This window comes from Pseudomaricurvus alkylphenolicus (genome assembly GCF_011683955.1).
GTDB lineage: Bacteria > Pseudomonadota > Gammaproteobacteria > Pseudomonadales > Cellvibrionaceae > Pseudomaricurvus > Pseudomaricurvus alkylphenolicus.
Window position 1 is genome coordinate 173,014 of sequence record NZ_JAAQPI010000007.1, and the last position, 57,671, is coordinate 230,684.

Genomic DNA, 57,671 nt, shown 5'->3' on the forward strand with positions numbered 1-57,671 from the left:
GAGTTTGTGGAACTGATGGTGGCCTCCTCGATCCTGGGTACCGTATTCGTGCCCATCGATCCCCGCACCAAAGGTAACAAACTGCAATATATGCTGGACTACGCCCAGTGCAAGGGCGTTTTTGCCACTGATGCGACACTCGCGGAAATCGCCGCCGTATGGCCAGCGCGCTCCAAGACCAATGGGTCTGCAATTCAGCGATGGATCAGTCCCCTTAGCCAGAAACACCCTGAAGCCAATCGCCCTTGCGTTCGACAGATTCTTTCTGCATCTGTGCCTTCACCGAACCTGGATGTGCAAAGCACTGACCCGGATGCGCCTATGCAGATGCTTTATACCTCAGGCACGACCGGCGACCCCAAAGCCATCTTATCGTCTCACCGACGCTTCGGCGACGTAGCTCAACTGGGTGAGCTGCTGGGACTTAGAGATGGTGACCGGCCCTACACCGGCCTGTCCCTGACCCACGCAAACGCTCAGCTGGTTACATTGGGTAATACGCTGGGTATGGGGCTACGAGGCGTGATCAGTCGGCAGTTTACCAAGTCGCGCCTGTGGGACATTACCCGCTATTACGGGTGTACCTTTTTCAATTTGCTGGGTGGCATGACAACGGCGATTTATGCAGAGCCGGTAAAAGACAACGATGGGGATAACCCCGTTCGCTGTGTCTTGAGTGCAGGCATGCCCGCGGCAATCTGGGACAAGTTTTGCAAGCGTTTCGGCGTTGACGTGTATGAGTTTTATGGTGCCGCTGAAGGCGGCATGACGTTACATCCACCAGGAGAGGGGCCAATCGGCAGCTGCGGCAAAGCGATACCGTCTCTGCAGTTACAAATACTGGATGACAATGATCAGCCTTGCCCAGCCGGTGAAGCGGGAGAAATCTGTTTCCGACCCGCCAACGGCAGTGACCCCGTGGTGAAGTACTTTAACAATCCTGAAGCCTCCGAGAAAAAGACCGCCGGTGGCTGGCTGCGTATGGGCGATATCGGCCACGTGGATGAGGACGGTTGGCTGTTCTTTCACTATCGCAAAGGTGGTGGCATCCGTCGCAATGGTGATTTTATCAACCCCGCGTTTGTGGAAAAGACCCTATCCGAACACCCCCATATTGACGATGTATTCGTCTACGGCGTGCCCGCCAAAAACGGAGCACCCGGTGAAAAAGATGTGGTCGCGGCGATTGTTCCCGCCTGCCCCAATTCCTTTGATGCCAAGTCAGTGTATTCCCGTTGCCGTGAAGAGCTTGAAAGTAACTTTGTTCCCAGCTTTTTACATCTTGTTGAGGCGATACCCAAAACCGCGTCGGAAAAACCTCAAGAGCGATTTTTGTTAGAAGCCTTTGAGGAAGGCAAAGATCGAATTTTAACGGCAACGGAATGACAGCAGATTGTTTGGTGGATTACGGCTTCGCCTCTTGCGCCCCTTGTGGGTAAAACCACCCTGCATATGAAAAAAATCGCCTTGTTACCGGATGTTTAACATCTACGGAGAATAATGATGAGTCAATATCAAGAATTACCACTGTCCGGCCTGGAGCCGCCGTTATCCGAAATGGAAAAGGCCATCCAGGAAACCACCCACCGATTTGCCGTCGAGGTTATGCGACCCGCAGGCGTCGAACTCGATCGCCTGTCCGCCGAGGAGATGATTGCGCCCGGTTCGCGCCTGTGGGAGGTTTTGGACAAGGCTCAGGGGCTGGGGCTGAGCCTGACCGCGATGGCGGAGCTGGAACCCATCGAACGTGTGCGCCTGTTGGCGATTGCTTCAGAAGAACTGTCTTGGGGCGACGCCGGTTTGGCAGGCGCCATTCTGGTGAATCACTTTCCCGTCATGTATTCGCTGATTGCCGGCAACCAGGCAATGGCCGAGTACTGCGAAGGCAAACGCGGCTGTTGGGCCATTACCGAGCCGGACCACGGCAGCGATATGCTCGACCCCCAGGCTCACGTCGCTGCCAACGGCGGCCGTTATGGTCGCCCGAACTGCGTTGCGCGAATCGATGGCGACAAGGTGATTATCAACGGACAAAAATCGGCCTGGGTGTCGGGTGCCACCACCGCGGAGGTATGCGCACTCTATTGCCACGTCGAAGTCGACGGTGAGGTAAAACCGGGTATCAGTGTGATAGTTCCTTTGGATGCCCCGGGAGTCAGCCGCGGCAAACCGCTGGAAAAACTGGGCATCCGTTGTCTCAATCAGGGTGAGCTGTATTTCGACAATGTCGAGGTGCCCCTTTCACACCTGTTGGCCGGCCCGGAAACCTACGCCGATCTGGTGGAAAAAACCCTGGCGGAGGCTAACCCGCACGTAGGCCTGATGTTTGTGGGCGTAGCTCGCGCGGCCTATGAGCACGCCTTGGCATATGCACACGAACGCCGTCAGGGTGGCGTGGCGATTATTCAGCATCAGTCGGTCCGCCAGCGCCTGTTTCATATGTTCCGCAAAGTCGAGGCCGCCAGGGCGTTGGTGCGTCGCGCGATGGAATACAACGCCACAGCACCCCGCCCGGCCCTGCAAGGCTCCGCCGCCGCTAAAGTCACCGCCACTCAAACCGCATTGGAAGTCGCCAGCGACGCCCTGCAAATGTTCGGCGGCAATGGTATGACCCTGGAGTACCCCATGGAGAAACTGTTCCGCGATGCCCGCTCCGGTTTGATTGCCGACGGTTGCAACGAGCTGCTTGCGCTGAAGGGTGGAAGCTTACTGATTAATCCAGACCTGTTGGCTTAAACCAATGCTTCGATCAATGGGAGAAAGCTCAATGGCAACACTCTGCTCTCTTGAAGGAAAGGTTGTACTGATTACCGGCGCCGCCACCGGCATTGGATTGGCCTGCGCGCGTTTGCTGGCGCAACAGGGGGCCGCCGTGATGCTGAGTGATCTGGACGAAGCTCAGTGTCGCCGTCAAATCGAAAAACTGTACACGGACAACCAGATTCCGGAGTCTGCAAAAATGGCGGCTTGCGCGCTTGATGTGACTCGGGAAGATCAATGGCAGGCAGCGATAGAGCAAACGCTGCGACGGTTCGATGGCCTTGATGTGCTGGTCAATAACGCCGGTATCTATGTCGGCGGCACGCTGGTTGAGAACGCGTTGGAGGATGTTCAGCGCGTACAGCAGGTCAATGTGGATTCGATCTTTCTCGGCATGAAGTATGCCGCACGGGCGATGCAACCCGGTGGCCCTGCAGGCAAAGGCGGTTCCATTATCAATCTTTCTTCGGTTGCCGGGCTGGTGGGTGTACCTGGCCACAGTGCCTATGGCGCCAGCAAAGGCGCGGTGCGGCTATACAGTAAACACGCCGCCGTAGAGTTTGCCCGCCTCGGTTACAACATTCGCGTCAACAGCGTTCATCCGGGATTAATTGCCACCGCCATGGGCGACCAGGCGTTTCAGGATTTTGTGGATATCGGCCTGGCCGACACTCTGGAGCAGGCTCGTGCGTTGGTCCTGCAGATGACGCCGATGGGGCGGCTCGGCCAGCCCGAGGATATCGCCAGTATGGTGAGTTTTCTGGCCAGCGATGCCTCAGCGTATTGCACCGGCGCGGAGTTCAATGTGGATGGTGGCATGAGCGCCGCATGACAGGAGAATACAAGATGCGATTAACCAATAAAGTGGTCTTTGTGAGTGGTGCCGCTTCCGGCATCGGTCGTGCCATTTGCGAACGGCTGGCCGACGAGGGAGCGCGTGTCGCCGTGGCCGATATTAACGCCGATGCCGCTGAGAGTCTCGCCTTCGAGTTGCGAGCAGGCGGCCACTCGGCCATCGCCATAGAGCAGGACGTGACTGATGAACAACGCTGGGTAACGGCGTTGGAGCAATGTGCCGAACAACTGGGAAGCCTCAATGTGCTGATTAACAACGCCGGCATTGCCCTGATCGGCAATGTGGAAGACGCCAGTCTGGCGGACTGGCAAACAACCCACCGCGTTAACAACGACGCGGTCTTTCTCGGCACTCGCGAAGCGATCAAGCTTATGTCCCAGTCCGGTGGCGGCAGCATTATCAACGTGTCTTCGATAGAGGGCATTATCGGTGAACCCCTGCTGCCCGCCTACAACGCCAGCAAGGGAGCTGTGCGGGTCTTCACCAAATCGGCGGCCCTGCACTGTGCAAGTCGCGGTTATAACATTCGGGTGAATTCCCTGCACCCCGGATACATCAGTACCCCCATGGTGTCCTCAGCGATGGATTCCCTCAATGCCGCCGAAGCCCATGCCTTCCAGCAGCGAATTGTGCAGAACATCCCGCTGGGCGCCCTTGGTGAGCCCGTGGATATCGCCAATGCGGCGCTGTTCCTGGCCAGCGATGAATCCCGCTATATGACGGGTGCCGAGTTGATCATCGACGGCGGTTACACCGCCCGCTAGAGCGACACTTTTTCAACAACCTGAAGAGTGTCGCAAGTTAACAAATAAACGTCATCATCGATCATCAACGCCTGCCCCCCGGCTTGATAGAGTGATGTCATAAATCAATAACACCGTAAACAACGGAGAGACAGCGCCCATGAACCGGTTAACCCCCATGGCAAAACCCCTCAGTCTTCTTATCCCACTGGCTCCGCTGGCCGTATCAATGACCGCACTGGCGCAGGAGAGCACTTCCGGCCTCGCCCTGGAAGAGGTCGTGGTTACCGCACAGAAGCGTGCCGAGAGCGTGCAGGACATTCCCGTGGCCATCTCGGCCTTTACCGCCGAGAGTCTGGAAAATCGCAAGATGGAAACCGCCAACGATATCGCCGCCGGGGTACCAAATCTTCAGGTGTCCTCCCCCTACGGCGAGACCCAACCCATCTTTTCCATCCGCGGCCAGAGCATGTCGGACTACAACACCAACCAAGCCTCACCGGTGGGTGTCTATGTAGACGAAGCTTACATCGGCACCAATTATCTGCAGGGCATGGCGCTGTTCGATCTGGAGCGGGTGGAAGTGCTTCGTGGTCCCCAGGGAACTCTTTACGGCAAGAACACCACTGGCGGAGCCATTAATTTTATTACCCGTGCCCCGAGCCTGGAAGGGACTTCCGGCAAGGTCACGCTTACCGTAGGTGATTATGGCCGCGAGCATATCGACGCCGCTGCTGAAACCGTCCTGGTGGAAGATACCCTGGGCATACGCGCCGCTTACACTTATACCAAGACCGATGGCCATCACGACAACCACTTTCCCGGTGGCGACGACCTGACCTCCATCGACACCTGGGCCGGTCGCATCTCCCTGCGCTACAGTGGTGAGCAGGTGGACGCGGTTCTGCGTTATGCGGCCGGTGAGAGCGATGGTATGACGACCGCGGTTATCAACGAGGGACGTGTCCCCACCGGGGATGGATTCAGTGATGCGGTGGGCAGCCTGATTGGCCAGTTCCCCCGCGAGGACGGATGGGATCAGTGGGAGGGCAGCCACAATAAGTCCGAGCCCTACAGTACCGACTTCCAGAGTACAACGCTGACCGTAAACTGGGATCTGCAGGACTATACGCTGACGTCCATTACCTCCTACCTGGAAGGCACTGGCCTCAACCGTGCGGACACCGACGGCGCCGGCTGGCAACTGCTGCAGATTGATTGGGGTGCGGACGTTACCCAGTTTGCCCAGGATCTGCGTATCGCCAGTCAGTTCGACGGGCCGTTTAATTTTATTGCCGGCGTCTACTATGCGACGGACACCATGGACATCAAAAACGTTTTTGAAATGTTCCACGCCACGGGCGATCTTGGGATACCGTTCGACCTGATGAATAACTTTATTACCAATCCAACGCCGAACGCAGCGACTACCGGTTTTACATCCATCCAGACCTATACCCAGGAAAGGGATTCCATCGCTGTTTATCTGCACACCACCTACGACCTGACCGACCAGCTCAGCTTGACGGCAGGATTGCGCTACACCGAAGACGAGGGCAACGGTAAAGACCTGCACACTCAATTGGCAGACTATGACCGCAACCCGGTGCTGGACCTGATTACTCCTGCTACCTTTGACGCAGACGCCGCATCCTATGACGATAGCGAGTTTACCGGGAAACTCAGCTTGGATTACCAATACACCGAGGACACCCTGCTTTATGCCAGCTACAGCCGCGGCTACCGCAGCAGTGCGTTTAACGGCGGTGCCCAGTTTGCTCCCAACGAGGTCGGTGTGGCCGCACCGGAATTTGTTGATGCTTACGAGCTCGGGTTTAAAACGCTTGTGCGTGATGGCACGGTGCAGATTAACGGTGCCGCCTTTTACTATGACTACACCGACCAGCAGTTTGTGAATGTGATTGGTGTGCAGCAGTTTCTGCAGAACGGCGAAGATTCGTTTATTCAGGGGCTGGAGTTGGAAGTCATCGCACGACTGACCCACAACCTGACCCTCAATCTTGGTTTGGGTTATCTCGATACCGAGTTCGAATCGCTGACATTGTCAGACACCCTCAATGGCGGCACCATCGACCTCAGTGGCAATGAACTGTTTAACGCACCGGAACTGAACCTCAACCTGGCCATCGATTATATCCTCGCTGACAACGACTACGGCGTGTTTCGCATCAGTGCGGATACCGCCTACACGGCTGAGCAGTGGTTTTCCGCTTACAACGATGACCTTAACTACGATGAAATCAAGGGCGAAGCCGGCTGGATGAGCAATGCTAAAGTGTCCTGGGATTCCGCCGATGATCGCATGACCGTTGCGCTCTGGATTAAGAATATCGGCGATAACGACGACCCCACCTACGCCATCAACCTGCAGGGCGGATTCGGCTACGACTACTATACTGTGGGTTTGCCAAGACGCATGGGGCTGGATCTCAGCTATCGTTTTTAGACGAGAACCTACGGTGGATTAGCGATGCGTCGCCTAACCAACAGACCTCTTGGTGGATTACGCCTTTGGCTCTTGTGCCCCTTGTGGGTAAATCCACCCTACCCTATAAGCAATAGAATATTGACGGGACAACATTATGAAAGCTTGGACAATTCCACAAGGATGCACTGACGGATTCACACAATTGCAACTCAACGACTGTCCGGGACCAGACATGGGTCCCGGACAGGTCAGAGTCAAAATGAAAGCCTGGTCCACCAACTATCGGGATATTGTGGTTCCCATGGGCCTATACTTTAGCGGCCCTGTGTCCAAAGACACGGTTCCGCTGTCTGACGGCGCCGGGGAAGTGATCGAAGTGGGAGAAGGTGTTGACCAGTGGCGGATTGGTGATCGCGTGGCCGGAACCTTCTTCCAGAGCTGGCGCGATGGCCCCTTTAACGCGGGTGTATTCGGGTCTGACCTGGGTGGACCAACGGACGGCGTGCTCGCTGAGGAGGTCGTGCTGGATCAACAGGGGCTGGTGCGACTGCCCGATTCACTGAGCTTTGAGGAAGGCGCAACGCTGCCTTGCGCCGCCGTGACCGCCTGGAACAGCCTGTTTGAAATCGGCAATGTGCGAGCCGGCCAAACAGTGTTGGTGCTGGGTACAGGAGGTGTCTCTCTGTTTGCGCTGCAGTTTGCCAAGGCGGCGGGAGCCAAAGTGATTGCCACTTCCTCCAGTGATGACAAACTTCGCAGGCTTGAGGCAATGGGCGCTGACCAAACCATTAACTATCGCGATAACCCGCAGTGGGGTCAGGCGGTGCTCGAACTGACCAATCAGCAAGGCGCGGACCACGTGGTCGAGGTCGGCGGCGCCGGCACGCTGGAAAACTCGATGATCGCCGTCGCCCCCGGCGGATCGATCGGACTGATTGGAGTGTTATCCGGTGTCGACGGACAGGTTAATCCCTTACCCCTGGTCGCCAAAGCCGTGCGCCTGCAAGGCGTATACGTCGGTTCGAGATCCATGTTTGAAGCCATGAATCAGTTTATCGCGCAACATGATTTGAAACCCGTGATCGACACGCGCTTCGGCTTTGAGCAAGCGCCCGATGCCTACGCCCATCAGGCCAGCGGTGGCCATATGGGCAAGGTGGTTATCTCTGCGGAGCTCTGATCTTAATTAACCGCTTGGAGTTGGTCTGGTGTAGTGTATTAACGCTGCCAGACCAACTGATCGAGAAAGCCTTCCTGCTCTGCGGTCAGGATCAGGCAATCTTCTTCAAAGACAAAATCCCGCGTTAAGGTAACTCCCGGCCACTGGGGAATATTGCTGTCTTGCACCTGGTGCCTGACCTGATCGCCTTCCACCACATAGCGCCCCGTGTAACTTACGTAACCCATGGCGGCCAGCGCGTAACGGCGCACCAGCTCCTGGGCATCGGTTCCGGCCTCGGGCCATTCGTTCTTCAGCAGTTGGTTCTTCGCACCGATTAATTGGAAACGCTCCTGTTCGACGGGTTGCCGCTGAGTATCCATCAAGGTCGCACTGATCCAGCCATCGGCTGTGTAGATAATATGACCGGCGCAGTTTCCTGCAAAAGGATAGTGCTTTTGATCACTGGCCAAATGTGTGACGGACCACTCCTTCAGTGTCCAGATACCGATAAAGTTATCTTGCAGGGGCATGGGATTCCTCCGGTAGCGGTGTGCGGACACCGCTTCAGCATTAGGGTTATCCCTTATGTTAACTGAATGTTATTCAGTTTTGAACTATTTTTTTGTTCCCACCTCTGATTACCCGGAGGTGAGAAAAGGACTGGTCGGCACAACCGGGCAGTTCGTAGCCCCAAATCCGGCTCAGATCTGACGCCTTATGTGCCGCCACCTTGCAGCCTCCACCGCCGATATAGACACGTTCGCCGTCAAGAGAGGTATTGACGGCATAGTAGGTCGCCTCCAGGGGAACACGTTGCAGTGTGCGACCCGCTTCGCTGTCGATTTTGACCAGACTATTGTAGACACCAAAGACCTCCGGTCGTTTGGCACTGGTGGTGGTGGCGAAAATCAAGTGGGCGGTCGATTCAAAGTCGAAGACTTTCAGTTTGCCTGTGCGACGATCCAGCTGTGCGATGGAAGTCTGGTAGGCCTCCAGAGTACGAGGGTCGCGATCGGTATGTACTGAAAAAAGGGCCTGGGTATGCACGCCGGAATTCTCAAAACTGATCCAGTGCCCGCCCATATCCGCAGGAGAGCGATTTTTGATTTGCCAGCCGTTCACCGGCAGCGTTTCCAGTAATTCTCCGCTGACAGTATCAACTCGATAAAAGTCACGCCCCAATAAAAACAACGAGTGATCATCAGCAGAGGTCATCAGCCCCTGGATGCGGCGCGGGACTTTGAAACGTCGCAAAGGTTTGGCATTAAGGCCTGCGCCGGTATCAAATACCAGCACTTCATTATCGAGCACTTGAATCTGATCCCGCAGCCTGCGAACCGGGTTGACTTGTACGAACAGGCGGCTGCCGTCACTGTTAAGATCATGGCCATAAAAAGAACGCGCCTGCACCAGACCTTCGCCCAGCTCGGCGCGAAACACGGTATCCCCGGTGGCAAGATCCAAACCCAGAACAGTCTCGTGATTATCCGTTGTCAGATAAACTCTGCGATTGTCCGGAGACGGCAAGAGCGTCCAGGAACCGGTTGTCTGACCCGGTACCTTTAAAATGTTCAGCGTTTCGCCGGTTTGACCATCAATAGCGTACAGCAGATTGGGGCGTGTCGCCGTTAGCAGAACATCGGCCGCAAAAGCGGGTATCACCCACGAACAGATCAAGAACAGTAACACTCTGAGCGATCGTTGATTCGTTGAGAGAATGTTGAAAAACATAAGGAACTCCGCGAAAAGGGTTTTACTTACTGGGTTTTGGATAGACCTGATCGAGTTCACGCCATCCTTTTTCGGCCGAGTCAGTGCCTTTACCCCAGCCTTGATAGCTGCTCATCACATCGGGTACCTGTGCCGGCCACCAGCAGGGGTCTGCACAGCCATACAGGTCAGCTTCCATTGGCTGACACAGGCTTGCCACGCCACCGGTCGGATCCACTTCCCATCCGGGATCCGTGGTGGTGGTGCAGCCGCCCACCGCTTGCATTGCGAACACGGCCTCCATCTTCTGGTGCAGAGTGTTGTCCATTACCCGCGCTTTACGGTTCAGTGGCTTGAGTCGTTTCATGGGTTCACCCCTTGAATAATGTGTTGTTCCAGATAGTCCGGGGATTGATCGAGAATGCGGTGATACGCTCTGATGCCGAAGTCCGTCCAGTCCCGCAGGAGATCGCAGTATTGCCAGGTCGGCGAAAATAAATCCCCGTCAGTGGTGTAAGATTCGTGATAGCAACCACCGGCGCAGAGGTTGCGAATGGAACAGGTTGAACAACCGCGATCCGACTTATCCAGCGCGTTGGACAAGAGTTGACGCAACGCGGATTTGTCGACGCCTGCTGACACATTGCCAAAGGTTGGCAACGCCGAACCGGTAAAACGATGGCAGAGATTCAATTCGCCATTACCATCCACCGCCAGTAGCGACAGTCCGGCGGCACAGGGCAATGCTTTGCTGGATCCGTTGTGCAGATTGCTGATCAATTGATGCAGATTGCCAAAACCGATATTACCCCCGGCAATGGCTTGTTCGACATAGCGCTCTCCCAGCTGTCTCATCTCACCAAACACTTGCGCCAATTGCTCGGGTGGCAAATTATAGTTCGCCACATCGCCGGCTGTTACCGGTGCGAAACCCACTTCGAAGAAACCCAGCTCCTCTTTCAGGTGCCGGTGAATGCCTACCACATCCGTCACTCCCCGAGTCAGAGTCACACGCGCTCCTACCGGGCGTGAACGATAGCGGCTCAATAACTGCTCCACCTTTCTGCGTACAACGGCGTAGGTACCATTGCCGGTGCTGGTAATACGGTTCTTATCGTGGATCGCCTGCGGGCCATCCATGCTGATGGTCAAGCCAACTCTGTGGGTATCCAGATAATCCATGATCGATGGCGTCAGCATGGTGGCGTTGGTGGTCATGGAAAAGTTGACCGGTTTGCTGCGCTGGTCGCCTTCACGTTCGGCGTAATCAATGACGGATTTGATCAGCGGCAAATGTGTCAATGGCTCGCCGCCGAAAAACACAATATTGACCGGGCTGTCTCCCGGATTTTCGCGCATCAACAGATCAACTGCGGCAAACGCGGTGCCGACATCCATCTTCAATCCGTTTTTGGCATCCTCAAGATCTTCTTTGTAGCAATAGGTACAACTGAGATTACAGCCGGTATTGACGTTGAGTATCAGCGTCGACAACGGAAATTCGCCGGAATCCAACAGCAATTGTTGAACCCGATCGGATGAGTCCACCGGCTCTCCCTTTGCCGTAAGAATTCGCAATGCTCTGAGGTCGTCGATCAGTTCTTTATCGAGCTGATCCTGCTGAATCCATTCTCCGGCATTGAATTGGCCCAGCTGTTGAAGCTGCCTTTCCATGGCCGGATCCGATTGAAACAGCGCCAGCGTGGGAGGATGAAACAACAATGACTGAGCGCCCTGTTCAAGCCGATGCAGATTGTGCGGATGATATTGATACTGACTCATGAAACATCTCCAGCTAACGAATGGGGGGGTCAATAAAGCGCTGCACAGTTACCACCAAACGGGCATTGGCCGACAAGGTGTTATCGCCCTGGTCCAACTCAGCCTGGATATTGAGAACACCAATATTGTTGGTGGGAATGTAACGATCCGGATTAATGCCGGCCGCCGCCGGTTGGAACAACCCGTTCTGGTTGATTTGCCCCGCGTGGGTGGAATCCTGGAGCATTTTGGCAATATCGTCGAAGTCGCTGCTGCTCCAGTGCGCCGGAAAACGTCCCACAGTGATATCGTCCTCGGTACCGGCGAGGCCATCGGCTCCGTTGAGAAAACCTACCGCCTCGAACTGAACGGGTACCGGTGCAATCTTTCCACCACCATCACCGATGCGGGCAATGGCGTGGGCGGGTCTGACCTGGATGGAATCCAGTTTGCGGTAAACCGATAGCTGCGTGGATGCGATGTCGCCTACCTGAATCTCGCGCCTTCCCGCTTCCACATTGCGGTCGGCGACCACATCGATCACGATCTTGTCCTCCGAGCGCTGCTTAACGGTAACGGATATCCCCTTACCCAAGGACACAGGCCCTTTCAGTCCGGTACCGATCAATGTCATCTCCTGTCGACTGCCCGCCTTGAGATAATTGGGGTAGATCGCCAGAACCTGTGCCCTGGTTCCTACCCGAACCGCTGTCCAATCGCCGCCAGTTTCGTCATGGTCCTGAAAAAACCAGCGCCCCTGCAGTCGATTACCCTGGTCTGAAACCGCGAACACTTCACGTACAGTTTTATCACTCAGTTGTCGTTCACCTCGCCACTCATAACCGCTGTAAATCACTGCGGAAGACGTCGAGGAATGCTCCACTCCGGCTGCATCGGTCAGTGAATAGCTGGTCCGGTACTGGTCGGTGCCGGTTTTGCTAATCTCCGCGTAACCGTAATAGACACCACGACCAGGCTGACGGCCGACGATACGCCAGCGGCCGCTGAGGTTCGGTGATGGTTGCTGCTGCCAGTGCTTCCAACTGTCCATTTGCAGGCCGAGCTGCTGGGTGAGCTGAGTAACCAGCGGTCCGGTCGCTATACCCCACCAATCGCGATCGCGGGAACCCGCTGCATACTCCAGCGTTGGAAACTGGCCTACGTGAAAATGCACCAGACGACGCCATTCCTCCTCGCTGCGGCGCTGCAATTGAAAGCGGGCCTGGGTATGGCAACGGGCGCACATAGTCGCCAGCAGCGGATCCTCCGCCACGTCCGCCCTGTTGGGGCGTTTCTCCAAAGCGTGGCGAAAGGGTAACGCTTCCGTGGGTGTCAATCCGTAGTTATCGGAAAGATACTTAACAACACTGCGCCGTTCGTCTTGAGTAAGTTGAACACGTCCTTCCCGCTGCATGCGAACAACCGTCATAAACCAACCTTCCGGCGACTTGCGTTGTTCGCTGATGCGCGAAAATTGGCTGCCAGCAGCGTTGTTTCCGCTGGGGTGATGACAGCCGGCACAGCGCTCAGTGACCAAACGCTCCCCCAGCCGGTACATATCCTCACCCTGTACGGAAGCCACCCAGAGCATCCAACCGCACAAAACCCAAAGCAATTGTCTGCTCATGCCCTTACCCCGCTTCCACCATTAACGGTGCGAACTGCTCGCGGGTTTGCCGTAACCAATCGGCAAATCGACGTGGCTGCCGCCCCAGCAAACGCTCTACCGTATCCGTATGCGCCCGGTACTCTTTGACAATAGACTGCTCCCAACCAATGTATTTAAGCAAAGGGGCAGCACCCTCACCCAACAGTTGTTCAAACAATGAAATGCTGCCGGAGTAAGATATTTCCCGCTCCAAATGCTCACTGAATTGCTCGGCGAGTTCTTCAAAGCTGAAACAGTCGTCTTCGTGACCGGTCAGGGCCAACTCCTCGTTGACATACTTTTCCACCGGCTCCGTTAGCACCTTGGCCGCCACCTCTGAGATATCCCGAGTATCGATGTACGGCAAAGTGTGTGAAAACGGCAAACAGAATGTATCCTGCTCCACCACTCCACGCGCTGCCAGCCAGGGGAGACTTTGCATATACCAGGACCAAGGGTTGATAAAGGTTACCGGCAACCCACTCTGCCGCCACAGCTGCCGACCACGAAAGTGAACCCAACAGGGCATGGCAGGTTGTTGGCGAAAACTGAGGGGAATATCGTCTTCCTCAACCAGCGAGACTACCCCTAGCAAACGCACCACCTGCTTGATCGTCGGTGTATCCCGCACCGCTTGAATCATGGCAAGTGTGGATGCCTCCTCATCAAATTCGAAATCGGGATACATCACAAACACACGCTCGGCATCCTTAATCGCTGCCTGTATGGATTCCGGTGAGGAAAGATCCCCATACCGGGTGTCAGCATTTGGATAGCGTGCTGACAAGTCGCTTACGCCTTCCTGACTGCTGGAAATCAGACGAAGCTCTTGTCCCATTTGCGGATAAAGCGTCTCCACCAGGTGACCACCAATATTGCCCCTGGAACCAAATACAACGATTTTTGCCATGTGAAAATTCCTGAAAAGATCATCGAGTGTTATTTCAGGCTACGCGCCTGCCCAAAACATGTCAATGACATATTTTAGGCGCCTGTCTGATTCAAGCCTCCTAAACATTGAATATGACAAAGCTTTGATCGGGAGCTTATTGGGTGTTGGGACTAATTGGCGAGAAGAGAACCGGGAGGACGAAAGCGCGCAGAGTCAACCATCAGAAGGAATAGTCCGCCGCGCGCAGAAGCTCTAAGAAATGCCGTCTAATTGAGCACCAGCATCATGGCAGCGTCTTTGAGGTCACTGTGAAAACGGGTGGTTTGACGACGAACTTCATCCTCGCCACCAGAGTGCATTTGGAACATGGCTCCATCAAGCAGGGAAGTAAAGATCTTGGCTTTGCGCAACAGTTCTGGCCGCGATCTGTCGGGATGGATTTTTTTAAGCAACACGACCATTTCGTCGTAAAACTTGAAATAGATTCTCCGCTTCAATTCATAGAACCGCTGGTCGTGGAAGCTGCGAAGAGTGAGCACGAGGTATATTCTGCCTCGATCCCCCGCCCAACCAACCAACAAATTCGAAATGATGCTTTCCAGATCTTCTGCACTGGCGCCTTCATGGATTGTGGCTTCGTCGCCTTCCCAAGCCTCACAAAACAGCGCTTCGAGCAGATCATCACGGGTGGGGAAGTAGTATTGCAGATGGCCCAACTTGACGTTGGCGGCTGCGGCCACCTGTCGCAATACGACATTATCAACGCCCTCATTTAACAGTAAATCTCTGGCGACTGCCATCAATTCAGCGCGTCGCTGTAGCCCCTTGGCCCCCAGTTTATTCCTGGCGACCTCCGCCGCCGTTTCCAATCCTGGCATCGTTACTCCTGCATCAACATATTCATTCGATTTATATCCCAAGGCTAATAAAAAACTCTAAATATTTCAATGACCTAATTGTGAATGCCAGGCACAGGGCCTGGCAATACCAAAAGAACGCTTGACTGTACCTGAAAATTACTCCTAAACTGTTTTTAGGGTCAATGACATATTTTTGATAATAAACCCGTTGGTTAAGTCCGATGGATATATACAGACCGGCCCTCATGACAACACTGGAGCTATGCACCCATGAACAAGACAGATATATTGGCCGGCCTTGTCGCCGGTTCGTCGCTACTTCCGATGGTCGTAGCGGCTAGCGACTCTTTTTCGATCGAAGAGGTTATCGTTACCGCACAGAAAAAGGCGGAAAGCCTTCAGGACATCCCCTTATCCGTATCTGCATTGTCTGCCGGCGAACTGGGAGCCTTAAAACTTCACGACACCACTGAGATCGCCGCCCAGATTCCCAATGTACAGGTTTCGACACCCTACTCCGACAGCCAACCCTCCTTTTCGGTTCGCGGTGTTTCCATGTCCGATTTCAGCCAGAATCAATCCAGCCCAATCGCCATGTACGTGGATGAGGTATACAAAGGCGTAGGCGCTCTGCAGGCTTTGCAACTATTTGACCTTGAACGCATTGAAGTTCTGCGCGGTCCTCAAGGCACTCTGTATGGTAAAAATGCCACGGGCGGTGCGGTAAACATCATCAGCAGGCAGCCTTTGCTTGATGGCGTTACCCGAGGCGATATCGCCTTTGGCATTGGTAACTATAATCGTCGTGAAAGCCACGGCGCCGTAGAATTTTCTGACGTGGAAAGCGCAATGGGCGCGCGTGCTGCGTTCACCTATACTGAGGCTGACGGCTGGGTGGAAAATTCGCTGGCGGGCCATGACGACGCAAGTGCCTTTCGCGATTATGCTATTCGTCTGACTGGTCGTTATGAACCGACCGACAATCTGGACGTCGTTCTGAGACTCTCCAAAAGTCGCAGTAAACAAGAAGATGGACACGAAGTATTTGCCACGAATATTGGTGCAGGTGGTGTCGGATTCTTCACCGGCTACGACCGTTCGGGCCTGGACTATTTTGACAGCGACTTGGATCGACAAAGCTACACCGCCATCGACAATACCAGCGCGTCATTGACCCTCAACTGGGAAATCAACGAATACCTCAGCCTTACCAGTGTCACATCCTGGGATACGGGTGAGTGGATCACAGAAGAGGACGCCGATGGTTCGCCTTTTGATATTCTGCATTCTGACTACGGTTCAGACGTCACCTCTATTGCCCAGGATCTACGGCTGACCTCAAGCTTTGAGGGAGATTTTAACTTTTTGCTGGGCGTCTACGCCCATCGCGAAGATCTTGAAGCCGACGTCGCCATCAGAACCTACTATGAATATGCGGGTGACAACAACGGCAACGGCCTGCATGACTGCTTTGAAGACTTCGCTACCGGCTGTCGTCTGACCAACGAAATTGATCAGGTAAAGACGAGCCTGGCAGCGTACTTCCAGGGAACTTATGACCTCAGTGAAGACTTATCCTTTACTCTTGGGGTTCGTTTTACCGAAGACGAGACCGAAATCGACGACTACAACGCCTGGCTCGGCTACCTGGACCCAAACACTGGTAGAGAAGTAATCGGTGCCTTACCCACCATCAGTGGTTATCAGGAAGAGATTACTGATCGCAATTGGGGCTCGCGCTTTGCCCTGGACTATGCCATTGCCGACAACATCACCACTTATATCAGTTTTACAACCGGTTACCGCAATAGCGCCTTCAATGGACAGGCATTCTTTGACCTCACCGAAATTACCGTTGCCGACCCCGAAGAGGTTGATGCCTGGGAAGTCGGTTTTAAGTCAGACCTGTTGGATAATCGCCTGCGAGTTAACGGGGCTATTTTTTACTATAGCTATGAAAACCAACAGTTTCTGGACGTCACACCCAGCTTACTCCAGATACTCGTCAATGCCGATGAGTCAACCGTAAAAGGCGCGGAACTGGAAATCACTGCCATTCCGCATCCCGATGTGGATTTTCGAATGGGGCTCGGATTCCTGGACGCCGAATACGATGAGCTATTGTTACGCGGGCAGGACCTGTCAGGCAACGATCTGATAAATGCTCCCGAATTCAGTTTCAATGCACTGTTGAATTGGCGCTTCGCTGAACTCGATATTGGTAATCTGTATTTGACTCTGGACACCAGTTACACCGATGACCAGTACTTTGATGCTTTTAACAATGACAACACCCGCCAAGAGGGCTATTGGTTGTCGAATCTGCGCATCGGCTTCGAGTCCCAGGATGAGAATCTGGAGGTGGCTCTTTGGGTGAAGAATCTGGCTGACAAGGAGTACATTTCCTCAATGTTGGATCTTCAGGATTTCTTTAACTTTGACTACGCGCACCGGGGCCGCACCCGCACCTTCGGCCTGGACGCAAACTATCGCTTTTAATTCAAGAAACGGGAGATTTTTGTGATGCCTATTCCACTCATTTTCAAGAAAGGATGGATTTCCGGCGCCATCAGCATAGCGGCAATTTGCACGGCTAACACAACGTTAGCCGCCGATGCCAATAACACCTTTAGCCTGAACAAAGGTTTTGAAAGCGCCTACCAATATAACATGGCTTCAAAAGCCGGATGCCTGCTGTTCATCGGTGGCCTGGTCAGCATCGATAAGGAAGGCCGGGTTGTGGGCAAGGGCCAACCGGAAACCGAAGCGAAACAGATATATAGTCAGTTGGAAGAGACACTGGCTGCTCACCAATTAACCTTAAAACATGTGGTGCGTGAATCCTTTTACGCTACCGATCTGGATTCATTAGCCGCGGCTATTCCCGTTCGTAATCGCTACTACGAACAGGCAAGCGCAAGTTTTCCGTCGACAGTGGGCGCGGAGGTCAGCAAGCTGGGGCTCGAAGGAATTACGCTCGAAATGACAGCTATCGCCAACACTTGTACAGATCGGTCGTAACTCTTGTTTCTTAACCCAGGTTTCGTAAACCATGTTTTTTTATAACCTCATTTTAGGTCATTGACATATGAAACACTTGATTATCTACACCCACCCTAACCCCGAGAGTTTTAACCATGCGATTCTGGAAACCGTCGTGGAAACCCTGGATAAGCAAGGACACGAATTCCGAGTTGCCGATCTTTATCGAGATAAGTTCAATCCCGTTCTTGCAGCGGAGGACTTTATCGCGTTCAGTAAGGGGGAAACACCCCGGGACATTCAGGAGTATCAGGATCTGATTCAGTGGGCCGACAATCTGATTTTTATTTACCCCACCTGGTGGTTTGATCGCCCGGCGATGTTGCAAGGTTGGATAGACCGGGTACTCTCTCATGGCTTTGCGTTCCTCGAAGACGCCAATGGATTCGAAGGGCTGATGACTGACAAGAGTGCATCTGTCTACATAACCTTTGGCGGCAAAGAGGAGGACATAGCAACTCAGATCGGGCTGGAAACCATTACCGGCGCCATGACACTGGGCACCCTGGAGCTGGTAGGCATGAGTCCGGTGAGCGTCTATCCCTTCTATGAGGTACCAACCACCAGCGATGAAAACCGCAAGACCATGCTGGAATCGGTACGCCAATCCTTAACGCTCGACTAGTTCATCCTCTCTCCTTTGGGAAGCCAGCTGGTAGGGGCTTCCCCTTTTTCGAAGCGCCGGATAGTTCGTCCTCACTATTACCGGTGCGAATACTCTGCCATAAGCAGAATAAATTTCAGCCAATCTATCGGGGCTGATAGCCTCGGGTAAACCCCTATGGCCCATGAGAATTAACGACGTGACCACTGACACCTCCTTCGCCAAAGAAATGCTTGCCGAGCTTAACCCCGACGGCTACACCAGCCTGGTTGAGCGTTTTGTGGAAGCCTGCCGCACCTACGCCAATCAACCGGCCTTTAACTGCCTGGGCCAGGACCTGACTTTCGCCGAACTGGAGCAGAAAACCCGCGACTTTGCGGCCTGGCTGTTGAGCGATGGCGGTTTGCAAGCGGGTGATCGCTTGGCTGTACAACTGCCCAACCTTATTCAATATCCGGTGGTGGCTTGGGGCGCGATTCGTGCCGGGGTCATTTTGGTCAATACCAATCCCCTTTACACAGAGAGAGAATTGGTACATCAGTTCAATGATTCTGGCGCCAAGAAATTAGTGGTATTAGCCGATCTATTGCCCCTGGTGGAAAAAGTGATCCCGCAAACCGGGGTGGAACAGGTCATTGTTACCAACGCCCTGGATATGATTCAGCCGCAACCGGCGCCGGATTCCTCAATCGCCTCACTGGTCACCTTGCCTGAGGTGTTGGCCGCTGGCGCTGATAAGGCACTGCCGGACGTATCTCTCTCAATGGACAGCACCCTGGTACTGCAATACACCGGCGGTACCACCGGTGTTGCCAAAGGCGCCGTGCTCACCCACGCCAACTTTTTTGCCTGTGCCAAGCAGGTGGAACGGGCGGCGGACATTTGGGAAGAAGGCAAAGAGATCTTTATTGCTCCGCTACCGATCTATCACGTGTATGGTTTCAATACGTATTTAATGGGTATGATTTTCCGGGGCGGCATGTCGGTTCTGATCCCCAACCCCAGAGATCTGGACGCCATGATGACGTCGATGAAGCCCTACCGTTTTACCGGATTTGCGGGTATTAACACCCTGTTTGTCAGTATGCTCAATCATCCCATGATCGACGATATCGATTTCAGTGCATTAAAACTTACCATTTCCGGCGGCTCCGCCCTGATGATGGACGTAGCCAACAAATGGGAAGAAAAAACCGGCTGCCGCATCAGCGAAGGCTACGGATTGTCAGAAACCGCCGCCACGGTTTCCTTTAACCGCCCCGGCTTTCAGCAGGTGGGGACCATTGGAGAGCCCATACCCTGTACCCAGGTAAGAATCGTCGACGCCGAGGGCGAGGAAGTCAGCGAGGGCGAGGAAGGTGAACTGTTGGCACGCGGACCACAGATTATGCGCGGTTATTGGAATCGCCCGGAGGCTACCGCTGAAGCCATTGACGAACAGGGCTGGTTCAAGACTGGCGATATCGCCGTGCGCCAACCCGACGGTTATCTGAAAATCGTTGATCGCAAAAAAGACATGATCATCGTCTCCGGCTTTAATGTTTACCCCAATGAAATCGAAGACATCGCTTCCAGCCACGACGGCGTGCTGGAATGTGCGGCGGTGGGCGTTGATGATGAAAAATCCGGCGAGGCTGTGAAGCTGTTTGTGGTTAAGGCCAATCCTGATTTGACCGCCGACAACCTGCGCGCCCACTGCCGTCAGCAGCTTACCGCTTACAAAGTACCCAAGCACATTGAATTTCTGGAAGAGCTACCGAAATCCAACGTGGGTAAGATCTTGCGAAGGGAATTGCGGACGTAAATCCTTTTTCCGGGTAGGCCCGCAACCTGCTGAGGTAATGGGCACTATGCGCTACAATGATCATCCTTTTGCACCACGCCGCCGAGGTGGGTCCGTTACAACGACGGCGCGTCCGCCTCGTAGGTGATGCCCATATCCTTGGTCTGTTCCTTAACCGCACCAAATATCTGGTAATCCAACGAAGTTTCGGCCGTCTCCATTGCTTCCACCTTTTTCTTGATAAAATCCTTACGTTGTTTCGACAAGGTGCGGATTTCTTCCTTCAGCGCCTGACGCTTTTGGGCTTTTTCGGCGATAACTGCCTTCTGTTCCTCCGGGGACATCGCCTGCATAGGCGCGGGCAGCTCCGCTACGGCAACTTCCTCCAGCGCAATACGGCCGCTAGCGACATCATCCACCAATTCACCTTCACCGAGAAAATTCTTCTTGCCGCTGCCGGAAGCATTAAACCCGGCACGTTTGGCTTGTGCGGCAGCTGATGATTCACGGTGCAGCTTTTCGGTTGCCTTCAACTTGGCCATCTGTTTCTTTTTCTGTTCGGCGTTGCCATAGTACACACGGGTTTCATCCAAAGAGCGCGACAAAGCCGCAATGCGGTCATCAAACGGCGTGGCAACCGCCACCGCACTCCCGGACTGCTCCACCTGGAAGTAACGACCACCGGCGAGCTGAGCGATTTGCTGCCAGGGCAAAGTCGTATCCTGATGCTCACCGCACTGAATGGTATTGACAATAATGCCTTGTGCATTGGCAGCCTGCAGGCTCTGCGGGTACTTGACGTCGTCCTGATAATCCATATGAGGAGGGGCGTCACCTACGAGAAAAACCACTCGATAAGCATCTGAGTCCTGGCTCCAGGAAATTTTGTGAATGCTGTCATAGAGCGCCGCATTGACACTCTCCGGTCCGTCCCCGCCACCGGCGGCTTCAAAATCCATTAATGTGCTGTAGACGGAATCAAGATCCGAAGACAGGTCTATCACACGCGTAACGTAGGCATCACCGCGATCCCGATAGGCAACAAGGCCAATGGAGATTTCCGGCGCGGGATCCGCCTGGGCCATGGTTGTGGCAATAGACCAGATATTTTCCTTGGCCGCTTGAATCAGTCCGCCCATACTGCCAGTGGTGTCCAGAGCAAACACCACCTCGATTTTTGGGCGTTTTTGTACAATGGGAGCGGTGAGGGATTGCTCCGGATTGGTCGCTGTATGGGAAGCCGGCGGGTTGAATTTGGAAATTGCCGTTTCGGCTTCAGGGTACCAGGCGATAGTTGCTGCAGTGGCGCCTAGTAATGCAACGGCCAGCAATTTGGTCGGCACGGAAATGCGTGTTGAAGCGTTCATAGTCTTCTCCCGTATCAGGGTTGAGAGGATAAAAGCGCCCGCAGGGCGGACTGTGCTGAGCGGTGTGCTCGATGAAATCCGGACTCCAGGTCCGGGCTGTCTTTATCACTGCGATGTTGAAATTGTTGAATGAATACGAACAGGGCTTGGCAGAGGAAGAAGGTCCAAAGGGACAACCCCACGCTGCCGGTATATTGCAGCGCCCAAAGGGCTGCGACGAAGCTGGCGGCTTGTAAGATCGAGTCGGTCAACGCAGAAACCAGTCGAGGATAAAACCAGAGGCAGCGCGCCAACCACAGGGGGCCAAGGTAGAATGATGCGTGCCCCCAAAGATCGAAACCGATGACCCAAGGCAACAATAACGCCCCCGCAAGCAAGGTCACGAACAGCAGCGATACACTTTGGCCATTGCTTTGATGCCCAAGAAGCAGAAGGTAAGCGGCCGCTGAGAAGGTGATAACGAGCCGCCAGCTGATGTCGCTACCCAACAGGGGTTCAATGACGCTTTGCAGGACACCGCCAAATACGCTGATGAACAGAGCAAAGCCGACACCCGCACCGAATGAGAGCTTACCCATGGGGCTCACCCCCCAGTTGCTGCTCGCGCTGTTGTTTTGCCTGCAACAGCGCCAGCTCCACCTCGTCATTCCCGATCGAGATATTGCAGGGGCTTGGCTCCAACGGAGAAGAACCCGCCCCCAATAACAAGTCTGCTTTTTGGCGCACGCCCTCCAATTGGTGACGCTGGCGATTCAGCAGTTGTTGCCGTTCGCAGAGCAAGGCCTCCCGCTGCCGCGAACCCTGTTGGAGGCTGGCCATCAAACGCCGGGATTCCAACTGCCGCCGGACCAGGCTCCGCGCCAAGGCTTCATCGCCAGTGGCCAGACAGGCATCCAACTCGCTGTCCAGTTGCTGCAACAGTTGCTTAAGCTCTAGACTTCGCGCTGCAGCTGCGTCCTGCTCCTGTTGCAGCCGCCGCACCGCCTGCTCTGTGCGTTCCAGCTCTGCCTCCATCTCGCGAATCGCCTGTTTCAGCAGTATTTGCGGCTGTTCCAGATGATCGAGTAAATGGTGTAAGTCCGCCTGGCAAAGTCTCAGTAACCGTCTTACAAGGGCCATAGGTGCCTCCGCAACCAACCGTGTTTACTATCGGCTTCTCTATGGGTGCAGCTTAAGCCCGGACCACACTCGTCAGTAGGCCCGCTTTGGTAAACATGATGTCGGTGAGTTTACATAGCGTTTACATGCAAAGGCCGTGGCTGAGTGATAGGCTTGTAAGGGTATGAGAGCATGGGAATCGGGAAATGGAGAGGAAGCTGAACCTGCTGATTGTTGAAGACGAACCCGCCATCCGGACCGGGCTGGTGGATGTATTCGTCTTTCACGGATTTGAGGTAGAGTTCGCCGAAGATGGCAACACCGGGCTGACGAAAGCCCTGAGTGGCCGATTTGATATGATTTTGCTCGACATTATGCTGCCCGGCATCGATGGTTATGAGATCTGCCGACGGATTCGGGAACAGGACCGGGATCAACCCATCATTATGCTGACGGCCAAATCCAGCGACGAGGAAATCATTCAGGGTCTGACACTGGGCGCCGATGACTATGTCGCCAAGCCCTTTTCCGTGGCCCAGCTGGTATTGCGGGTGCAATCCGTATTGCGCCGTTCGCGTGCTCTGCAAGAGCAGCAAAACCGCCTGCAGCTGGGCGACACCAGCATTGATCTGGAAAACCTGAACGGTTGCTGCGGAGACAGGCCCCTGGCGTTTACCCGTCGGGAAATCGAAGTTCTCCAATACCTGCTGGCGCACTCTGAACGGCCGGTACCCCGAGAAGAGTTGCTCAACAAGGTGTGGGGCTACGACCGCACGATGGATATCGAAACACGTACCGTAGACATCCATATTGCCAAACTGCGGCGCAAGCTGGAAATGGATCCCAAACACCCAAAGCATCTGGTTACCGTGCGTGGCGCCGGTTATCGTCTGGTAGTGGACTGAGTGATGCGAGCCGGAACCAACCTCAGGCGGTTGCAGCTGCTGTTGGTGCTGTTTTTTCTCGCCATCGCTATACCCTCGGTGGTTCTGGTCCGGCACGCCTATAGTCAGTTGAAGTGGGAAGCTTTTTATCAGTTCCGTGCGCAAGCCGAGTCTCTGTCGGCTCGTATTGATGAACAGCTGCAGCGTTTTGTGAGTAAAGAAGAAGCCAGGCCCTCAACGGATTATCAGTTTTTGGTGATTGCTGAAAACACAAACTTCCTGCAACCCTCTCCGTTGTCCCGTTGGCCGCTGAGCTCCGATGTTCCCGGCCTGATCGGCTATTTTCAGCTCAATGCCCAGGGAGCTTTCAGCTCGCCAATATTGCCCCTGCTTGAGCGTGAGGCTACGCAATATGGAGTGACCGTGGATCAGCTCGCAGAACGCAAACGAGTGCGAGACCGGATCCTGAATATTCTGTTAGATAACCGGTTGGCGGAAAGCCCTTCATTGCCGGCACACTTGGCCGGCTCATCCATGGGAGCAACTGCCGCCGCTGTTGATTCCGAAGATGCCGCCGACATGAGTGCTGGAGCGGCCCTCGCTCCAGCACTTGAAGAAGAGGCGGGCACCATACTGCAAGAATCAGTGATGCAAGCAGCCGATCCTCCACAGGACTTTCGCGGATTTAAAGATCAGCTTACCAATCGCAAGATGAAAAAATCCAGCGGCGAATACACCCGGGTTGATGATCTCAGGCTGCAACGCAACTATCTGGAACCGCAGCAGGCGAAGGAAAAGCAACTCAAACTCGAACAAAAACAACACCTGGCCCCGGAACCCGAGTTAACGGTGGCCAGGTCATCCTTGCCGAAAAAACTGCGCAGCCCACGCAAGGAAAAAACCACGCTGGCCCCTGTAGAGGTCGCTGATGCTCAATCAGCAGAAGAGAGGGCGACCCCAAAACGCATTACCGTGTTTGAAAGCGAAGTCGATCCCTTTGACTTTGCGCTGTTGGACAGCGGCCACTTTGTGCTGTATCGCAATGTCTGGCGCGATGGTCAACGCAGTATCCAGGGGGGGCTTATCGAACAGTCCGCATTTCTGCAGGGGCTGACCCAATCCGTATTTCCTGATAACGAACTGTCCACCGTCGGGCAATTGCTGCTGGCGTTTCAGGGGAATGTCCTGTCCGTGGCCGGTGGCTATGCCAACGTTCCACAGGCAAGCGGGAGCGGCGAGCTGTTGCTGCAAACCCGCCTCTCCGCTCCTTTCAGCGATTTGGAGTTAATCTATAGCCTGCAACAGTTACCCACCGGACAGAGTGCCCGGGTCATCAGCTGGACTGCCCTGATACTGGCGCTGGTGCTAATAACAGGCATTGCATTGATATATTTGCTTGGCCGACGACAAATCGCTCTGTCTCAACAGCAACAGGATTTTGTCTCCTCCGTCAGTCACGAACTGAAAACACCACTGACATCCATTCGAATGTACAGTGAAATTCTTCGAGAAGGCTGGGCGGACGAAACCAAACGCAAGAGCTATTACGAATTTATATTTGATGAAAGCGAGCGTTTGTCTCGGTTGATCGCCAATGTATTGCAGTTGGCACGTATGAACCGCAATGACATTCAGCTGGACATCAAGGTCTACTCTGTAGCAGAACTGCTGGACCAAATGCGTTCCAAACTCAGCTCGCAGATCGACAGTGCGGATTTCGAGTTAAACCTCTCTATACCGGACCAAACGAGCCAGGTGATGGTCGACCGGGATGTGCTTGCCCAGGTATTGATCAATCTGGTAGACAACGCCCTTAAATTCTCTTCAAAGGCCGACAAAAAAGTCGTGGACGTTAGTGTACTCGATGGAGACAATAATCAAGTTGTCATTGCGGTAAGGGACTATGGCCCCGGTATCCCCAAGGCGCAAATAAAAAAGATATTCCGGCTGTTTTACCGGGCGGAAAATGAGCTGACGCGAGAAACCGTAGGCACTGGCATTGGTCTGGCCCTGGTAAATCAGTTGGTACACGCCCTCGGTGGCAAAGTGGATGTCATCAATCGGGAACCCGGCGCCGAGTTCAGGGTCACACTGCCTAGAGCCAAGGTACATCAATAGCCTAGAGCCCGACGGAGGCACCGGACAGGGAATGAACACAAACTGGCGAAGCCTGCTGATTCGCGTATCGGCCCTATTGCTGTTTCTGGCGGTGGTAGCCCTGTTGGCACTCTATGTCGCCCTCCAGAACCTGGCCCCGGTACTGCGCGCCACCCTGCAGGAGGAGTTTTCCGCCTACGGTGTCGAGCAGGTGGCTATCAGCCCTATCGAGTTGGATTGGGGAGGACTGCAGAGCCAATCCGTTCGACTGCAGGGTCAATCCGAGGCCTACCAATTCCAATTAGAGCTACAGGATCTGCATTTCCAGTACCGATGGCGGGGTCTGCAGCAACTCCAACTGCAGAAGCTCGCTGTTGGCAGCGGCGAATTGTTACTGCAGCTGACCGATAATGCCAGCCCACCCCCTTCCCAGGATTCAGCACCGATTCAGCTTCTGGCGGCTATGCTGCCCCAACAATGGTTGCAGGCCGTGCCGCTAAAGCACCTGCAACTGGAACAATTACAGCTGACAGTAAAGGGTGACAACTTGCCGGAATTACACACCAGCGCCCGCTTGCACAAAAGGGATGACCAGTTGTGGGTTCATCTGCTCGAAGCCACAGGTCAGGAGTTGACCCTGGAGTCGACACCGGAGCAACCGCTGCAGCTGGCTCTTAGCCTGGTGGGTGAGGAGCGAGCGCAGGCAGCAAAGCTGGATGCTTCCCTGGCGGCCGTTAATGATGCCGATGACGACCTTGAGTGGCTGATTTCCGGCTTGGTGGATTACACCGCTCTGCGCCAGTTGCTTGAACTGAAGCTGCCATCCACACTGCGAGAACAACTGCAGTCGGTTCCGCCTTTAGCGGGTTCTACAGAATTTGAGTTGACTCTCAAGCATGCCCCCCGATTAAACACCGATATTTCCACATTACCAACTCAGATCAATCTCAATGGTACCAGTCGTACTGCCCTGCAGTTATCTGAAGCTTATGAGGCCTTGCCCCCGTTTGCCTTAGATATACACCACAGCCTGGAGTGGCGGGATGCCCTGCTGACGTTGACGTTACTGGATACCGCAAACCTGAATACCACCATGGCAGCCTCCGAGCAGACCGGAAACCAGCCCCTGCCGGCTCAATTGCATCTGCCCGCTGACACGCAAGTACTGGCAGATGCTAAGGGTCTTAAGCAGCTGACTCTCAGCAATGGCTTTTTTTCTGTGGGTGACTATCAACTGGGCGCACAGGTAAACCTGGCTTCCGTGCAATTGCAACGTGGCTGGATACTGGAAGCCAGCACCAGCCTGTCTTTGCAATGGCATAGCCAGACAGTTCCCGAGCTGCAATCACAATGGCAGATTCAAGGTGAAGGTGACCGTTGGCAGCTCAATCTGCGGCAACAGATGGCGGCGATTGGCGCTGAGCAGGTGTTAAATGGGCAGTGGAACGCCTCCGAACAGACCGGTGAGCTTGAAACTCGCATTGAGATCGGGCGCCTTACGGATGCTATTGCGTTGGTGCGACAGTTAGCACCATTGCCGCTGGATGTTGAACTGGCCGATGGTCGGTTGCAACTGGACGCGAACATGACCGGTCAAGGGGCAGACCCCGGCTTCTGGAGCAAGCAGGTAAAGCTCCAGGCCCACAACCTCGAAGGATTGGCTGAGGGAATCGGTTTTAGCGGACTTGAGTTGACCGGCAGCTTTAAAGAACGTGATCATGACTGGTACAGTACCACTCCCATCAAGCTCAACCTGGCCAAGGTTCATCCCGGCGTACCCATGAGCGATACACAAATGGTCCTGAATTTGAAAAGCGCAACCCGGCCAGCCATGGAGGTAAAAGCCTATTCCAGCCGCTTGCTCGGCGGCAGCCTTTTCAGCCCCAAACCCTTTTACATTGATCTGACTAAAGAGAGCAACCCGTTTGTATTGCAATTAAAGGACTGGGATCTCTCCCAACTGGTTGCATTGCATCAACAGCCAGGGTTGGAAGCCAACGGCATACTCGATGGTGAACTGCCTCTGGACTATGGCAGCCAGGGGCTGACCATGAATCAGGGTCAGGTGAGTGCACGCAGCCCCGGCGGATTAATTCGCTACCAACCCGACACCGCCACGCAGGCACTGGTGGATACCCATCCCGAATTACAGCTGGCCACCAAGCTGTTGTCGAACTTGCGCTATCAGGAGTTGCAATGCGACGTGAACTACGAAACAGACGGCAAACTGTTGATGGGCTTAACCTTGGCCGGTAACAACCCCAATGAATTCGATGGTCGCGATGTGCGTTTCAATATCAATTTGGAACAAAACCTGCTCGACCTGTTTAAGAGCTTGCGCCTGACAGACACCTTTACCGATAATCTGGAAAAGAAACTCGCCCAATAAGGGCCTCAACACAATGAGCCAATGGTAATGCTATGAAACCAATGATCAACACTCTACCCGGCCTGTGGCGATTAATACCACTGGCACTGGTGGCCACACTCTGGGGCTGCACACCAACCGTGCAAGTGCAGGCCCCGGAGAAGCCGATCACCATTAACCTCAACATCAAAATTGAACATGAGATTCGCGTCAAAGTGGATAAAGAGCTGGACGAGCTCTTCTCCGAAGACAGCGAACTCTTCTAACTACAGGGACCAACACTATGATGAAATCCATTTCTGCCAAATTGGGTAAGCTTCCGCGTTTCCTGCAGCAGTTGATACTTATCGCCAGTATCGCTCTTTCACCTCTGGCATGGGCCATTGATCTGCAAAGCGCCAAGAGTCAGGGGCTGGTCGGCGAGACCGCAAATGGTTATCTGGAAGTGGTTAAACCCAAAAGTGCCCCGGAAATTCACCGGTTGGTTAACGACGTTAACGGCAAGCGCCGTCAGAAATACCAGGCCATCGCCACCAAGAACAAAATCAGCCTGCAGGCAGTGGAAGCGCGCGCCGGTGAGCGCGCCATCGCCAAAACCAAAGCCGGGCAGTTTATCAAACCCGCCGGGAGCAGCTGGAAAAAGAAATAGAGGGTTAGTGCCCTTTATTTCTTTTCACGACTTGCGTAAGCCTTGGGGGTACAACCCACTTCGTTTTTAAAGACCTTGGTAAAGTAAGACGCGCTGTCCATCTCCAGGCGGTGGGCAATTTCGGTCACAGACAAGCTGGATGAACGCAACAGATACTTGGCCGCGTCTATCTTGCGCTGAACCATAAACTGGTTAAAGGTGACCCCATAGGTCTTTTTAAACTTGCTCATAAAGTGAGAGCGCGACAGGTGGCACAACTCCGCTGCCTGCTCCACACTCAGCTGATATCGGTGATGAGCGTTGAGGTACTTGACCAGAGGCGCGAAAGCGCCGGCATTGGCCACCCCGGAGCTAATACCGCTGGCGGCAATTTTCTCAAAAAACAGGCAGAGAATCAGATCCAGAGCCCCATTCAGTGTGGTGGGACAGTGCTCCTCCCCTCCAGACTCCTCCAGACTCTGACACCACCGCAATAGCCCCAGTAAACACTCAAAATCCTGCGCCGTGGCATCTGCCAGCAAAGCGCCCTCCGGTAGAAGAAAGTCAGGATTGATGCGACTGACCTTCGACGCCTCGAAATGCAGAACGTGATAAATCTGGTGTCCTGGCTGGACCACAAAACTGTGAATCGTGTCGGGGGGCACAAACACCACCTGACCCCGACCGATTGTGCGGCTCTCGCCTCCGCAGAACATCTCCCCCTCAATCGCCTCATAAACCACCATCTCACAGATGTCATGAAAGTGATGATTGACCCGCCATTCCTGAGTGAGATCCCGTTCAATTCGGCTTAGATTGACACCCTGTTGTTCTGGAAACAGGATCTTCTGGTGGTAGGGTTCTTGGCTGCGAACTGAATTCGGCAAAGGCAAACTCCATACTATAGTTACATTTTATCGTCTAATTGAGCTATTTCGACGAGCATAGCAAGACTAATATAGCATCACAGTTGAATAATTTGGGAGGCACAAATGGTCAAAGAGCTTATAGATCCGGAATTGCTGGTCGAGCCCGAAGTCAACATGGACTTCGATCTATGGGCAGATCTGCCCACCACTCGAACGCTATACAATCAGATGATGCGCGATCGAATCGCCGATATCCCGGTCAGGGAAGACGTGCCCTTCCAGGACCAGGATATCAATGGGCTCGACGGCGACCCCCGTGTAAAGGTTAGAGTTTATCGACCCTCCCGCCTGCAGGGCCCTGCGCCTGCCATCCTCTGGATTCATGGTGGCGGCTACTTCCTGGGAGCCATCGACAGCGAAACCCCCATTATGCAGACCATGGCTGACGGCGTTGGCTGCACCATTGTATCGGTGGAATATCGTCTCGCCCCGGAACACCCCTTTCCGGCGCCGTTGAATGACTGTTACGCGACGCTCAAGTGGATGGTGGAAAACTCCGGCACTCTGGAAATCAATCCGAAAAAAATTGCGGTGGTCGGCATCAGCGCCGGCGGCGGCCTGGCGGCGGCTCTGGCACTGATGGTTCGTGAGCGGAAAGAATACTCGCTGGTCTACCAGCTGCTGTTTTGCCCAATGCTGGATGATCGCAACGACCAACCTTCCACACATTTTGAACTGACCGGTATTGCCTGGGATCGCGATTCCAACCGCAAGGGCTGGGATGCTTATCTGGGTGAAGGCGACCCGGAGTCACTGCCTTGTTACGCCGTACCTGCGCGAGCCGAGGACCTCAGTGGCTTGCCCCCCGCCTACATCGGCGTCGGCAGTCTGGATTTATTTTTGGATGAAAACATCCTCTATGCACGGCGCTTGCTGGAAGCGGGTGTTCCGGCGGAGCTGCACATCTTTCCCGGCGGCACCCACGCGTTTGAATTTAAAGTTCCCGGCGCACGGGTATCGAAACGAGCACATACCATCTATTTTGATGTGCTGAAGCACGCGTTTGATATTGACTGAACAACTGGATTATCCATTGAAGACAGCTCAGTCGTCTCAACCCATACACCATTTACCGCCAAATGGGTTAGAATCACTGCCCTGATTGCAACTTTGGGCAGTAGAGGATTCCCGCTATGAGCGACACTTGGGACGATTACGCTGACGACTGGGATACCAATGCGTCCGTTATTGCTTATGCAGACAACGCCTATCAATCCTTAATTGCAAAGCTCGACATCGATGGATTTCGCATCCTCGATTTCGGCTGTGGGACTGGCCTGCTCACCGAAAAACTGTCCCGACACGCCACATCAATCGTCGCTCTGGATCCCTCCTCAAAAATGATTGACGTTCTTGATGCAAAACGCATCGGCAACGTGAATACCATTTCATCTGAACTGTCTCAGAGTGAGATAGATGAAAACCCTCTGTTAGGAGAAGAATTTGAGCTTATCGTTGCCTCATCCTCACTGGCCTTTGTTCCGGACTTTGGCAACACCCTTAAATTACTCAAACAGCTGCTGAAAAGAGAGGGACGCTTGGTCCAGTGGGACTGGCTCAAGCAGGAAAATGAACCGGGAAGTGGTTTTTCAGAAAAAGAAATTAGGGAAGCCTACGAACGAGCTGGTTTCTCGAACTACTCAGTGACTCTTCCATTCTCTATGGAAAATGGCGAAGATTCCATCGAAGTCATAATGGCAGTCGCCAACAATCAGTAAAACTACAAATTGTCGGTACATACTCCAAAACACCCCATAAGGTTGAGGCATTAAACAACGAGAACTACAGAGTCAAGGGTGGCTGGTGCGTTGTTTTCGGAGCATAAAAGAGGAGCGCCGAAGGAGTGAAAAAGACCGGCGTTTTTTGCCGGGCTTTTTCGGGACTGAGGGTACCCCGGAGGGGCGCCCGACAGCTCCGAAAACAACGTACCAGCTGCCCGTTATGGCACCAAACCTGACGGCTCCTGCAACCTCAAACACCGAACCAGTAATGCCTGTTAAGCCTCTTCAGCATCATACTGTTTTTCCAAAGCATCAGCCTTCTGCGCCGCAGGGCGAGACTTAATCCTCTCCAGATACTCTGCCAACTTCGGGAAATGATCCAGCCCCACACTGGCAGCCACAGCCTCAAACACAAACGCATTTAAAATATCCGCAGCCGTAAACTGCTCACCCACCAAATAAGTCCGACTCTCCAACAACTGATTGACGTACCCCAGATTGGCAATCATATTGCGAGTGGAATACTCACCCAACTTACAGTCCTGGCTATTATCCGCGCTCAAAATAAACGTAGCGATCAACGGAAAGGCTGCCGTCCCCTCCGCAAAATGCAACCACTGAATATAATCCACATACTCAACCGTACCCGGCTGCGGCACCAGCGTATCCGCACCATAAGTCGCTGCCAGATACTCCGTAATCGCGCCCGACTCCGCCACCGTCAAATCGCCATCCTCAATCACCGGAGACTTGCCCAACGGATGAACCGCCCGCAACTCCGCCGGCGCCAAACGCGTCTGCGCATCCCGCTGGTACGACTTGATCTCATAATCAACACCCAGCTCCTCCAACAACCAGATGATACGCTTGGAACGCGACTTATTCAGATGGTGCAACCTAATCATAAAACTCTCTCTCCTTACTGGGATGTCATCGTATTGAAAGACGGCTAACTCGCATCCGCACCGCGATCAGCCAAGGAACCGTAAGAACGGGGCGCCGTAGCCGGCGCCGGCTTATCGCCACGCTGCCAACTGAAGAAACGCTCAACCCACGCCAACAACGCCTCGGGCTTACGAGCCCGCTTCCACTCGCCGGCTGCGTACTTGTTCATCTCAGCCAGAGTCGGATAAATATGGATCGTGCCGAGAATTTTATTGAGGCCGATATTGTGTTTCATCGCCATCACATACTCAGCGATCAAATCACCGGCCTGTTCCCCCACAATCGTCACACCCAGGATCTTATCCTTGCCGGGTACCGTCAGCACCTTCACAAAGCCATGAGCCTCCTCATCGGCGATAGCCCGATCCAACTCCGCCACATCAAAACAAGTGACCTCGTAATCAATCCCCTGCTCCTTCGCATCGAGCTCATTGAGCCCTACCCGAGCCACCTCAGGCTCGGTAAAAGTGGCCCAGGGAATTACCGAATAATCCACTTTGAAAGACTTAAAGCGCCCAAACAATGCGTTAACCGCCGCATACCAGGCTTGATGCGCAGAGGTGTGAGTAAACTGATAAGGCCCAATTACATCACCCACTGCATAAATATTGGGATAACGGGTCTGCAGGTACTCGTTTACAGCGATAGTGCCATTAGGATTGGTTTCTACACCCAGCTCCTGCAGCCCAAAGCCCTGACTGTTGGCGGCACGACCCACTGCCACCAGGACGCGATCAAATTCAATCTCTACCTTTTCGTCACCATGCTCGCAAATCAAAATCTGGCGACCATCGCGCTTCACAAACTCCACCGCCTTATGGTCGACCCTGACATCCACTCCCTCAGCGGCAAAACGCTGCTGCACGGCGGTGGAAACATCCTCGTCTTCACGAATCATCAGACGCGGCAACATCTCCACCTGAGTCACCTTACTGCCCAGACGGGCAAAACTCTGACTCAGTTCACACCCAATCGGACCGCCACCCAATACCAACAAACGCTCAGGCTGCTCCTGCAACTGCCACAAATTGTCCGAGGTCAGAATATCAATATCCTCCACCCCTTTAATCGGCGGAACAAACGGACGCGCACCGGTAGCCACCACAATATTACGCGTGGTAATGGTCTGGCCGTTGACTTCCACCGTCCAGGGAGACGTAATCCTGGCCTCACCCTGCACCACGTTTACGCCCAGGTTGGTATAGCGCTCGATGGAATCATGAGGTTCGATGTCTTTTATCACCCGCTGCACACGAGCCATAATATCGCCAAAGCTGAACTCCACATCCGCCTTGCGAAAACCCAGATCTGAAGCACGGCTGGCATCAGCCATAAATTTGCTCGAACGAATTAACGCTTTGGAAGGCACACAACCGGTGTTGAGACAGTCACCACCCATTTGGTGCCTTTCGATCAGCGTCACTCGCGCCTTCACCATCGCCGCGATATAAGCCGTTACCAAACCTCCGGAGCCCGCGCCGAGCACCACGATGTCCTCATCAAACTGCGTAGGCTTGGGATGGTTCTTGTAAACCTGACGACGTTTGACCAACGCCACCAAATGCCGGGCAAACCAGGGGAACAAACCCAGCAGCACAAATGACAGAATAATGGGCGCGGAGACAATGCCCTGCAGGGAATCGATATTGGCAATCTGAGTACCCGCGTTGACGTAGACCGCCGTTCCCGCCAGCATACCCACCTGGCTGACCCAGAAAAAGGTGCGCGCCGGCATCCGAGTCAGACCCATCGCCAGGTTGATGACAAAGAAAGGAACTACGGGCACAAGACGCAGTGTAAACAAATACAGCGCCCCCTCTTTTGCAACGCCGGTGTTGATGGTTTTGAGCTGCGAAGCAAAACGCTTTTGAACAACATCCCGCAGCAATAACCGCGACACTAACATCGCCAGTGTCGCCCCCAGCGTCGATGCAAAGGAAACAATAATCAGCCCTTCAAGCAAGCCAAATAGTGCACCGGCAATCAGTGTCATCAGCGCGGCACCGGGAATGGAGAGGGCGGTAACAGCCACATAGACGCCAAAGAAAATCACCACACTGAGCAGGTGTCGAGTGGCTACAAACTCATCCACGGCGGCCTGTTGTGACTTAAAGTACTCCAGACTCAGGAATCGGGTGGCATCAAAATAATAGACCGCCGCGAGGGCAGCGGCGATCACAATCAACAGCAAGACTTTGGTGCGGCTCATGCAAGAACTCCGGCTTCAAATAAATAACCCGCCCGACAATCACAAGGGCGGTAATACATTGAGCTTGTTGACATCACGCTCCGGTATACGTTCCCAATATTGCGTTGGATTATCGCAGATAGAGTTCGCGAAACTGCTCGTAGCGCTTACGGTTTACCCCCATATCCGAGTAACCGGCGCGGGATTGAGAGCGAAAATGCAGCACCCCGTTGGCTTCATCAATATAGAACTCCACATCATCGCGATAGCGCATCACAGGCGTGGTGAACACACTGTAGAGGTAGGGGCCATCCTGGCGCTGAATCTCGTTACCACCCATAGCCTCCAGCACAGCCACGACAGCAACCATGGTCGCCTCGCGGCTGCCCCTGGCGGGAAGCGGCTCGACTCGCTTGTCCGTCTGATCAGTCTGAGTGGATACCGCATTTGGTTTGTCCGGCATTGGCGCCAGCTGGCCGTTCTGGTGACCCAAGTGGGAGGGTGCGGTAAGGTTTTGAGCCAGCAGGGAACACCCCCCCAGAACGATCAAACCGCTTAGAACCAGAACAACCTTCTTAATGGATTTCATGGGACTGCCGCCTTAAGTTGTGCACAATTTAATTGCACCAAATTTATACAGACAAACCCCTAAAGTCAATAGTATCAGGGGCGGCAAGATTGACTGCCGAGTCACGCCCAGGGTTGGGAAATCGCTCGTTCCACTAAAGGGAAAATGGCCATTTGGTAGATCTTGATGGTCTCACTGCGATCCCGGCCGTGGGCGTGTGGCTGGTCGTAATAGATGCTGTTGGCGGTATGGTAGAGAAACCTGCCTGTATTCATCAGGGCATGGCGTGGCCAAGTGGAGCCGTAATTCTGCAGCAGATGCACGTAGAAGTCGGCGATGGCATCCGTATGCTGCCGCTCCATCTGCTGCAGCTCCTCGCTGGTAAAAATGGCGTGATCCAGCTCCCGCACCAGCTTGATATGCTCCTCACTGGCCAGAAAGTCATCGTCCATGCGTTTAAATAATTTCTTCCAGCCCAGAGTTTCACTGAGCTCGAGGTAGCGCTCGCAGCCCTCCAGCACCTCATCCAGCATCTTGCGGTTGATGGCGTATACCAGGGCTTCTTTGTTGGGAAAGTACTGGTACAGCGAAGCAATGCTGATATCTGCCTCTTTGGCGACACGATTGGTACTGAAGGAGTCATAGCCCTCGTCGATCAGCAGCTGCTCGGCCACCTCAAGCAACTTAGCGACCCGCTGTTTGGCGCGGGCCTGTTTGGGGGCTTTTCGTAACTGGACCAACGGGCTCTCCGGACTGGTTTGGTTCACATCCGTGAACTGGCTCCTGCCGGTTTCCGGACGACGCTGCAGCCAGCTATTGTAGTGGGTCCGGTGCAGTCAACCAAGCGATCAGTCTATCGAGCAATTGGAAACACCTGCCCTTCAAACACCGTTCCCCAAATCGAAATGTCTTTCAGCTGCGATAGGGGAATCCGGTAGGGGTCCGCTACCAGCACCGTAAAGTCTGCTTTTTTACCAACAGCGATGCTACCCACCTCCTGCTCCATTCGAATCGCATGGGCCGCGTCAATGGTCACCGCCCGAAGTGCCTGATCCAATGTCAATTTAAGGTCTGACGCCATCTCAGTCCCCGCGGCCGTTTTACGGTTGGCCGCGACCCAGGCCAGGGTCAGAGGCTCCACCGGAGCCATGGTAAAGTCGGAATGCAGAGATAAGGGCACACCATGCTTTACCAAAGAGCCGGCCCGAACAATTTCGGACGCCCGTTCCGCACCCAATCCAATCTCTGAGTACTTGTCCCCCAAGGCATACAGATAATAGGGATTGGCGGAAACCAATGCCCCCAACTCAGCCATGCGAGCGCTTTGCGCTTCGGTGGAGTAGCCGAGGTGATGCAGGGTTGTACGATGGTCATCCTTGGGATGCTCCTGTTGTAACTTTTCCAGGATATCCAAAACCACCTCAGTGCCTTTGTCACCATTGCTGTGAATATGAAGCTGGTAGCCGGCCTGCCAATAGGCCCGCGCGGCATTCTCCAGGAGTTCCGGTTCCATCAGCCACTCACCATGGTGTCCATCCAGATAACCGGGATCGTTCATTTGCATCAGCTGAGAAAAGAACGCACCATCGGCCAGTAATTTGACTTGTTTGACGAATTTCAGCTTCTCGCTGTTGCGCTCTGGCAATCCGCTGATTGTGTGCATTGACTGCTCGTCACCGGGCGCCCCACCGAAGCTGGCAGCAGATGGAATCATCAGTGTCCTAAACGGTGTTTGTTCGCTGTCGAGAACGGCCTTTAGATGGGGCCACTCCATGTTGAGGCCAAACATGCCTGCTGCCATGTCCGCAATAGTGGTGACGCCACCGCGATGTACTGCCTCACGCACGCTTTCGAGCCCGCCTCGAAACCAGTTGGGAGCTAGAATTTTTGGCCCCAGATGTGCGAATGCAAACGGCAGCGCAGTTTCGTAAAAATGGCCTTTGTCCCAATCAATATGTGGGTGTCCTGCCACCTTATCAGCGGTAATGTTCAGAGCTTTGAGGGCCGGCGTATTGATATAGATTTCATGAAAGGAGCGATGCCAGACAATAATCGGACGCCGGCTGGAAATCCCATCAAGATCTTGACGACTGATGCCTCCGTGGAAATAGTGGTGGTAGCCCCAGGTAAACAGCCATTCATCGCCCTTTGTTTCAGTTTCCTTTTGTTGCAATGCCTGGAGATAGGCTTCCCTTCCCTGCACACCCTTGACGCTTTGGCCAGGCACCTGCCAATCAAAGGGGGTGATAAAGGCCATCGGCAACAAAACAGCAGCCATAGATGGGTGCAGGTGATTGTCGATTAATCCCGGCATCAACACCTTGTCCGCGAAGCTGGAGTCCACCCGATACGGCCGCCCCCCCAGTTGCTGTTGAATTTCCGCCTGAGAACCCACAGCAACAATTCTTCCATCGGCAACTGCCACAGCTTCCGCCCGGGGGCGGTCCGATTCCATTGTGATGATTTCCGCTGCCGTGTAGATCGCTACGGGTTCACCCGCTTGAGTAGTGACACTCAGCAAGAGCGCCACCAGGGTTATGATTCTCATCGAACATTCGCCTTCGCTTGTTGCTGACTTGAGGCCTGATCGTGGAAACTGATTTGCTGATAACCTCCGCGCGTATCCATATCCGTGGTCAGTATACGATCTCCATCCAAATCCAGATCGTTCAAGTCCATATAGCGAATATTGTGATCCTCATAACTGCGGAAGTAAAAGCGTCGGTTGCTGATATCGGATACCGACACCCACTGGGTATGATCGTAGTGAGGGGTGCCCGTTACCGTTCCTCGTGCCGCCCCCTTGGGAATATCGATATTGTTGATCAGGTGCCAGGCGAGACTCACCCCCTCCTCGGCATTATTTGCGGGTATCGCTGAATGCAACAACGCAGCCGCCCGAACAAATCGTGATGGCGGCGTAAAGTCACCGGGCAGACCGATCATTCCTGAGCCCTCACCAAAGGGTTTTAACGTCATGGCATCACTCAGGTTAAGCTGCTTAACGTTATCTGCGTGCAAATTTACATAGTTCCGCAAATTGGTCAGATGCCAATCAAAGCTGGGGGCGTTGGTAAAAACCCCAACGGGGTTTTCATGCAATATCAATTCACCTTTGATAGGTTCAATGACCAAGGCCCGACCGGTTTCGTCCTGCACCATCCAATGCAGGGGAAACACAAAGTCCTCTCCCCAGGGCTTGTGGAAAGTTTCCACAATGTCGACGTCGGCTAGACCTTTGACCACAGCGTCGACTGAATCGAAGTTCCCCAACAGCCAGCCGGTGACATCCAGCGGACGCATTGCGCGCGACTGCTGCGAAGACTTAAGTTGAGCGTATTCGGCAAAGCCCGGGAAATAGAAGACACCGACATGCAGCCCCTTCTCGTTGAAACCCTCTCCCATATAGTTCTGTTCCAGGGCGCTGGCGCCGAGGTAAGCGTAACGGTTTTTCCATTCAGCCCCCGACTTGCCGTCGTTGAGCTGACTCTGAAAGCTTTGCTGTCTGGGCACAAACGTCAATTCTGACTCCAAGGGCAACCCAAATTCCAGAGTACGGGCAAAGATCACACTGCCATCCAAAGCCTTTACCTGAATACCGGTACAGGCCATTAGCGCTGGCGACCAGACCAACAGGATACTCAGGCACCAGACCAAACCAGATGATGTGCTAGTGTTATTTCTGTTCATAAGCAGACACTCCTTAGAAAAGATTCCAGGTTGCGGTGACGCCCACCGTACGAGGCATCGCGGGAATGTGAAACGCGCCAAAGGGAGCCAACGCGTAGTTGTGCAGGTAGTACTCCTCGTCAAATGCATTATTGATCCAGCCCGCCACTTCCCAATGCTCTTCAGGCGAGACATAGGTCAATCTCAAGTTGGTGACTCTGTAGGCGGGAATCGCGGCATAGTCGACGTTCTGTACATCCTGATAAGCTTGATCCTTGGCCACATATTCCGCCCGGGCATTAACGCTTCCACCACTCTCCAGATCCCAGTCATAGAGCGCCGCAAGGCTGTAAGCATGTTTCGGCGCGTTACGCAGTTTATTGCCTTCATGGGGTTCGAGGTTGCCATCCAGCTGGGTGTATTCAGTATCAAGATAGGCATAGGTGGCGGATAGCTGCAGGTTTTCGGTCAACGCCAATGTGGCTTCCAGTTCAATACCCTGGCTCACCGCCTCACCGGCATTTTTGGTTTGCAATGGAGGTACCGGGCTACCATTGGGAAAGGTCTGGAGAATCTGCAGGTCTTCGTATTGCGTATTAAACAGCGCTCCGTTTAAACGCAGGCGACGATCAAGCAGCATCGACTTGAAGCCCAGTTCCAGATTCAATGCCTGTTCTTCGTCGAATGGCGTCGCCGCTCCCTCTCCGGTGGACGCCGTGCCATCGAAGCCGCCGCTCTTGAATCCGCTGGCAGCGCTGAGGTATACCATGGTGTCGTCGTTGACATGGTAGTTGACCACCAACTTATAAGTTGGCGCCGTCCAGGTTTCGCTCACGGCGACGTCGTAACTCTCCAGCACATACAAACCCGCCCCCCCGGTGCCGACATTGGTAAAGTCTTTTTCTTCGCGGGTGTAGCGCACCCCCAAGGTCAGATCGAGATCCTCTGTCAGGGAGTAGGTACCCTGCCCAAATATTGCAACACTGGTGGTTTCGTTACCTTGAATGGAGAAGTCATCGGGCAGAGCTATGGTGGTGCCGAGAGGTACCACACCGCCCCCCGTAAACAGTGCACCGAGATCGACTGCTGTGGTAAAGGCGCCCCCCTCAGTCCGATTTGTCTTTTCGTTGTTGTAATAGATACCTGCCTGCCAATTCAGGTCGCCCTGTTCACCCGCCAAACGAAACTCCTGGCTGAGCATTTCGCTGTTTTCTTTCACGAAATTATCGATAGTGAGCACTGGAAACGCGGTAATGCCAGTCCCCAGGGAGATCTGGTTCATGGCAGTGGCGCTCTCCCGCCAAGCGGTCAGAGAGGTCAAGGTACCAAAATCATTATCCCAATCCACCTGAAGCGAAATGCCCTTAGCGTCAACATGAGTGCGGCCGGCATCTTCCAAGTAATTTTCGTGGAAGCCGGTTTGGGGCAACGCCGGCGATTGCAGGAACATTCCGACCAGCCCCTGATCGCCGGCAGGAACCACCGCCGAGCCGCTGCGCTCGTCGGTGCCGTAGTCAAGGGTCAGCAGCAATTCCAGATTGTCCTGAGGAGTAACCAACACCTGGGCACGAACATTGCCGCTATCGAGGTCTCCTGTTTCAATATCCGGATCAATGACGCTGTCCACATAGGCGTCGCGGTTTTTGCGGCTAAAGCTGATCTTGCCGTTTATATTTTCCGCCAGAGGGCCTGTGACCATGCCCCGATAGCTTTGCAGACCATAGTTTCCCGCGCCCACTTCCAGGGAGGCTTCCAGTTCCTCAGAAGGTCGCTTGCTGGTCAGGTTGATGGCGCCGGCGATGGCATTTTTGCCCCACAGAGTCCCCTGAGGACCACGTAACACCTCAATGCTTTCCAGGTCATAAAGTTCTGTGCCGGCGCCGGCACTGCGATTGATATACACACCGTCGAGAAACAGCGCCACAGACTGCTCGCCACCGCCGGCGCCATCGCCATTACTGCCGATGCCGCGAATAAACATTTGTGGCTGGGCCGGGTTAAAGCTGCCCATGCTAAACCCGGGCGTGCGTACGGCGATACCTTTCATATCGCTGATGCCAGCCTGCTTAATCATTTCGGCAGACATGGCCGTCACGGCGATAGGTACATCCTGCATATCCTGGGCGCGCTTCTGGGCGGTAACTACAACCTCCTCAAGGGCAAAACTGCCCGGCTCTTCGGCGATGGCTCCCAGAGAAACAGCAGCGGCAACCGCCAGGGAAGTGGTTTTTTTCATGGATACTCTCCTCGTCTCTTTGTTATGTTTTGAACGATAGATGGCCCTCTATTCTAGGCATTCCGCTCACTCGGCCCGTGCGAATTAGCGGCAAGTTGATTTCGAATTCGCGCCACCCTGTAGCTTTATAAGACGAGTTGGACGATGATAGATCAATCCAGACTACTCTTAAATTGTCTGCGCCCAACCAATAACCAATAAAAATCAATGACTTAGGATGATGTCATTGTGAAATGCCTCCATCTGACCAGGAGAAGGCCTTGCGAAACCACGACACCTTATCAATATCGCCAGAATGGAGCGTCGTGGGCTATTGGTTCAGAAACGTTCTGGACACGGCTCAGGGCCTCGGCTGTGATCGCGACTCATTGCTGCTGCAGGCGGGACTGTCGCCCGGCATTCTGGAGGATTTGGAGACTCACTATCCTCTCGCCGATTTATATCAACTGATCCGGTTGATACGAGGCCATTGTGGAATTGAGGATCTGGGGCTCCATTATGTGCTCAACGCCCATCCCTGCGGGATGGGTTTGGTCGGCATGGCAGCCTACACCGCTCCGACGGTCCGCGCCGCCTGGGAGCTGGTATTTCGTTATCGTCACCTGGTGATGAATACGGGCAATTCGCAACTGCTCAATGAAGGTGACACCTGCAGTATTCGCTGGTATCCCTACAGCCGAGACATTGTCTCCGACCGCTGCTTTGTAGATGCGGTGACCGCCGGCTGGATTTCCAACTCTCAGGCACTCAGCGGCAGAACCATCATCCCCACCAGTGTCGAGCTCACCTATACACGTCCTCGAATCACATCGCTGTTTAGCGAAACCTACGGCAATAATGTAAGCTTTGATCAGCCATACAACAGCATTACGTTTCGCCGAACAGATATCGACGCGCCGGTACGATATGCCAACGAACGTGTACATCGAGTGCTGTGCCGTGAAGCGGAAGAGGCGATTGCTCACTTGCGAGCAGCCTGCGCTTTTTCAGAGAAATTGGAATACCATATTCGCCAACAGCTGCCCCAGGGCGAAACCACCGTAGAGACATTGTCGGCGCTAATGCACGTAGCACCACGAACCCTGCAACGCCGTCTAAAGCGGGAAAACACCAGTTTTCACGAATTACTGGTCAATGTTCGCCATGAATTGGCTCTGCAGCACCTGCAAGAAGAAAAGCTATCAACATTGGATGTGGCTTTGAGGCTGGGTTACAACCAGGCAAGTTCCTTTTGCACCGCATTTAAGAGCTGGACGGGGCTAACCCCGTCCGAGTATCGCGGCGAGCAGGAAGCAAATTAGTTGTCGGTATTATTGATCAATTGGGATCTGCATATGGAAGGTGCTGCCCACCTCCACGTCGGAAGTTACCGCCATCTCGCCCTGATGGTGATCGCTGACAATAAAGTGAGAAAACGACAGTCGCTTACCAATGTCGTAATCGTCTTCTGACGCACCATCACCAAAGAAAGGCTCAAACAGATACTGTTGTTCTTCACTGGTCAACCCGATGCCATTGTGCTGTATCTGAATCCAGATCGCGTCGTAGCATTCAAGAATACGAATGGAAATCTTCGGTTCCCGGCCCGATCCAGGCATTTGCCCCAAGGCGTGTCGGAACAGACTGAGAAAGACCTGCTGCAATTCGAATACATAGCATTGGATCTGCGGCAGGCCTTCTTCGTAGTTACGCTCGATCTCGATGTCTTCGAATTTCAATTTGGAAGGTACCGACAGCATTTCACTGGCCAGCTTGAGCGAATGGTCCATCACCTCCGGTACATTGATCGCCTGCTTTTCGTCATTGCGACTGCGGGCAAAGGCGAGCAGATTGCCGATCACCGATGCCACATAGCGGCCCTGGTCCAACGCGTCGGCCAGTGATTCATCGAGCTTGTTGACCTCACTGTCATTGCCCTCACCATTGACCGTCAGGGCGCCACTGGCCAGCAGGTTGCGATAGACCTCCAGGTCCTTGAAGATCGCCTGCAGGGGGGTATCGATGTCCTGAGCCATGGTGGCGGCCAGCTCTCCCATGGAGGACATTTTATCGCGCTGAATCAGTCGGTTTTCGGTCTTCACCCGTTTGGTGACGTCGTCAACCAGAATCACCACACCGGCTTCCACCTGGCCCTGCAGCGGATAAATGGTGATGTCATAATGGTACCGGCCCCGCTGACTGTGCTTGATGGTAACCGCCTCGCCCTTCTCCATTGCCTGCTTGACCTGGTCCGGCGAAATGGTAATCACCGGGTAGGCTTCCCACAGGTTCTTGCCCATGACGTCATCGGAGGGATGGCCGGATACCTCTTCGGCGCGTTGGTTCCACTGAGTGATCTGGCCCTTTTCATCCAGCCCGATCAGCATCAGTGGCATCGAGGTCAGAATATTCTTGATATAGGACTCGGACGCGCGCAGCCTTTGGGAGGTAATCACGTGCTGGGAGACCTCATCTTCCAACAACTTGTTGGTATCTGTCAGCTTCTGGTTGGCTTCGTCCAGAGTCGCGGTGCGTTCCTGCACCCTCAGTTCCAAGTCATTACGGATTGCTTCCAGAGCCCGATTGGCCTGGTGGGCCTTGTTGCGAGTGATAAACAGGTTCACCACAACAATCGTTAACAGAATAATCAGAGTACCGCTGGTCCAGTTGGCCAGGTGCTGCCAGTTGGTGTTGCCCTCTTCGTCTTTGAAGATGTCGGTAATTCCGGCCAGGACAACTTGGCTATGGAGAAGAATCAGGGTGGAAAGGATGACTTGTTTCATTTTACCGCTCAAACGTGTGATCAGGTGCAATACTAGCATTAGATGCCAAAACCCGCCTCATTGCTGAGGGCATTTTGTAGGATCGAGCCCCTTTAATTGATTAAATTTTGCTCAATCCGGCACTGGCGTCCAATTTATCAACGCCATTGAAATCGAGTGCCAGTCGATAGACTAATGCGGGCACCGTTGACCTGGATCAATATCCCATGCCCAACCACCGATTAATGTGGCTGGACTATTAAAAGCGGAGGTGGTGATCCATGAGCGATAAAGCCCTCAGCGACCAGGATACCTGGCGCAATCTGCGAAACCTGATTCTGGTGTTTATCGGCCTGACCGTCGCCATGGCGCTGAGCGTCAACTACTTCACCGGCTGATCAATCCTCGATAACCGTGTCGGCACGATAGCGGAAGGGATGCGCCGGATAGGTGCCGATGTTGCGCACCTCCTTGGCGAAGAAGTTCAGTTCCTGCATGGCGAACTTCATGCTGTCCTGATCGGGGTGCCCCTCCACATCCAGGTGAAAGCTTGAGACCTGCATGGTGTCTGACGCCATATAACTCTCCAGCTTGATCATGTTGACGCCGTTGGTGGAGAAACCACCCAGAGCTTTGTAGAGCGCCGCAGGAATGTTGCGCACGGTGAACATCACCGATGTCACGAACTTTGTCTGGGGCTCATACTCAGGCATATGGCTGTCGCGCGATAGCACCATAAAACGGGTGGTATTACCGGTTTTATCCTGGAAGTTTTCTTTCAGGATATCGAGGTTATAGAGTTCCGCAGCCAGGCTGCTGGCGATGGCCGCATGGGTGCCATCGCCGCTTTCAGACAGCTCTTTGGCCGAGCCGGCGGTATCCAGCGCTGCGCTTTGCTCCAAGCCCAACTGTTTAATATGACCATCGCACTGCGCCAATGCCTGGGGATGAGAGGAGATCGTCTTCAGGTCCTCCAGTTTGGTGCCAGGCAGCGCTAATAAACAGTGATTTACCGGTTCAAAGTGCTCGCCAATAATATGCAGTTTGGTCTTTGGCATAAGCCGATAGATTTCTTCGACGCGACCCGCCGTCGAATTTTCCAGTGGGATCATCGCCAGATCCGCTTCGCCCCTTTCCACCATAAACATTGCCTGGGTAAAAGAATCGCACGCAAAAGCTTGCATGTCGGGGAATACCCGGTGGCAGGAAAGGTGGGAGTAGGCGCCGGGCTGCCCCTGATACGCGATGATACTGTCTGCTTTGTCCATAACTACAACACTGCTGTTACTATCAGAATCAATAAGAGGCGTAGTATGCCACAGGCAAGCGCGTCCACATAATAACGCAACTGTTTATAGCCAAATATTGCAAAGAGTGCATTTGAAATTAAGAGATTGGATACCATATTTCTATTGTCTACATAAACCTCAACTCATACGGGAGATATCACCATGAGTCTGATTCCACGTGATTCGCTGTTGAACTTTGAGCACATGTTCGACAATTTCTTTACCCCCTCGCGGTTTATGTCCGAGCAAGGAGAAGGGTTCTTTTCTCCACGGGTGGACATCCGTGAAAATGACAAGACCTATATGGTCAGCGCTGAGCTACCGGGCGTGAAAAAGGACGATCTTACAGTCACTCTGAGAGACGGAGTTCTGACTGTTGAGGCCGAACTGCACCAGGAAGACAAAGAAGAGAAGGATGGCAAGCTATTACGCCAGGAGCGCCGCTATGGCCGTTTTATGCGCAGTTTTAACCTGATGGGCGATGTCAAGGAAAAAGACATTGATGCCACCTTTAAGGATGGAATCCTGCACCTGACCGTGCCCAAGCGCGAGCCCAAGGCACCGCAAAGCCGCCGCATCGAAGTTCATTAGATTCAAGCCTGCTTATGGGGGACGCCACCAAAACGTCCCCCGACTTTCGCATAGAAAAGCCCTAGCTTTGACGTCCAGCGGTCCCAAATCACGTACAGACAGGGGACGAGAAACAGGGTCACCACCGAGGCAAACAGGACACCAAAACCCAGGGAGATCACCATTGGGATCAGGAATTTTGCCTGGCTGCTTTGTTCAAACAATATGGGCAGCAGACCAACAAACGTGGTCAGTGATGTTAACACGATGGGGCGAAAGCGGTCCTGTCCGGCCGTTAGCGCCGCCTTCACTATATCCACACCCTGGGATCTAAGATGATTGAGCCGGTCGAGCAATACCAGGTTATCGTTGACAACAACTCCCGCACAGGCAAGAAAGCCAAAGAATGACATCATACTGATGTCGTGTCCCAGTAGAAGATGTCCCACCAACCCACCAGTAAAGCCAAAAGGGACAGCGGTAAGAATGATAAAGGGCTGACCATAAGACTTAAATGCCACTGCCATCAGCGCATAAACGGCGAGCAGTGCCATCAGGAAGTTACGGGCCAGGCCTTCGCCAAATTGAGCCTGGGATCTTAGATTACCGTCGCTACTGAGATCAAAGCCGGGAAAACTGCGCTGCCACTGTAACGCGTTTTTTTCCATCATGTGATGGTAGATTGCCAATGCGTCTACCCCTTCGACGGTATCTGCGGTGATGCTGATATTACGCTTGCGAGAGGTTCGCTCAATAGCGCTGAAACCGGGCATTAAGTGAATATCTGCCACCGCACTCAATGGAATTTCTGTGCCATCCTCAGTCCGGATTCGCATACTATCCAGCATGCCAAGGTGGCTGCGATCAGCCTTGGGGTAGTGCAACATCACCCGCACATCTTCCTTGGCCCTGGGTATACGCTGCACTTCTTCTCCGTAAAGACCCTGCCTGAGCTGGCGGGCAACCGTTTCCGTGGTTATTCCAAGCGTGGTGGCGTGATCCCTGAGGCCAACAACCACTTCCACTCGCTCCGACTGTAAACTGCTGCGTACGTTCTCGACGCCAGGATAAGCCGCTAAAGTCTCTTTAACTGCGTTTACCGCCTGCAACTGGGACGGATAATCATTGGCAGCAACATTAAGATTCAACTGAATATCTGCGCTATTGTTACCAAACCCCGTAACCAGAGAAAAGCTTTTGGCTTCTGGCATTGGTCCTATCAATTTCCGAAGACGTGCGCTGACCTGGTCGATGTTAACGACCCGTTTCTCAGGCTGCATCAACCCAACGAATAAGTTAACCTCAGCAGCTCGCGCTGTTTTTTTGATTTCGGTGAGAAAGGGCTTGCCTTGATTTATTTTTATCAGTTTCTCGTCATCGCGCATATCAATGGCGATACGTTCAATGCGGTCGGCGATAGCTTGGGTATCCTCAAACGCAGTCCCCTCGGGTAAAGTGATGTTCACTGACAAGAAGCTTTGGGGCACATTGGGAAAGAACGAAGTACCCACCCAGCCTCCAATATAGAGCGCAACGGAGATCATAAAAACCAGAGTAAATCCGATCAGTGTCGCGCCGCGATTGCCGATGACGCTCTGTAACAGAGGCCGATATCGACGCTTGGCCACGCTCATGAGCCCGTCAGCAACGCGGCTCCGGGTGACACTTAGCTTACGGAGCAAGGAGAATCTGCTGGCACGCTCGGGCTTGAGGTGCGCGAGGTGACAAGGCAGGATCAACAGACATTCAATCAGAGAAAACACCAGACAGAAGGCCACCACATAAAATATGGAATGCGTAAATGGGGCTACCGCTGTTGGGACACCCAGCATTGGCAAAAAGAAAATGATGGTGCTGAGCACAGCCAGTATCACCGGCTTCATCACCCGTCTTGCACCTTCGCTGGCAGCATTGTGTGTACCCAACTGCTGGCAGGAATAGATGCTCTCCCCCACCACAATTGCATCATCCACCACAATACCCAGTACCATCAAAAACGCAAACAATGACAGCATATTCAGGCTGATACCTGCATAGGGCAATGACCAAAAGGCGCCGGCGAAGGCGGTAACGATACCCAGGCATACCCACGCCCCCAACAGAGGGCGTAGGAACAGCATCAAAATGGAAAACACCAACAGCAAACCACCGCCTGCGTTGCTGGTGAGTAGCACGACTCGACTGTCAAACAGCTCTCGCATTTCGTAATTGATGGTGACATCTAAACCAGGGGGAAGAATGGAGCGTAAGTCCTCGATATATTGGCGCGCAGCAGCCGTGCCGCCAAACAAATCCGGGTTATCACTGATGTGAACCGTAAAATCCAGCGCCGGTTTGCCATTGTAAGTCACCTCAAGGTCTTCCTCGGCGAAACCGTCTCGGATTTCGGCAATATCGCCCAGGGTCAACTGGGAGCCATCCCTATTGGAGAGAACCACAATTTCGGCAAAATCCTGCGCACTATACGCCTGTTCCCGGGTTTGCACCTGCACCCCCCCGGTAGGTGTTTGAATCATACCCGCCGGCAGGTTTACCGATGATTGCCGGATAGCCCTGGCCACTTGTTCGAACGTTAAACGGTATTTTCTGAGCGTATTCTCGGAGATTTCGATGCTGACCTCGTCCGCTCGTGCACCGTTGTAGGTTACATCGGAGATACCATCCAACAGCGGCATTTCGTCGCGAACCTGCTGACCGAGTCTCTTCAGAGTCGCCTCATCGGCGTCACCGTAAAGGGAAAAGAACATCAGTTGCGGCCGAAAATGTTCGTGGCTGACAATCGGGCGTTCGGCACGAGGCGGAAACGTATTGATGGCGTCCACCCTCGCCTTGATATCGTTCAGCAACTGCTTGATATCGAAGCCCTCGATCACTTCGATACGAACATTGCCTGAGCTTTGACGAGAACTGGAGGTTATCTGGAAAACTCCCGCCAGATCCGACACTGCCTCTTCAATTCGAACAACAATTTGCTGCTCTACCTCTTGGGGCCCCGCACCGGGATAGATCATGGTGACATTAATAACGTTCTGCTCGGTTGCAGGGAACACCTCTTTGTTAATCGTATTCAACCCGAGAAAACCACCCAACAGGATAGCCAACATCAACAGGTTGGCGGCCACCGGATTATCAATAAAAAAGTCTACCAGTCGGGTCATGGTTCACGTCTCCATAGCGGGCAACGCCTCAGCGGGTATCCTGGTTAACTGCAGGACTCAGCGCGAGTACTTCGGCACTGCGGGGTAACACCTGCTGTCCTGGGCTCACAAAGCTCTGCCGGGAGGCCATAACGCGAGCATTCCCATGCACGCTCGCTCGAATCCAAACAGTGGTTTCATCGCTCGACAGCACCTCAACCTCGACAGGAACAACCCGATCATTATTGTCCAAGGTGTATATTCGGTTACGTTGAAAAATTGCCCCTCTCGGCAACTCGATCACGTTTGCCAAAGGTTTGCTTTGGACTCTGGCCTCGACAAACATCCCCACCATCAGTGGAACATCGCCCTGGTTATTCACCTCGGCAATGGCGTAAATCATCCGGGAACGATTATCGACGCTGCCGGCAGTACGGAAAATCTTCCCCGCCCATTCGTGAGGCTCCCGCCCAATGACCCCCTCAATGGTCACCCGCGTCTCGTCGCCATCCTCGGCCCCTGTCATCGGCAGACTCAACAGTCCAAGTTGCTCATCGGAAAGCGGAAGTCGAATTTGCACCGTCGAGTTATCGTAAACTGACGCCAACTCAGTACCGGCGCTGACATATTGTCCCAAGTCCACATGGATACGGTCGATACGACCGGAAAACGGAACGCTGATTCGGGTGCGCTGCAGATCCTTTTGTGCTTTAGCCAAGTCCCCTTGCGCGGCTTTTAGTCGCGCCCGCGCAGCTGCAATATGAGGCTTTCGAAGAAACAGCTCGTTGGCATTGGCATTACCGAGATCCCGCCACTCCCTGCGAGCCTGGCGCGCTTGCCCCAACTCGGTGGCCAAAGCCTGCTGCGCTTCAGCAACTCTGGCCCGGGCTTGTAGAAGAGCGGCCTGATAATCACTGTCCTCAATGCGTATCAGAATCTGGCCCTGGTCAAAAAATCCGCCATCGACAAACTGCGCATCGACTTCGACAATCCGACCAGAGACCTCTGCTGCCAAAGTAATCCGACGACGAGGTTCTACAGTACCTTGGCTGAAAACACTGACTCTATGAGTGCTCGGTTTGGCCTCCACTACCGGGACGGTTTTCTTTTCCGGTACAGGGGGTGGACTATTGGGAATCGGGTCGGATTTACCGGTAGCAACCAGAAATACGATCAACAAGCCTGGAACGGCTATCTTGAGAGCCAGGGGAATTCTCTGCCAGAGTACCATACTGAATCCTGCATCCGTTCGTCGCCCGCTGATTCTGAGATACTAAACCAGCTGCGGCTCATGGTTGCGTTGAATACGTATGCAGGCGCTTGATTTGGGTAAACCCCGGGTTCACTGAAGAACCCGGGCGAGAGCTAGAACGCGTACTTGATATCCACCCCGTAGGTGCGGGGCACGCCGCGCATAACCTGATCAGCGCCTATCAGGTCAGTGAGCTCGAACATATAAGCCGCATATTCCTTGTCGGCCAAGTTCTTGCCCCAGAGTGCCAATTCCAACTGCTCGCTGGAATCGGTCCAGGACAGACGCGCGTTCCAGAGACTGTAGCTGTCTTGCCCCAATTCTTTGTTTCGAGTGTAGCTGGTGGGATCACCTACGACGGCTACGGTACCGTTGGAATAGTAGACTTCGCTCTGGTAGGAGCCGTCTACCTGTGCCGAGAGGCTGCCGTTATCGCCCAGTGACCAGGTGTAGTGAGCCAGCAGGTTGGCGCTCCATTCCGGCGTGTTCTGAGGTGTAACGCCATTGAGATCCGCAGTAGCAACACCTGTGGCTGTTGGCACGGTCAAGTCGAATTCATCAAATTCGGAGTGAGTATAACCCAGCCCCACCTGAATAAAGAGAGCCTCCAGCGGCTGCCAGGTGACGTCCATATCAAGGCCATATAGCTCAAGGGACTCGGCATTTTCAATCTGATTTTGTGGTAAACCCGTGTTCGGATCACCAATACTGTTAAACACTTGTGCGTCCTGATAGTCGTAGTAAAACAGGGCCGCGTTCAGTTGCATGGTGTCATCTAGCAGTGTGGATTTTATGCCAAGCTCGTAGGCCGTGAGAATCTCAGGGTCATACTCGGCGTTGGCCGGGTAATTCGCCAGATCAGTCACCACCCCACCGTTAAAGCCACCGCCTTTGAATCCCCGAGTGATGGAGCCATAGAGCATGTGATCCTCATTGGGGTAGAAATTCAAGGCGACTTTGCCCGAAAATTCTTCATTGCGAAGATCGTCGGAGTAGCTCATGGAAGCCAGTAAGGGCGTAAATGCGAAGTTAGGCACATCCGTGGCATAATCGAAGTCCACCTCAAGCTGTGTGTAACGCGCCCCCACAGTCAATACCCAGGACTCCGCCAATTCGTATTCCATCTGGCCGAATAACGCCTGAGTCGTCAGTTGCTGATGGCCTTCGGACCGGGAAGTTCCCAAATTCAGTAAACCGGGAATCAAGGGAAGATCTGCGTTGTCCACCTCTACATCCCAGTTAATGGTTTCAGACAGATAGTACAGACCCGCAATCCAGTGTAATTGGTCAGTATCGCCATTGAGCCGAAGCTCCTGAGTAAACGTATGAGTATCTACGCTGTACACAAACTCCACCAACGCCAGTGGTGTCATGTCTCCATCTTCTCCCTGGCGTTTATCCAGATCATCATAGGCCGTGATCGATGTAAGACTGATTTGATCGTTCAGGTCATAGCTGACGTTTACCGAAACGCCTTTGGTATCAGTATTGATACGATACTCTTTATCGCCATGAACGCCCTCGTAAAAATCGGAATCCAACGTAGTGCCGTACAGGTCGGAATCGCTGTCGTTGCGTGACGCATGAAGATTGAACAGGACTGACAGATCATCGGTTGGGAGATAGTTCAACAACGCACGACCGGCAAAGTTCTGCTTCTCCACTCTATCGCCATTGCTGAGGTTCTCTATATAGCCGTCTGACTCATACCCGACCAGAGCCAAGCGTCCATTTAGCGTTTCTGTCAAAGAGCCGGAGACCATGCTTTCGAGTTTGGTGTAACCATAGTTACCGGCACTGAGTTTCAGCGAGGCTTCGAATTCCTCCGTGGGCTTATTGGAAACAATATTCAGGGCACCACCAGTGGTGTTGCGACCAAACAGAGTCCCCTGCGGCCCCTTCAGAATCTCAACGCGTTCGATATCAAAGAGTGTGGTTAGCTGACCGTTGGACGAACCGATGGAGGCTTCGTCGATATAAAAACCTACCGGTCCGGTATTGTTCAACGCGAAATCATTCAGACCGATGCCGCGAATAAATACAGAAACCACCCCCCCTTCACCGGCTGGAGACATAATGTTCAAATTAGGGGTTTTGGCGGCGACCTCGTTGCTGTTGACAACGCCCATGGCCTCCATGGTTTCGCCGTCAAATGCACTAATGGCAATTCCCACCTCCTGCAAACTCTGCTCACGCTTTTGCGCAGTAATGACTATTTCTTCCAGGGTAAAAGCGCTGTCTGCCTGGGTTAAGGTCGCCTGCGAGGCCGTAGCCAGCGCGATAGCTGCAGCCAGCTGATGGCAAGAACGAAACTGCATATCGACTCTCCTCTTAAAGTCGGATGGTTATTATTGAAGAGGACCGTATCCGAATAAGAAACGACACCCCTTCGTTATTCCATCTCCTACATTAGCGCCGTAGAGTAAGACTGGCTTGACCTTTACGGCAGCAAAATTGACACATTCGGCCAACGTGATTTGCTATTCGGCGATTACCACCGGAGTATCGAAGTCAACGCAAGTGCCCAACCATCCCTGCCAGCGTTTCTGCCAGTACAGATTGTGAAGTTTGGTGGTTATCGCGCCCGGACCGACGGCGCCACCCAGCAGGGTGTCGTTAACGCTATTGATGGGCATGATGCCGCCGGCGGTGGACGTCATAAATGCTTCGTCCGCGTGAATCAACTCGTCCTTGTGAACCCGCTGTACATGGACAGGAATATCCAGTTCACGGGCCAGATCCAGCGTCGTCCGTCGCGTAATCCCTTCCAGGCAGCCGCTGTCCGGTGTATAGATTGCGCTGCCCTTAACCACAAAAATATTGGCTCCTGGAGCTTCGGCCAGATAACCTTCACTATCGAGTAAGACCGACCACTCTTTCTGGTTGTCACGGGCTTCAAACAAGGCCAGTTTCATATCCATCCAATGCAGATTCTTGGCGGTGGGATCGACGGAATTCGGCGGTATGCGGATATAATTCTTACTGATCATTACATCCAGCCCTCGGGTTCTTTGTTCATCGCTGGCAATGTACATATAGGGAATCACAAACGCGTAAAAACAGTTCTCAAACGCGTCCGCATCGGAGCGATCACCACCGCTCATGATGCCACGGGTCACACACCACCAGACGTAGGCCTCACGAGTACCAGCCAGCTTGACGAGATTGGTCAGGATCTCTGCCGTCTGCTGCTGGCTGTAAGGGTTGTTCAATCGAAACTTGGCGCAAGAGCTTTCGAAGCGATTGAGGTGGTCCTCCAGGCGGAAAAACTGCCCTTTGGAAACACTGACCACATCGTAAGCTGCATCGGCGTGCATAAAACCCATATCCACGATAGGTATGGCTGCCTCGTGAACGCCGCAGTAAACGCCGTTGATAAAAGCACTGCCAAAGGCATAGTTGTCATCGTGAGCGAGACGCGCGTGGGTGGGTTCCTGGAGCATGATTTGCTCGGCTTGGATAATCGTCATGGTGAATCCTTTATGAGTAAGTAGATGTATCAGGCGAGCATCAAGGCCGGGGACTCGATCAGGCGCTTCAGTTCACGCATAAACTCTGCGGCCTGGGCACCGTCAATCACTCGATGGTCGGAGGAAAGCGACAGCGTCATGACCGTGGCCACCTGAATGTCGCCTTCTCTTACAACCGCCCGCTGTTCTCCACCGCCCACAGCAAGGATGGCGCCCTGGGGAGGATTGATAATCGCATCGAATTGGCGCACCCCATACATTCCCAGGTTGGAAATGCAGAAGGTGCCGCCCTGAAATTCTTCGGCCGTCAGTTGCCCGGATTTTGCTCGGGCAGCGAGATCTCTCATTCGGTTTGATATTTCGCTCAAGGACTGTCGATTGGCCGTGTTAATGATAGGTGTTACCAACCCGCCCTCTATCGCTACTGCGACCGCTATATCCGCATTGGAGAACTGACGAATCGTTTGACTGGCTTCATCGAACTGAATATTTAGCTCCGGCACTTTAATCAACGCACAGGCGCAAGCCTTGATCAGAAAATCGTTCACCGAGACGTTTGTCTCCGGGTTACTCTGATTAACCTGATTGCGAATGGCCAACAGAGCATCGAGTTCTGCATCCACTGTCACGCGAAAATGCGGTGCAGTTTGTTTGGAACTCTGCAGGCGGTCTGCGATGGTTCGACGCATGGCGTTCATGGGAATCGCTTTGAATTCGGAATTCCCCAATGGTTGAATGTTCGGCGTTTGAGCAACGCCTTGTTGTTCAATCCGGACCTTGGGTTCAACATTCGAATTCTCTTCGGCTTCGGGTGTTGCAGAATCCTCCGGATGATCATTTGTGGTTTTCTGAATACGCGCCCAAGCCGCTTCAACGTCCGCCTTGCCAACACGTCCGCCGCGACCGGTTGCCTGACATTCGTGTAGATTCACACCCAGCTCTCTGGCGAGGCGGCGAGCAACCGGCGTGGTTTTTACATCGCTATCATCGAGTTCCTCGGGAGCTTCCAGGCTCGTTTCAGCCTGGTCAATTGCTACCTCCTTAGGAGCCGCGCTCGACTTGGCCATAACGTCGGTGCTGGCAACACCCTCAGGTACATAGTTGGCGATAAACGCCTCAACTTCATTATCGGGGACATCGTCGTCGGCCAATACCGCCAGCAGCGCAGCGATTTCCAGCGTTTCGCCGGGTTGGGCCACAATCCGCCTCAGCTTGCCAGAGACAATAGACTCGACGGTATTAACGATCTTGCTGGTTTCCATATCGACAACTTCGTCACCGATCTGAATAACAGCGCCTTCTTCAACCAGCCACTGACTGACTGTGCCTTCGGTCATGGTCAGCCCCCACTTGGGGACAGTAATTGCTTCTATCGCACTCATTTTCTACCTCCCTCAGGCCGCCGCACTCTTCGCCGCCATCACCGTGTCCATTGCGGTTTTGGCATCCAACCCCATGGTGACTTCGAGAACAGCCGCAGCAACGCGTTCACCACTGGGAATCCAAGCCTGCTCCAGCGGCGATGAAAACGGCACCGGAGTGTGCGGCGGAGTGACCAACTTTATCGGCGCCTTCAAACAGTCAAACGCCTGGCTGGCCACCAGTGCCGCGATATCGTGAGCAAAACCACAACGGGCGCTCGACTCATCTACAACGATCAATCGCCCGGTATTTTGTACGCTTTCCAGGATGGCTTCTTCATCCAGAGGCGAGGTCGTACGTGGATCAATCACATCACAACCGATACCCTGCTTGGCCAGCTCATCAGCGGCACCGGCCGCGAGATGAACCATCAGCCCCAGCGCTACGATCGTGACATCCTCACCTTCGCGAACAAAATTGGCTTCGCCAAACGGCACAGTGTAGCTTTCGTCCGGGACTTCGCTGGCTGCCAAGGGCAAATCGTAAAGCGCCTTGTGCTCGCAAAAGATAACCGGATCGTCATCCTGAATTGCCTGGATCAGCAGGCCCTTGGCATCGTAGGCGTTGGAGGGCACCACGCATTTCATCCCGGGCAGTGAGGTAAACACGTGGTAAGGGCTCTGGGAATGCTGCGCAGAAGCGGAGGCGCCGGCACCAATCATGGTACGTACCGTTAGCGGCGTCACTGCTTTACCGCCAAACATATAACGGAATTTGGCCGCCTGGTTGTAGAGCATGTCCCAGCAGCATCCGTAAAAGTCCGAAAACATCAGCTCTGCAATTGGGCGCAATCCACTGGCAGCAGCACCCACCGCCATGCCCATATAGCCCATTTCAGAAATTGGCGTATCGATAATTCGATCAGCGCCAAACTCCTGAATCAGACCTTTGGAAATGCCCAACACACCGCCATAGGCATCAAGTTCGCCTTCACACCCCTGGCCACCGGCGACGTCTTCGCCAATCAAAATTACGTTGTTGTCGCGACGCATTTCCGCGCGCATCGCCTCACCAATGGCGGTGCGAATACTTTTTTCTGCCATGTTCATGTTCCCCCGTTTAATAGGTGATGTAGACATCTTCGGTCAGAGCTTCGGGCCGCGGCCAGGCGGCCTGCTTGGCCTCAGCCACATAGCCTTTGTAGGCGGCAACCAAATCGCTGTCGATACTGTCGAATTCCTCGGTGGTGGCCAGGCCCTCTTCAATCACCCTGCTGCGAAACTTCTTCAGACAATCGCGGTGCAGTTTGGCGTTGTCGATTTCCTCCTTGAGACGGTATTTCTGCGGATCACCTTCAAAGTGCCCGTAAAACCGCACAGTTTCTGCCTCAACGAAGTAAGGTCCATTGCCAGCCCGACAGTGGGCAACCACCTCTTCCATCGCGTCATAGACTGAAAAGAAATCGGTACCATCGATTTTTTTGGCGGGCATACCAAACGCGGCAGCACGATCTGCGATAGAGTCAGCACCCACGGCGTAATCGACACCGGTACCCTCACCCACGCCGTTATTTTCGCAGTAGAAGATCACCGGCAGCTTCAGAATAACCGCCAGGTTCATCGCCTCGAAGACATAGCCCTCGTTACTGGCGCCATCACCAAAAAAGCACACCGACACATTGTCGCGCCCCTTCACTTTTTGAGTAAGTGCCGCGCCGGTAGCCAGTGGTGCACCGGCACCGACAATACCATTGGCACCGAGGCTGCCGCGATCCAGGTCGGCGATATGCATTGAGCCGCCCTTGCCGCCGCATAGCCCTTCGGCGCGGCCATAGAGCTCCATCACCATCAGCCGCGGGTCGGAGCCCTTGGCCACACAATGACCGTGTCCGCGGTGATTGCTGGCGATATAGTCGTCATCGCTCAAGTGGGCGCAGACACCAACCGCGTTGGCTTCTTCTCCACAGTACAAATGCAGGAAACCGGGAATCTCGCCGGTGGTGTTTTCGCGGTGAATGGTTTCTTCAAACTCGCGGATATTACGCATCTTGCGGTAGTAATCGAGCAGTTGTTCTTTCGTCAGACTCATCGTTGTTTCTCCTTCCGATTAACCGTCCCCAAATTCGCGTTTCAGCGCCTTAAAAGCTCCCTCAATGCGGTCAAGCGCCTCAACGATATCGGTGTCGTGCGCCGCACATACAAACATGTTGTGTACCGGGTGCAGATAAACACCGTTTTTAACGGCTTCATTGCAGAAGCTGATACCCTTGGCAAACTCGGGGTCGTCCTTAAACAGAAACAGAGGCATTTGCACGGGACCCGATTGCTCCAAAGCAAAGCCATAGCCGTGGGCCAGGTCTGCCAAGCCTTCGCGAAGCTGACGGCCGGCACTCTCCATTCGGGGAATTGCTTCCTCTTCTTCAATCGCTTCAATCGTTGCAAGTGAGGCAGCAAACGCTACCGATGAGAACCAATAGGAGCCTGTTGTAAAGCTCTCCGCCGCACCGCTGCGGAATTTGTTATTTCCGGTGACTGCCGAAAGCGCGTAGCCGTTGCCCAGGGTTTTTCCCATTGCACACAGATCCGGCAGTACGCCGATGGTCTGCCAGGTACAGCCCAGCGAAAACCGGTAGGAGCAGCGTACATCGTCCAGAATCAGAGCGGCGCCTTTGTCATCGCAAAGCTGCCTCGCTTTTTGTGCAAACTCCTGCTTGACGATTTGCTGGGGCACCAGGACTTCGTGCATGTTGGGTGTCAGGATTATCCCGGCCAGATCGTCCCCGGCATCGGCTACCGCTTGCTCCAGGCTTGTTACATCGTTGTAGGTAAAAGTAATAATGTTCGCCCGGGCACCTTCGGTAATGCCGACCTTGGACCAGCTGC

At 53.8% G+C, this 57,671-nt stretch carries 47 protein-coding genes (2 of these 47 only partly in view); 19 read left to right on the forward strand and 28 right to left on the reverse strand.

All coding sequences use genetic code 11. The annotated features are described in order from the left end of the window. The 6 genes from HBA55_RS18525 to HBA55_RS18550 all read left to right on the forward strand — a co-directional run. Positions 1 to 1,386: the 3' portion of an AMP-binding protein gene (locus HBA55_RS18525; protein WP_166994498.1), read on the forward strand. It extends 228 nt beyond the left edge of the window; 1,386 of the gene's 1,614 nt are visible here — the last part of the coding sequence; its start codon lies off the left edge, out of view; the stop codon is at positions 1,384 to 1,386. Positions 1,387 to 1,503: 117 nt separating this feature from the next. Then, positions 1,504 to 2,736, forward strand: a complete 1,233-nt coding sequence (locus HBA55_RS18530) for an acyl-CoA dehydrogenase family protein (RefSeq protein WP_166994500.1) — start codon at positions 1,504 to 1,506, stop codon at positions 2,734 to 2,736. Between the two features lie 31 nt (positions 2,737 to 2,767). Further along, positions 2,768 to 3,592 (forward strand): SDR family NAD(P)-dependent oxidoreductase, encoded by an 825-nt coding sequence (locus HBA55_RS18535; RefSeq protein ID WP_166994502.1) that lies wholly within the window; start codon positions 2,768 to 2,770, stop codon positions 3,590 to 3,592. A gap of 14 nt (positions 3,593 to 3,606) precedes the next feature. Beyond that, positions 3,607 to 4,380, forward strand: a complete 774-nt coding sequence (locus HBA55_RS18540; RefSeq protein WP_166994504.1) for a glucose 1-dehydrogenase — start codon at positions 3,607 to 3,609, stop codon at positions 4,378 to 4,380. A 139-nt stretch (positions 4,381 to 4,519) separates the two neighbouring features. Continuing rightward, on the forward strand, positions 4,520 to 6,826 hold the full coding sequence (locus tag HBA55_RS18545) for a TonB-dependent receptor (protein ID WP_166994506.1): 2,307 nt from the start codon (positions 4,520 to 4,522) through the stop codon (positions 6,824 to 6,826). A gap of 136 nt (positions 6,827 to 6,962) precedes the next feature. Further along, a complete protein-coding gene (locus HBA55_RS18550) occupies positions 6,963 to 7,988 on the forward strand; it encodes a zinc-dependent alcohol dehydrogenase family protein (RefSeq protein ID WP_166994508.1) in 1,026 nt (341 codons plus the stop codon). A gap of 38 nt (positions 7,989 to 8,026) precedes the next feature. On the opposite strand, the gene HBA55_RS18555 is transcribed toward HBA55_RS18550, so the two are convergent. The 7 genes from HBA55_RS18555 to HBA55_RS18585 all read right to left on the reverse strand — a co-directional run bounded on the left by HBA55_RS18555 (position 8,027) and on the right by HBA55_RS18585 (position 14,859). Next, positions 8,027 to 8,500, reverse strand: coding sequence for a lipocalin-like domain-containing protein (locus HBA55_RS18555; protein WP_166994510.1), 474 nt, complete (start codon positions 8,498 to 8,500; stop codon positions 8,027 to 8,029). A gap of 73 nt (positions 8,501 to 8,573) precedes the next feature. Beyond that, on the reverse strand, positions 8,574 to 9,701 hold the full coding sequence (peaD, locus tag HBA55_RS18560) for a quinohemoprotein amine dehydrogenase subunit beta (RefSeq protein ID WP_166994512.1): 1,128 nt from the start codon (positions 9,699 to 9,701) through the stop codon (positions 8,574 to 8,576). A 22-nt stretch (positions 9,702 to 9,723) separates the two neighbouring features. Further along, complete coding sequence (qhpC, locus tag HBA55_RS18565) at positions 9,724 to 10,047, reverse strand: quinohemoprotein amine dehydrogenase subunit gamma (protein ID WP_166994514.1); 324 nt, start codon at positions 10,045 to 10,047, stop codon at positions 9,724 to 9,726. Beyond that, positions 10,044 to 11,462, reverse strand: a complete 1,419-nt coding sequence (gene peaB, locus HBA55_RS18570) for a quinohemoprotein amine dehydrogenase maturation protein (RefSeq protein ID WP_166994525.1) — start codon at positions 11,460 to 11,462, stop codon at positions 10,044 to 10,046. Before peaB ends, qhpC begins: the two co-directional genes overlap by 4 nt. 13 nt (positions 11,463 to 11,475) lie before the next feature. Further along, positions 11,476 to 13,068, reverse strand: coding sequence for a quinohemoprotein amine dehydrogenase subunit alpha (peaA, locus tag HBA55_RS18575; protein WP_166994534.1), 1,593 nt, complete (start codon positions 13,066 to 13,068; stop codon positions 11,476 to 11,478). Positions 13,069 to 13,072: 4 nt separating this feature from the next. Next, positions 13,073 to 13,999 carry an NmrA family NAD(P)-binding protein gene (locus tag HBA55_RS18580; RefSeq protein ID WP_166994536.1) on the reverse strand — a complete coding sequence of 309 codons (927 nt, stop codon included), beginning with the start codon at positions 13,997 to 13,999 and terminating at the stop codon, positions 13,073 to 13,075. A gap of 248 nt (positions 14,000 to 14,247) precedes the next feature. After that, positions 14,248 to 14,859, reverse strand: a complete 612-nt coding sequence (locus HBA55_RS18585; protein WP_166994538.1) for a TetR/AcrR family transcriptional regulator — start codon at positions 14,857 to 14,859, stop codon at positions 14,248 to 14,250. 252 nt (positions 14,860 to 15,111) lie between these two features. On the opposite strand from HBA55_RS18585, the gene HBA55_RS18590 reads away from it, so the two are divergent. The 4 genes from HBA55_RS18590 to HBA55_RS18605 all read left to right on the forward strand — a co-directional run bounded on the left by HBA55_RS18590 (position 15,112) and on the right by HBA55_RS18605 (position 20,291). Beyond that, complete coding sequence (locus HBA55_RS18590; protein ID WP_166994540.1) at positions 15,112 to 17,340, forward strand: TonB-dependent receptor; 2,229 nt, start codon at positions 15,112 to 15,114, stop codon at positions 17,338 to 17,340. Between the two features lie 24 nt (positions 17,341 to 17,364). Then, complete coding sequence (locus HBA55_RS18595; RefSeq protein ID WP_166994542.1) at positions 17,365 to 17,862, forward strand: RidA family protein; 498 nt, start codon at positions 17,365 to 17,367, stop codon at positions 17,860 to 17,862. Positions 17,863 to 17,929: 67 nt separating this feature from the next. After that, entirely contained in the window at positions 17,930 to 18,508 is a 579-nt protein-coding gene (locus HBA55_RS18600; protein ID WP_166994544.1) for an NAD(P)H-dependent oxidoreductase, read from the forward strand. A 163-nt stretch (positions 18,509 to 18,671) separates the two neighbouring features. Continuing rightward, on the forward strand, positions 18,672 to 20,291 hold the full coding sequence (locus HBA55_RS18605) for an AMP-binding protein (RefSeq protein ID WP_206019868.1): 1,620 nt from the start codon (positions 18,672 to 18,674) through the stop codon (positions 20,289 to 20,291). Positions 20,292 to 20,386: 95 nt separating this feature from the next. Here the strand turns inward: HBA55_RS18605 and HBA55_RS18610 are convergent, their stop codons facing one another. From HBA55_RS18610 to HBA55_RS18620, 3 genes are read right to left on the reverse strand one after another with little or no spacing between them, the layout of a single operon-like run. Then, the gene (locus HBA55_RS18610) at positions 20,387 to 21,637 is read right to left on the reverse strand and encodes a vWA domain-containing protein (RefSeq protein WP_166994546.1); all 1,251 of its coding nucleotides are present in this window, start codon (positions 21,635 to 21,637) and stop codon (positions 20,387 to 20,389) included. A gap of 14 nt (positions 21,638 to 21,651) precedes the next feature. Further along, positions 21,652 to 22,215 (reverse strand): hypothetical protein, encoded by a 564-nt coding sequence (locus HBA55_RS18615; protein WP_166994548.1) that lies wholly within the window; start codon positions 22,213 to 22,215, stop codon positions 21,652 to 21,654. Continuing rightward, complete coding sequence (locus HBA55_RS18620) at positions 22,208 to 22,756, reverse strand: PspA/IM30 family protein (protein WP_166994550.1); 549 nt, start codon at positions 22,754 to 22,756, stop codon at positions 22,208 to 22,210. The genes HBA55_RS18615 and HBA55_RS18620 overlap by 8 nt, the downstream gene beginning before the upstream one ends. Positions 22,757 to 22,941: 185 nt before the next feature. On the opposite strand from HBA55_RS18620, the gene HBA55_RS18625 reads away from it, so the two are divergent. Genes HBA55_RS18625 through HBA55_RS18645 form a run of 5 tightly spaced genes read left to right on the forward strand, consistent with a single transcriptional unit; the run spans position 22,942 to position 28,733 of the window. Next, positions 22,942 to 23,640 carry a response regulator transcription factor gene (locus tag HBA55_RS18625; RefSeq protein ID WP_166994552.1) on the forward strand — a complete coding sequence of 233 codons (699 nt, stop codon included), beginning with the start codon at positions 22,942 to 22,944 and terminating at the stop codon, positions 23,638 to 23,640. 3 nt (positions 23,641 to 23,643) lie between these two features. Continuing rightward, positions 23,644 to 25,737: a sensor histidine kinase gene (locus tag HBA55_RS18630; protein WP_166994554.1), complete on the forward strand. Its 2,094-nt coding sequence runs from the start codon at positions 23,644 to 23,646 to the stop codon at positions 25,735 to 25,737. Between the two features lie 31 nt (positions 25,738 to 25,768). After that, positions 25,769 to 28,105 (forward strand): intermembrane phospholipid transport YdbH family protein, encoded by a 2,337-nt coding sequence (locus HBA55_RS18635; protein WP_166994556.1) that lies wholly within the window; start codon positions 25,769 to 25,771, stop codon positions 28,103 to 28,105. Between the two features lie 32 nt (positions 28,106 to 28,137). Then, positions 28,138 to 28,350 carry a YnbE family lipoprotein gene (locus tag HBA55_RS18640; RefSeq protein WP_166994558.1) on the forward strand — a complete coding sequence of 71 codons (213 nt, stop codon included), beginning with the start codon at positions 28,138 to 28,140 and terminating at the stop codon, positions 28,348 to 28,350. Positions 28,351 to 28,367: 17 nt separating this feature from the next. Beyond that, positions 28,368 to 28,733, forward strand: a complete 366-nt coding sequence (locus tag HBA55_RS18645) for a YdbL family probable chaperone protein (RefSeq protein WP_206019869.1) — start codon at positions 28,368 to 28,370, stop codon at positions 28,731 to 28,733. Between the two features lie 14 nt (positions 28,734 to 28,747). Here HBA55_RS18645 and HBA55_RS18650 read toward each other — a convergent pair whose 3' ends face one another. Then, a complete protein-coding gene (locus HBA55_RS18650) occupies positions 28,748 to 29,599 on the reverse strand; it encodes a helix-turn-helix transcriptional regulator (protein WP_166994560.1) in 852 nt (283 codons plus the stop codon). 105 nt (positions 29,600 to 29,704) lie between these two features. On the opposite strand from HBA55_RS18650, the gene HBA55_RS18655 reads away from it, so the two are divergent. Both HBA55_RS18655 and HBA55_RS18660 read left to right on the forward strand, forming a co-directional pair. Then, the gene (locus HBA55_RS18655; protein ID WP_166994562.1) at positions 29,705 to 30,658 is read left to right on the forward strand and encodes an alpha/beta hydrolase; all 954 of its coding nucleotides are present in this window, start codon (positions 29,705 to 29,707) and stop codon (positions 30,656 to 30,658) included. Between the two features lie 116 nt (positions 30,659 to 30,774). Further along, a complete protein-coding gene (locus HBA55_RS18660; protein WP_166994564.1) occupies positions 30,775 to 31,359 on the forward strand; it encodes a class I SAM-dependent DNA methyltransferase in 585 nt (194 codons plus the stop codon). Positions 31,360 to 31,637: 278 nt separating this feature from the next. Here HBA55_RS18660 and HBA55_RS18665 read toward each other — a convergent pair whose 3' ends face one another. From HBA55_RS18665 to HBA55_RS18695, 7 genes are all read right to left on the reverse strand, one after another. Further along, on the reverse strand, positions 31,638 to 32,267 hold the full coding sequence (locus tag HBA55_RS18665) for a glutathione S-transferase family protein (RefSeq protein ID WP_166994565.1): 630 nt from the start codon (positions 32,265 to 32,267) through the stop codon (positions 31,638 to 31,640). Positions 32,268 to 32,311: 44 nt separating this feature from the next. Further along, on the reverse strand, positions 32,312 to 34,516 hold the full coding sequence (gene lpdA, locus HBA55_RS18670) for a dihydrolipoyl dehydrogenase (RefSeq protein ID WP_166994567.1): 2,205 nt from the start codon (positions 34,514 to 34,516) through the stop codon (positions 32,312 to 32,314). 109 nt (positions 34,517 to 34,625) lie between these two features. After that, on the reverse strand, positions 34,626 to 35,084 hold the full coding sequence (locus HBA55_RS18675; protein WP_166994569.1) for a DUF1499 domain-containing protein: 459 nt from the start codon (positions 35,082 to 35,084) through the stop codon (positions 34,626 to 34,628). Between the two features lie 101 nt (positions 35,085 to 35,185). Beyond that, positions 35,186 to 35,830, reverse strand: a complete 645-nt coding sequence (locus HBA55_RS18680) for a TetR family transcriptional regulator (RefSeq protein WP_166994571.1) — start codon at positions 35,828 to 35,830, stop codon at positions 35,186 to 35,188. Between the two features lie 86 nt (positions 35,831 to 35,916). Next, the gene (locus tag HBA55_RS18685) at positions 35,917 to 37,611 is read right to left on the reverse strand and encodes an amidohydrolase (protein WP_166994573.1); all 1,695 of its coding nucleotides are present in this window, start codon (positions 37,609 to 37,611) and stop codon (positions 35,917 to 35,919) included. Next, positions 37,608 to 38,753, reverse strand: coding sequence for a linear amide C-N hydrolase (locus HBA55_RS18690; protein WP_166994575.1), 1,146 nt, complete (start codon positions 38,751 to 38,753; stop codon positions 37,608 to 37,610). The genes HBA55_RS18685 and HBA55_RS18690 overlap by 4 nt, the downstream gene beginning before the upstream one ends. Before the next feature lie 13 nt (positions 38,754 to 38,766). Continuing rightward, the gene (locus tag HBA55_RS18695; RefSeq protein WP_166994577.1) at positions 38,767 to 40,968 is read right to left on the reverse strand and encodes a TonB-dependent receptor; all 2,202 of its coding nucleotides are present in this window, start codon (positions 40,966 to 40,968) and stop codon (positions 38,767 to 38,769) included. Positions 40,969 to 41,228: 260 nt separating this feature from the next. Between HBA55_RS18695 and HBA55_RS18700 the strand changes: the two genes are divergently transcribed. Beyond that, entirely contained in the window at positions 41,229 to 42,269 is a 1,041-nt protein-coding gene (locus tag HBA55_RS18700; RefSeq protein ID WP_166994579.1) for an AraC family transcriptional regulator, read from the forward strand. A 9-nt stretch (positions 42,270 to 42,278) separates the two neighbouring features. Here the strand turns inward: HBA55_RS18700 and HBA55_RS18705 are convergent, their stop codons facing one another. Continuing rightward, entirely contained in the window at positions 42,279 to 43,730 is a 1,452-nt protein-coding gene (locus HBA55_RS18705; RefSeq protein ID WP_166994581.1) for a two-component system sensor histidine kinase NtrB, read from the reverse strand. Positions 43,731 to 44,107: 377 nt separating this feature from the next. After that, positions 44,108 to 44,977, reverse strand: coding sequence for a prephenate dehydratase (locus tag HBA55_RS18710; RefSeq protein ID WP_166994583.1), 870 nt, complete (start codon positions 44,975 to 44,977; stop codon positions 44,108 to 44,110). 183 nt (positions 44,978 to 45,160) lie between these two features. Here HBA55_RS18710 and HBA55_RS18715 point away from each other — a divergent pair, with 183 nt between their 5' ends. Then, positions 45,161 to 45,589: an Hsp20/alpha crystallin family protein gene (locus HBA55_RS18715; protein ID WP_166994585.1), complete on the forward strand. Its 429-nt coding sequence runs from the start codon at positions 45,161 to 45,163 to the stop codon at positions 45,587 to 45,589. Positions 45,590 to 45,591: 2 nt separating this feature from the next. Here HBA55_RS18715 and HBA55_RS18720 read toward each other — a convergent pair whose 3' ends face one another. The 8 genes from HBA55_RS18720 to HBA55_RS18755 form a co-directional block, all read right to left on the reverse strand. Continuing rightward, positions 45,592 to 48,726: an efflux RND transporter permease subunit gene (locus tag HBA55_RS18720; protein WP_166994587.1), complete on the reverse strand. Its 3,135-nt coding sequence runs from the start codon at positions 48,724 to 48,726 to the stop codon at positions 45,592 to 45,594. A gap of 28 nt (positions 48,727 to 48,754) precedes the next feature. Next, entirely contained in the window at positions 48,755 to 49,936 is a 1,182-nt protein-coding gene (locus HBA55_RS18725) for an efflux RND transporter periplasmic adaptor subunit (RefSeq protein ID WP_166994589.1), read from the reverse strand. A 134-nt stretch (positions 49,937 to 50,070) separates the two neighbouring features. Beyond that, positions 50,071 to 52,275 (reverse strand): TonB-dependent receptor, encoded by a 2,205-nt coding sequence (locus HBA55_RS18730; protein ID WP_166994591.1) that lies wholly within the window; start codon positions 52,273 to 52,275, stop codon positions 50,071 to 50,073. Positions 52,276 to 52,437: 162 nt separating this feature from the next. Next, positions 52,438 to 53,427: an aminotransferase class IV gene (locus HBA55_RS18735; protein ID WP_166994593.1), complete on the reverse strand. Its 990-nt coding sequence runs from the start codon at positions 53,425 to 53,427 to the stop codon at positions 52,438 to 52,440. Between the two features lie 29 nt (positions 53,428 to 53,456). Then, a complete protein-coding gene (locus tag HBA55_RS18740) occupies positions 53,457 to 54,809 on the reverse strand; it encodes a dihydrolipoamide acetyltransferase family protein (protein WP_166994594.1) in 1,353 nt (450 codons plus the stop codon). Between the two features lie 12 nt (positions 54,810 to 54,821). Then, the gene (locus tag HBA55_RS18745) at positions 54,822 to 55,892 is read right to left on the reverse strand and encodes an alpha-ketoacid dehydrogenase subunit beta (RefSeq protein WP_166994596.1); all 1,071 of its coding nucleotides are present in this window, start codon (positions 55,890 to 55,892) and stop codon (positions 54,822 to 54,824) included. A 16-nt stretch (positions 55,893 to 55,908) separates the two neighbouring features. After that, positions 55,909 to 56,877, reverse strand: coding sequence for a thiamine pyrophosphate-dependent dehydrogenase E1 component subunit alpha (locus HBA55_RS18750; protein ID WP_166994598.1), 969 nt, complete (start codon positions 56,875 to 56,877; stop codon positions 55,909 to 55,911). A gap of 18 nt (positions 56,878 to 56,895) precedes the next feature. Beyond that, positions 56,896 to 57,671, reverse strand: the 3' portion of a protein-coding gene (locus HBA55_RS18755) for an aminotransferase class III-fold pyridoxal phosphate-dependent enzyme (protein ID WP_166994600.1). The gene runs 457 nt beyond the window's last position; the window shows 776 of its 1,233 coding nt (coding positions 458-1,233); the start codon falls outside the window, past its right edge; the stop codon is at positions 56,896 to 56,898.

Coding starts and splice junctions, on each gene's coding strand:
- HBA55_RS18605 (WP_206019868.1), top strand. CDS start 18,672: ATGAGAATTAACGACGTGACCACTGACACCTCCTTCGCCAAAGAAATG.
- HBA55_RS18720 (WP_166994587.1), bottom strand. CDS start 48,726: ATGACCCGACTGGTAGACTTTTTTATTGATAATCCGGTGGCCGCCAAC.
- HBA55_RS18745 (WP_166994596.1), bottom strand. CDS start 55,892: ATGGCAGAAAAAAGTATTCGCACCGCCATTGGTGAGGCGATGCGCGCG.
- HBA55_RS18730 (WP_166994591.1), bottom strand. CDS start 52,275: ATGCAGTTTCGTTCTTGCCATCAGCTGGCTGCAGCTATCGCGCTGGCT.
- HBA55_RS18675 (WP_166994569.1), bottom strand. CDS start 35,084: ATGAAATCCATTAAGAAGGTTGTTCTGGTTCTAAGCGGTTTGATCGTT.
- HBA55_RS18550 (WP_166994508.1), top strand. CDS start 6,963: ATGAAAGCTTGGACAATTCCACAAGGATGCACTGACGGATTCACACAA.
- HBA55_RS18725 (WP_166994589.1), bottom strand. CDS start 49,936: ATGGTACTCTGGCAGAGAATTCCCCTGGCTCTCAAGATAGCCGTTCCA.
- HBA55_RS18740 (WP_166994594.1), bottom strand. CDS start 54,809: ATGAGTGCGATAGAAGCAATTACTGTCCCCAAGTGGGGGCTGACCATG.
- HBA55_RS18600 (WP_166994544.1), top strand. CDS start 17,930: ATGAAACACTTGATTATCTACACCCACCCTAACCCCGAGAGTTTTAAC.
- HBA55_RS18665 (WP_166994565.1), bottom strand. CDS start 32,267: ATGATTAGGTTGCACCATCTGAATAAGTCGCGTTCCAAGCGTATCATC.
- HBA55_RS18705 (WP_166994581.1), bottom strand. CDS start 43,730: ATGAAACAAGTCATCCTTTCCACCCTGATTCTTCTCCATAGCCAAGTT.
- HBA55_RS18750 (WP_166994598.1), bottom strand. CDS start 56,877: ATGAGTCTGACGAAAGAACAACTGCTCGATTACTACCGCAAGATGCGT.
- peaB (WP_166994525.1), bottom strand. CDS start 11,462: ATGAGTCAGTATCAATATCATCCGCACAATCTGCATCGGCTTGAACAG.
- peaD (WP_166994512.1), bottom strand. CDS start 9,701: ATGTTTTTCAACATTCTCTCAACGAATCAACGATCGCTCAGAGTGTTA.
- HBA55_RS18715 (WP_166994585.1), top strand. CDS start 45,161: ATGAGTCTGATTCCACGTGATTCGCTGTTGAACTTTGAGCACATGTTC.
- HBA55_RS18735 (WP_166994593.1), bottom strand. CDS start 53,427: ATGACGATTATCCAAGCCGAGCAAATCATGCTCCAGGAACCCACCCAC.
- HBA55_RS18610 (WP_166994546.1), bottom strand. CDS start 21,637: ATGAACGCTTCAACACGCATTTCCGTGCCGACCAAATTGCTGGCCGTT.
- HBA55_RS18655 (WP_166994562.1), top strand. CDS start 29,705: ATGGTCAAAGAGCTTATAGATCCGGAATTGCTGGTCGAGCCCGAAGTC.
- lpdA (WP_166994567.1), bottom strand. CDS start 34,516: ATGAGCCGCACCAAAGTCTTGCTGTTGATTGTGATCGCCGCTGCCCTC.
- HBA55_RS18540 (WP_166994504.1), top strand. CDS start 3,607: ATGCGATTAACCAATAAAGTGGTCTTTGTGAGTGGTGCCGCTTCCGGC.
- HBA55_RS18595 (WP_166994542.1), top strand. CDS start 17,365: ATGCCTATTCCACTCATTTTCAAGAAAGGATGGATTTCCGGCGCCATC.
- HBA55_RS18585 (WP_166994538.1), bottom strand. CDS start 14,859: ATGCCAGGATTGGAAACGGCGGCGGAGGTCGCCAGGAATAAACTGGGG.
- HBA55_RS18615 (WP_166994548.1), bottom strand. CDS start 22,215: ATGGGTAAGCTCTCATTCGGTGCGGGTGTCGGCTTTGCTCTGTTCATC.
- HBA55_RS18660 (WP_166994564.1), top strand. CDS start 30,775: ATGAGCGACACTTGGGACGATTACGCTGACGACTGGGATACCAATGCG.
- HBA55_RS18625 (WP_166994552.1), top strand. CDS start 22,942: ATGGAGAGGAAGCTGAACCTGCTGATTGTTGAAGACGAACCCGCCATC.
- HBA55_RS18530 (WP_166994500.1), top strand. CDS start 1,504: ATGAGTCAATATCAAGAATTACCACTGTCCGGCCTGGAGCCGCCGTTA.
- HBA55_RS18710 (WP_166994583.1), bottom strand. CDS start 44,977: ATGGACAAAGCAGACAGTATCATCGCGTATCAGGGGCAGCCCGGCGCC.
- HBA55_RS18545 (WP_166994506.1), top strand. CDS start 4,520: ATGAACCGGTTAACCCCCATGGCAAAACCCCTCAGTCTTCTTATCCCA.
- HBA55_RS18690 (WP_166994575.1), bottom strand. CDS start 38,753: ATGAACAGAAATAACACTAGCACATCATCTGGTTTGGTCTGGTGCCTG.
- HBA55_RS18555 (WP_166994510.1), bottom strand. CDS start 8,500: ATGCCCCTGCAAGATAACTTTATCGGTATCTGGACACTGAAGGAGTGG.
- qhpC (WP_166994514.1), bottom strand. CDS start 10,047: ATGAAACGACTCAAGCCACTGAACCGTAAAGCGCGGGTAATGGACAAC.
- HBA55_RS18580 (WP_166994536.1), bottom strand. CDS start 13,999: ATGGCAAAAATCGTTGTATTTGGTTCCAGGGGCAATATTGGTGGTCAC.
- peaA (WP_166994534.1), bottom strand. CDS start 13,068: ATGAGCAGACAATTGCTTTGGGTTTTGTGCGGTTGGATGCTCTGGGTG.
- HBA55_RS18635 (WP_166994556.1), top strand. CDS start 25,769: ATGAACACAAACTGGCGAAGCCTGCTGATTCGCGTATCGGCCCTATTG.
- HBA55_RS18640 (WP_166994558.1), top strand. CDS start 28,138: ATGAAACCAATGATCAACACTCTACCCGGCCTGTGGCGATTAATACCA.
- HBA55_RS18630 (WP_166994554.1), top strand. CDS start 23,644: ATGCGAGCCGGAACCAACCTCAGGCGGTTGCAGCTGCTGTTGGTGCTG.
- HBA55_RS18620 (WP_166994550.1), bottom strand. CDS start 22,756: ATGGCCCTTGTAAGACGGTTACTGAGACTTTGCCAGGCGGACTTACAC.
- HBA55_RS18590 (WP_166994540.1), top strand. CDS start 15,112: ATGAACAAGACAGATATATTGGCCGGCCTTGTCGCCGGTTCGTCGCTA.
- HBA55_RS18645 (WP_206019869.1), top strand. CDS start 28,368: ATGATGAAATCCATTTCTGCCAAATTGGGTAAGCTTCCGCGTTTCCTG.
- HBA55_RS18535 (WP_166994502.1), top strand. CDS start 2,768: ATGGCAACACTCTGCTCTCTTGAAGGAAAGGTTGTACTGATTACCGGC.
- HBA55_RS18695 (WP_166994577.1), bottom strand. CDS start 40,968: ATGAAAAAAACCACTTCCCTGGCGGTTGCCGCTGCTGTTTCTCTGGGA.
- HBA55_RS18685 (WP_166994573.1), bottom strand. CDS start 37,611: ATGAGAATCATAACCCTGGTGGCGCTCTTGCTGAGTGTCACTACTCAA.